General features: G+C 46.2%; 45 protein-coding genes, 1 tRNA gene and 1 pseudogene (1 of these 47 only partly in view). 23 read left to right on the top strand and 24 right to left on the bottom strand.

Annotated features, from left to right (window positions below; translation table 11 throughout):
- The 4 genes from ACYVFD_RS28125 to ACYVFD_RS28110 all read left to right on the top strand — a co-directional run.
- On the top strand, window positions 1-4184 hold the 3' portion of the coding sequence (locus ACYVFD_RS28125) for a DUF5995 family protein (RefSeq protein WP_461093851.1). The gene continues 832 nt to the left of window position 1, outside the view; the window shows 4184 of its 5016 coding nt (coding positions 833-5016); the start codon falls outside the window, past its left edge; the stop codon is at window positions 4182-4184.
- A gap of 15 nt (window positions 4185-4199) precedes the next feature.
- A complete protein-coding gene (locus ACYVFD_RS28120; RefSeq protein ID WP_461093850.1) occupies window positions 4200-6359 on the top strand; it encodes a sensor histidine kinase in 2160 nt (719 codons plus the stop codon).
- A 141-nt stretch (window positions 6360-6500) separates the two neighbouring features.
- Window positions 6501-7760, top strand: a complete 1260-nt coding sequence (locus ACYVFD_RS28115; RefSeq protein ID WP_461093849.1) for a carboxypeptidase-like regulatory domain-containing protein — start codon at window positions 6501-6503, stop codon at window positions 7758-7760.
- A 3-nt stretch (window positions 7761-7763) separates the two neighbouring features.
- Window positions 7764-10115, top strand: a complete 2352-nt coding sequence (locus ACYVFD_RS28110) for a tetratricopeptide repeat protein (protein WP_461093848.1) — start codon at window positions 7764-7766, stop codon at window positions 10113-10115.
- A gap of 646 nt (window positions 10116-10761) precedes the next feature.
- Here the strand turns inward: ACYVFD_RS28110 and ACYVFD_RS28105 are convergent.
- Window positions 10762-12216, bottom strand: a complete 1455-nt coding sequence (locus ACYVFD_RS28105; protein ID WP_461093847.1) for a choice-of-anchor Q domain-containing protein — start codon at window positions 12214-12216, stop codon at window positions 10762-10764.
- Between ACYVFD_RS28105 and ACYVFD_RS28100 the strand changes: the two genes are divergently transcribed.
- The 3 genes from ACYVFD_RS28100 (at window position 12215) to ACYVFD_RS28090 (ending at window position 15753) form a co-directional block, all read left to right on the top strand.
- A complete protein-coding gene (locus tag ACYVFD_RS28100; protein ID WP_461093846.1) occupies window positions 12215-12409 on the top strand; it encodes a hypothetical protein in 195 nt (64 codons plus the stop codon). The genes ACYVFD_RS28105 and ACYVFD_RS28100 overlap by 2 nt on opposite strands.
- 873 nt (window positions 12410-13282) lie before the next feature.
- Window positions 13283-14101, top strand: a complete 819-nt coding sequence (locus tag ACYVFD_RS28095; RefSeq protein WP_461093845.1) for an SMODS-associated NUDIX domain-containing protein — start codon at window positions 13283-13285, stop codon at window positions 14099-14101.
- A gap of 14 nt (window positions 14102-14115) precedes the next feature.
- The gene (locus tag ACYVFD_RS28090) at window positions 14116-15753 is read left to right on the top strand and encodes a nucleotidyltransferase domain-containing protein (protein WP_461093844.1); all 1638 of its coding nucleotides are present in this window, start codon (window positions 14116-14118) and stop codon (window positions 15751-15753) included.
- Between the two features lie 103 nt (window positions 15754-15856).
- Here ACYVFD_RS28090 and ACYVFD_RS28085 read toward each other — a convergent pair.
- A tRNA-Met gene (locus ACYVFD_RS28085) sits at window positions 15857-15929 on the bottom strand.
- Between the two features lie 144 nt (window positions 15930-16073).
- Between ACYVFD_RS28085 and era the strand changes: the two genes are divergently transcribed.
- The 4 genes from era to ACYVFD_RS28065 all read left to right on the top strand — a co-directional run bounded on the left by era (window position 16074) and on the right by ACYVFD_RS28065 (window position 19910).
- Window positions 16074-16994: a GTPase Era gene (gene era, locus ACYVFD_RS28080; protein WP_461093843.1), complete on the top strand. Its 921-nt coding sequence runs from the start codon at window positions 16074-16076 to the stop codon at window positions 16992-16994.
- 99 nt (window positions 16995-17093) lie between these two features.
- Window positions 17094-18401 (top strand): ribosome biogenesis GTPase Der, encoded by a 1308-nt coding sequence (gene der / locus ACYVFD_RS28075; RefSeq protein WP_461093842.1) that lies wholly within the window; start codon window positions 17094-17096, stop codon window positions 18399-18401.
- A 58-nt stretch (window positions 18402-18459) separates the two neighbouring features.
- Entirely contained in the window at window positions 18460-19386 is a 927-nt protein-coding gene (locus tag ACYVFD_RS28070) for a DMT family transporter (RefSeq protein ID WP_461093841.1), read from the top strand.
- Window positions 19387-19604: 218 nt separating this feature from the next.
- Window positions 19605-19910, top strand: coding sequence for an ArsR/SmtB family transcription factor (locus ACYVFD_RS28065; RefSeq protein ID WP_461093840.1), 306 nt, complete (start codon window positions 19605-19607; stop codon window positions 19908-19910).
- 86 nt (window positions 19911-19996) lie between these two features.
- Here the strand turns inward: ACYVFD_RS28065 and ruvB are convergent, their stop codons facing one another.
- Together ruvB and ACYVFD_RS28055 are read right to left on the bottom strand one after the other, a co-directional pair.
- Window positions 19997-21025 (bottom strand): Holliday junction branch migration DNA helicase RuvB, encoded by a 1029-nt coding sequence (gene ruvB, locus ACYVFD_RS28060; RefSeq protein ID WP_461093839.1) that lies wholly within the window; start codon window positions 21023-21025, stop codon window positions 19997-19999.
- A 100-nt stretch (window positions 21026-21125) separates the two neighbouring features.
- The gene (locus ACYVFD_RS28055) at window positions 21126-24785 is read right to left on the bottom strand and encodes a T9SS type B sorting domain-containing protein (RefSeq protein ID WP_461093838.1); all 3660 of its coding nucleotides are present in this window, start codon (window positions 24783-24785) and stop codon (window positions 21126-21128) included.
- A 232-nt stretch (window positions 24786-25017) separates the two neighbouring features.
- On the opposite strand from ACYVFD_RS28055, the gene ACYVFD_RS28050 reads away from it, so the two are divergent.
- Window positions 25018-26049, top strand: a complete 1032-nt coding sequence (locus ACYVFD_RS28050; protein WP_461093837.1) for a PorP/SprF family type IX secretion system membrane protein — start codon at window positions 25018-25020, stop codon at window positions 26047-26049.
- A 175-nt stretch (window positions 26050-26224) separates the two neighbouring features.
- Here the strand turns inward: ACYVFD_RS28050 and ACYVFD_RS28045 are convergent, their stop codons facing one another.
- From ACYVFD_RS28045 to ettA, 3 genes are read right to left on the bottom strand one after another with little or no spacing between them, the layout of a single operon-like run.
- A complete protein-coding gene (locus ACYVFD_RS28045; protein WP_461093836.1) occupies window positions 26225-26461 on the bottom strand; it encodes a hypothetical protein in 237 nt (78 codons plus the stop codon).
- A complete protein-coding gene (locus ACYVFD_RS28040; RefSeq protein ID WP_461093835.1) occupies window positions 26458-26940 on the bottom strand; it encodes a DUF6932 family protein in 483 nt (160 codons plus the stop codon). The genes ACYVFD_RS28045 and ACYVFD_RS28040 overlap by 4 nt, the downstream gene beginning before the upstream one ends.
- Before the next feature lie 2 nt (window positions 26941-26942).
- A complete protein-coding gene (ettA, locus tag ACYVFD_RS28035) occupies window positions 26943-28610 on the bottom strand; it encodes an energy-dependent translational throttle protein EttA (RefSeq protein ID WP_461093834.1) in 1668 nt (555 codons plus the stop codon).
- Between the two features lie 74 nt (window positions 28611-28684).
- Here ettA and ACYVFD_RS28030 point away from each other — a divergent pair, with 74 nt between their 5' ends.
- Both ACYVFD_RS28030 and ACYVFD_RS28025 read left to right on the top strand, forming a co-directional pair.
- On the top strand, window positions 28685-29962 hold the full coding sequence (locus tag ACYVFD_RS28030; protein WP_461093833.1) for a DUF349 domain-containing protein: 1278 nt from the start codon (window positions 28685-28687) through the stop codon (window positions 29960-29962).
- Between the two features lie 90 nt (window positions 29963-30052).
- Complete coding sequence (locus tag ACYVFD_RS28025) at window positions 30053-30328, top strand: hypothetical protein (RefSeq protein WP_461093832.1); 276 nt, start codon at window positions 30053-30055, stop codon at window positions 30326-30328.
- A 3-nt stretch (window positions 30329-30331) separates the two neighbouring features.
- Here ACYVFD_RS28025 and serS read toward each other — a convergent pair whose 3' ends face one another.
- From serS to ACYVFD_RS28000, 5 genes are all read right to left on the bottom strand, one after another.
- Window positions 30332-31603: a serine--tRNA ligase gene (gene serS / locus ACYVFD_RS28020; RefSeq protein WP_461093831.1), complete on the bottom strand. Its 1272-nt coding sequence runs from the start codon at window positions 31601-31603 to the stop codon at window positions 30332-30334.
- Window positions 31604-31708: 105 nt separating this feature from the next.
- Window positions 31709-33034 carry an aspartate kinase gene (locus ACYVFD_RS28015; protein WP_461093830.1) on the bottom strand — a complete coding sequence of 442 codons (1326 nt, stop codon included), beginning with the start codon at window positions 33032-33034 and terminating at the stop codon, window positions 31709-31711.
- An 87-nt stretch (window positions 33035-33121) separates the two neighbouring features.
- On the bottom strand, window positions 33122-33622 hold the full coding sequence (gene ribH, locus ACYVFD_RS28010) for a 6,7-dimethyl-8-ribityllumazine synthase (RefSeq protein WP_461093829.1): 501 nt from the start codon (window positions 33620-33622) through the stop codon (window positions 33122-33124).
- A 209-nt stretch (window positions 33623-33831) separates the two neighbouring features.
- Window positions 33832-34527, bottom strand: a complete 696-nt coding sequence (locus tag ACYVFD_RS28005; RefSeq protein ID WP_461093828.1) for a tetratricopeptide repeat protein — start codon at window positions 34525-34527, stop codon at window positions 33832-33834.
- Window positions 34528-34594: 67 nt separating this feature from the next.
- A complete protein-coding gene (locus ACYVFD_RS28000) occupies window positions 34595-34837 on the bottom strand; it encodes a DUF4926 domain-containing protein (protein ID WP_461093827.1) in 243 nt (80 codons plus the stop codon).
- Between the two features lie 250 nt (window positions 34838-35087).
- Between ACYVFD_RS28000 and ACYVFD_RS27995 the strand changes: the two genes are divergently transcribed.
- Window positions 35088-37469: a TonB-dependent receptor gene (locus ACYVFD_RS27995; protein ID WP_461093826.1), complete on the top strand. Its 2382-nt coding sequence runs from the start codon at window positions 35088-35090 to the stop codon at window positions 37467-37469.
- A 136-nt stretch (window positions 37470-37605) separates the two neighbouring features.
- Here ACYVFD_RS27995 and ACYVFD_RS27990 read toward each other — a convergent pair whose 3' ends face one another.
- The gene (locus ACYVFD_RS27990) at window positions 37606-40272 is read right to left on the bottom strand and encodes a PQQ-dependent sugar dehydrogenase (RefSeq protein WP_461093825.1); all 2667 of its coding nucleotides are present in this window, start codon (window positions 40270-40272) and stop codon (window positions 37606-37608) included.
- A gap of 100 nt (window positions 40273-40372) precedes the next feature.
- Window positions 40373-41512, bottom strand: coding sequence for a cystathionine gamma-synthase (locus ACYVFD_RS27985; protein WP_461093824.1), 1140 nt, complete (start codon window positions 41510-41512; stop codon window positions 40373-40375).
- An 86-nt stretch (window positions 41513-41598) separates the two neighbouring features.
- Between ACYVFD_RS27985 and ACYVFD_RS27980 the strand changes: the two genes are divergently transcribed.
- Window positions 41599-42273, top strand: coding sequence for a TVP38/TMEM64 family protein (locus ACYVFD_RS27980; protein ID WP_461093823.1), 675 nt, complete (start codon window positions 41599-41601; stop codon window positions 42271-42273).
- Between the two features lie 190 nt (window positions 42274-42463).
- On the opposite strand, the gene ACYVFD_RS27975 is transcribed toward ACYVFD_RS27980, so the two are convergent.
- Window positions 42464-43267, bottom strand: a complete 804-nt coding sequence (locus tag ACYVFD_RS27975; protein ID WP_461093822.1) for an alpha/beta fold hydrolase — start codon at window positions 43265-43267, stop codon at window positions 42464-42466.
- Between the two features lie 31 nt (window positions 43268-43298).
- On the opposite strand from ACYVFD_RS27975, the gene ACYVFD_RS27970 reads away from it, so the two are divergent.
- The 3 genes from ACYVFD_RS27970 to ACYVFD_RS27960 all read left to right on the top strand — a co-directional run bounded on the left by ACYVFD_RS27970 (window position 43299) and on the right by ACYVFD_RS27960 (window position 46111).
- On the top strand, window positions 43299-43754 hold the full coding sequence (locus ACYVFD_RS27970) for a MaoC family dehydratase (protein ID WP_461093821.1): 456 nt from the start codon (window positions 43299-43301) through the stop codon (window positions 43752-43754).
- Window positions 43755-43841: 87 nt separating this feature from the next.
- On the top strand, window positions 43842-45011 hold the full coding sequence (locus ACYVFD_RS27965; RefSeq protein WP_461093820.1) for an acyl-CoA dehydrogenase: 1170 nt from the start codon (window positions 43842-43844) through the stop codon (window positions 45009-45011).
- Between the two features lie 173 nt (window positions 45012-45184).
- Window positions 45185-46111, top strand: a complete 927-nt coding sequence (locus tag ACYVFD_RS27960) for an AraC family transcriptional regulator (protein WP_461093819.1) — start codon at window positions 45185-45187, stop codon at window positions 46109-46111.
- Between the two features lie 91 nt (window positions 46112-46202).
- On the opposite strand, the gene ACYVFD_RS27955 is transcribed toward ACYVFD_RS27960, so the two are convergent.
- From ACYVFD_RS27955 to ACYVFD_RS27935, 5 genes are all read right to left on the bottom strand, one after another.
- On the bottom strand, window positions 46203-46646 hold the full coding sequence (locus ACYVFD_RS27955) for an energy transducer TonB (RefSeq protein WP_461093818.1): 444 nt from the start codon (window positions 46644-46646) through the stop codon (window positions 46203-46205).
- A gap of 3 nt (window positions 46647-46649) precedes the next feature.
- Window positions 46650-47399, bottom strand: a complete 750-nt coding sequence (locus ACYVFD_RS27950) for a phosphoglycerol geranylgeranyltransferase (protein ID WP_461093817.1) — start codon at window positions 47397-47399, stop codon at window positions 46650-46652.
- A complete protein-coding gene (locus ACYVFD_RS27945; protein ID WP_461093816.1) occupies window positions 47383-47901 on the bottom strand; it encodes a hypothetical protein in 519 nt (172 codons plus the stop codon). The genes ACYVFD_RS27950 and ACYVFD_RS27945 overlap by 17 nt, the downstream gene beginning before the upstream one ends.
- Window positions 47902-47984: 83 nt before the next feature.
- Entirely contained in the window at window positions 47985-48410 is a 426-nt protein-coding gene (locus ACYVFD_RS27940) for a phage holin family protein (protein ID WP_461093815.1), read from the bottom strand.
- A gap of 288 nt (window positions 48411-48698) precedes the next feature.
- Window positions 48699-49085 (bottom strand): TraR/DksA family transcriptional regulator, encoded by a 387-nt coding sequence (locus ACYVFD_RS27935; RefSeq protein WP_020596321.1) that lies wholly within the window; start codon window positions 49083-49085, stop codon window positions 48699-48701.
- A 344-nt stretch (window positions 49086-49429) separates the two neighbouring features.
- Between ACYVFD_RS27935 and ACYVFD_RS27930 the strand changes: the two genes are divergently transcribed.
- Both ACYVFD_RS27930 and ACYVFD_RS27925 read left to right on the top strand, forming a co-directional pair.
- The gene (locus tag ACYVFD_RS27930) at window positions 49430-50704 is read left to right on the top strand and encodes a Glu/Leu/Phe/Val family dehydrogenase (protein ID WP_461093814.1); all 1275 of its coding nucleotides are present in this window, start codon (window positions 49430-49432) and stop codon (window positions 50702-50704) included.
- 102 nt (window positions 50705-50806) lie between these two features.
- Window positions 50807-51469 carry a phosphatidylserine decarboxylase family protein gene (locus ACYVFD_RS27925; protein WP_461093813.1) on the top strand — a complete coding sequence of 221 codons (663 nt, stop codon included), beginning with the start codon at window positions 50807-50809 and terminating at the stop codon, window positions 51467-51469.
- A 33-nt stretch (window positions 51470-51502) separates the two neighbouring features.
- Here ACYVFD_RS27925 and ACYVFD_RS27920 read toward each other — a convergent pair whose 3' ends face one another.
- Window positions 51503-52306, bottom strand: a complete 804-nt coding sequence (locus ACYVFD_RS27920) for an SMP-30/gluconolactonase/LRE family protein (RefSeq protein ID WP_461093812.1) — start codon at window positions 52304-52306, stop codon at window positions 51503-51505.
- Window positions 52307-52534: 228 nt separating this feature from the next.
- Between ACYVFD_RS27920 and ACYVFD_RS27915 the strand changes: the two genes are divergently transcribed.
- The gene (locus tag ACYVFD_RS27915; protein WP_461093811.1) at window positions 52535-54166 is read left to right on the top strand and encodes a GMC family oxidoreductase; all 1632 of its coding nucleotides are present in this window, start codon (window positions 52535-52537) and stop codon (window positions 54164-54166) included.
- Between the two features lie 10 nt (window positions 54167-54176).
- Here the strand turns inward: ACYVFD_RS27915 and ACYVFD_RS27910 are convergent, their stop codons facing one another.
- The 3 genes from ACYVFD_RS27910 to ACYVFD_RS27900 all read right to left on the bottom strand — a co-directional run bounded on the left by ACYVFD_RS27910 (window position 54177) and on the right by ACYVFD_RS27900 (window position 57305).
- The gene (locus tag ACYVFD_RS27910) at window positions 54177-55265 is read right to left on the bottom strand and encodes an alginate O-acetyltransferase AlgX-related protein (RefSeq protein ID WP_461093810.1); all 1089 of its coding nucleotides are present in this window, start codon (window positions 55263-55265) and stop codon (window positions 54177-54179) included.
- Window positions 55266-55381: 116 nt separating this feature from the next.
- Window positions 55382-56821, bottom strand: coding sequence for an MBOAT family O-acyltransferase (locus ACYVFD_RS27905; protein ID WP_461093809.1), 1440 nt, complete (start codon window positions 56819-56821; stop codon window positions 55382-55384).
- Between the two features lie 280 nt (window positions 56822-57101).
- Window positions 57102-57305 (bottom strand): hypothetical protein, encoded by a 204-nt coding sequence (locus tag ACYVFD_RS27900; protein WP_461093808.1) that lies wholly within the window; start codon window positions 57303-57305, stop codon window positions 57102-57104.
- A 40-nt stretch (window positions 57306-57345) separates the two neighbouring features.
- Between ACYVFD_RS27900 and ACYVFD_RS27895 the strand changes: the two are divergent.
- Window positions 57346-57671, top strand: a pseudogene (locus tag ACYVFD_RS27895) (SGNH/GDSL hydrolase family protein); the annotation flags it as partial.

The following is a 57671-nucleotide window of genomic DNA, read 5'->3' as shown; positions in this document are numbered from 1 at the left end:
CAGGAAGCAGTTTGCTGAATCAGGGATTTCTGAACCAGCCGCTTGATGCTGATACGCTGACGGCCTCTGTTCTATATAATAAACAGGAAGGCTGGCTGCTCGATGTAGGGGCAATTCATGGGATTGGGAAGCCCGATCAGGCTACTTATCTGTATGACCGCTATGGAGAACGATATCCTCTTCAGGTTGAACGGATCGGGGCCGATTATAGTGTAGTTTCCATTCCCTCTGCTTTGCAGTATACTCTCGACAAAACGGTCACTTACCGAGCAACGGTGTCAGGGCTATTAAGTCAACCTATTCGGCTTCAGTTGTTCAACCATGGAGGGCTGACCAGCGATTTACCCACTTTATTGAGCGAGTTAACCAATCGGGCCGGTGCCTGCTTTGTCACGGAAGATGATCCGGCCAAAGCGGACTATTGCCTGCATGTCCGGAACGGCCTTTATTATATCACGCATCCCGATACAAGCGATCCGTTAAACCACGAGCGCCCGCTCATTCGACCAATTCAGGCCGACAACCCACAGGCCTTCGAAGAACTGGCAGACGATTTACGCCACCTGGCCCGGTGGTATTACCTGACTCACCTGCGCAACACTGAAGTTATCGAGCCCGTACTGAATGTTGCAGTAGAAACCACATCGGAGCAGACCATCCCCTTAACCGAAGCCCATCCGGCTCCATTGCCTGTCCAGTTTACCCGGATAAATCCAACGAAACCTTTCTTAGCGCAACTACGCATTCGGCTGACTAATCCCAACGATCAGGCCTTGTATTGTACAGCCCTGTACCTATCGCGGGATTTCGGTTCGTTTCTGGATTTTCTCCCCACCAATTGTCGTCTGGAACCGGGCCAGAGCGTTGCGTTGGGCTTGGCCGACAGAAAAGCGCCAACAGGTCGTCAGACGACATTACGACTCGGTCTGGAAGAGGTAATCCGGGAGTATAACTGGCCTACGGTTATCGAAGAAATTAAATTACTGATCACCATAGAGCCGCTCTCAGAAAAAACATTGGCGTTTCTAAAGCTAAACGCGTTGCCTTCGCCCCCCGTATTGGCCGACCGCAACAAGCTGGATGGAATGACCAGGGGCGCCTTCGAACTAGACACCGAAGAAACTGAACCCTTACCCGAATGGAGTACGCAGACCATTAGTCTGCAACTTATCAATCCGCTTTACAACCAGATTCAGCCGGATGATGTAAACCAGATGCTGGAGCCCGTTGCCGACGGTTCGTACACCGTTCAGACCGATTTCGCCTTGGGTTTATATTACAAAACGGCTCCAACCAACGGGCTACTACCTGACTTGCAACTTCGCGACGAACTGGTTCTGATACAACCGGCCGAAGGCGAACGTGGGCTCTGGAACGATCTGAAAGTAGGTATTGCGAACCGAATAGCAAGGCAGATACGCAATCGGCAATATAAGCAAAACCTATTCCGCTATCCAGACCGTATGCGCATCGTGGCGGAGGGCGATTCCTGGTTTCAGTTTCCATCTCTACTACGGGATATTGTCGATTATCTGTCAGGCGTTTACAATATCTACAACGTAGCCAGTGCCGGGGCTTCGATGGAAGACTACCTGAAAGAAGGGAAGTTTCTGGAAGCTATCGCCCAGGTAAAACCGGCATTTTTTCTCCTAAGCGGTGGTGGCGATGAACTGCTTGGCGAATCATTTCCCCAGCTTATTCGCGACGTACCGCGCACCGACGTATCGGATGCATCGCGGTATGTGGCCGACACGATTACCGAAACACTGGTGCAACTAGGCGACCGCTTCAACCGTATGCTGCGACTCGTGCAACAGGGATACCCGCAGGTACACGTACTCATACACGGTTACGATTATGTGATTCCGACCAATACCGTCATCAATCGGAAACCCGGTTGGTTAGGCAAAACCTTACTAGCCAAAGGTATTACGGACGCCAACGAGCGTGAAGCAGTAGTCCGGTATATAGTCGATGCCTTCAACAACACACTGCGTCAGGTGTCGGCTGCTTACCCGAACGTAACCTACCTGGATTTGCGGAGTACAATTCAGCGCACGGATCGGCCTACCGATTACTGGTACGACGAAGTTCACCCCAACGACAAGGGTTTTCTGAGTCTGGCTTCGCGGTATGTAAGCCATATCAATCGGAAAGAAGGGAAAGCCGACCATATCAATGCACCATCCGGCGATGCAAGTGATCAGGAGGGTACGCAAACCGGGTCGGACGAGGCTCCCGAGCGCTGGTCAACGACCTATCTGGAAAGCAAGCGTCGGGCAGGCGACCCACTGGCCGACCATGTGATCGAAACGTTGCTGGCTGAAAACCAAAAGGGTGAGATCGACCAGATTTTTCAGGTACTGGTGCGAAACCGACAGTTTCCCAATCCAGCTTTCGATGTACTGCCCGATCCGGTTAAACGCATCGTAGAGAGCTATTTTGGGCAAACCCGTCAGCTACCTGTCAATGCCGAGCCGTTCAAACTGATGATCGCCAGTAAGGTATTTCAGCAACATGGCCCAAAAATCCTGTTTGTTCTGCTCTGCAAATCGCTTCCACTTTGCTATACCTGCTGGCGAGGAGCCAAAGTGCTGTATCGTACCGGACGGCTGCGCGTAAACGACGGCTCGCTGGATGCCTTTAGTCGCCGGGTGATGGAAACGGCCCAGTTTGTCGTAGATGTGATGACGCACAATAATTTTGAGCACGACGGCACCGCCATTGTTGCCATCCAGAAAGTACGGCTCATGCACGCGACCATCCGGTATTTTGCCCAACAGCGGGCCTGGGACATAGATACGTATGGAGTGCCCATTAATCAGGAAGATTTGGTTGGTACGCTTTTGTCCTTCAGTGTTACTATCCTTGATGGGCTGGATCAACTTGGCGTAATGCTTACACCCGACGAGCGCAGTGCCTATATGCACCTGTGGAGCGTTGTAGGGGCCATGATGGGTATTGACTCCGATCTGCTACTAGAAGATGAGAATGAAGCGCGTGAGTTGATACAGGCCATTCTGAACCATCAGGCAGGACCCTCGATGGAAGGAACCGAACTGGCCAATGCGTGCATTGAGCTAATGAATGAACGGATGGTGGTGGGACCACTCAAGCGATTGTCGCCTTATTTTATCCGGTTTTTTATTGGCGATCACTACGCCGATATGCTCCAGATACCAACCGTAGATACAGACAACTCATTTGTACTGGAAGCGGCTCAGTGGTTAGACAAAGGCATTCGGGGTGTAAACGAGCGGAATGTACTGCTAGCGGCTTTAGGCCGTTCGTTAAGCCATAACATGATCACCGGATTCATGCGGTTTAGCAATGCCGCCAAGCACGAACAGTTTTACTTACCCTCGGCCCTGACCGACGATTGGGAAGCTGTTACACCTGATTTCCGCATTCCACCACTCGACCGTATTGAGGATGTAATCGCTTATCTGGATAAACTGGCGCGGCACTTTCGGTCGCAGAACAATCCAATGGGCATGTTCTGTGCCGTTTATAAACTGGTTACAGAGCGCGTGGCCGAAGGTATTCGACTCCGACTGTTTGAGAACCCGGCAGAGATGGAGCAGGTCGATGTGGGCTTCGGTAACCGTTATTTCGAGGCCCTAAATCTGTATTTCGACGGCAAACCCGCACCTGGCCCCTGGCAACTTTCGTTCGATGCAGCCCGAACACTTCTTACAACCGATCAGCATATTTTTTCAGCAGCCAGCGCCCATATCACCTATGACCTGCCCATTGTTGTCGATGAGGTGTTCCGGGGCAAAGATATCGAGCGGTTCAAGGGCGATTTTGCCAGGATGAACGCGCTCTTCGATGATATGTATCACCAGATGAACGACAATGTCGGGCGAATCTTCCGGCCTTTTGGTCGTTTACTGACCTACTTTTCCGACCAAATCATACGCCTTGAGAGTGGAGTGATGAAAAAAAGCCGTGAGCTGGCCTGGAAAAAAAGTGGACAACTACATCGGGCGACTGATGCCACCGAACGTGCCCGCTTGCTCACCCAGCTCGAAGCCGAAGCCACGGCACTGGGCGACGCCATTGTGAATCCGCCAGTGCTATTACGGATGCCGTTACAGCGTATCGCCAGGCAAGAGTTCGGGACGGCCGCCCACAAAATCGATGTCATGCTTCGATCGGCGCTGTTGCCCCAAGTCGCTTAATCACTCCATTCATCCATGCTCCTAAAACGCGGTTACCTTTTCGCTTTGCTGGCTTGCCTGCTTATGAGTCCACTCCGGGCTGCGCCAGTTGTTGTTCAAGACCCAGCTCAATCCTATGATCTCTTCTCTGCCAGTACGTTGCTGGAGACCAAAGTGGGGAGTTTATCGGTGCAGGCTTTATTGCAAAACCCAAACCAGTATCGATTTGTACCTACCCAGCATGAGCTGATCAAACCCTATTATCGCCAGTTTGAATACTGGTTTCGGTTCGAACTAACGAACCAAACCGCATCGGACCTGTTTCTGCACTTCGTTTATGCTGGAACTGAGTTCATTACAGTCTATGAAGTAGCCGATGGGCGGCTCCTGGCTACTCACCAACTCGGCACACTCCAGCCCCAACGGACATACACCTTTCTGAAAAGCAATGAAGTGTGCCCTACCTCAGTTCGGCAGGGACAAACGCACGTGTTTTATGTGCAGATGCGTGGGGTATTCACCACAGCAATGCCTATTTATGCCAAGGCAACGAATACCTTACTGCAAACGCTGCACCGAGATGATCTGTTTTACGGCCTCTATTACGGATTCATCCTGATCATTATTATTTATAGCCTGCTTCTGTACGCCCGGCTTCGAGAGAATGATACGCTTTTGTATAGTATCTGGGTCATTTTTATGGGACTGCAACTGGCTCTTTTTCGGGGCCATACCAATGAGTTTTTCTGGTCTTCGAACCCAGCTATCGAACGCTACGCGACAGTCCTGGCTGGTCTTACGGGGCTGGTACACATTCCGTTCACGCTGGCCTTTTTGCGCCTGCGCGAGAAAGCTCCGCTATTCTATAAAATTGGCATCGGCATACTGACTCTCTATGCCATCGGAATTGTACTCAACCTGATTGGCATCAGTGCATCAGTGGGCGAAAACCGGCGGCTGGACTTTGTTCCTCAAATTGCCATGCTGGAAGGTATTTTCAGCGTAACGGCGGGGATTATTATTTTACGACGGGGATTCCAGCCAGCCCTGTTCTACGTCATTGGTAATTTGGTCTTTTTTGCGTCTATTTTCCTGTATCTGGCCTACGCAACTGGTGCCTTAGCGTACTCGTTCTGGACTTACAATAGCCTGCATTTAGGGTCAGGCATTGAGATTATCCTGTTTACACTCGCTTTGACCAATAAGGTAAATCAGCTCAAACAACAGCAGGAAGCCGCTGTGCGTGAACAACTTCGCCTGGCCGAAGCGAACCGGCAGTTGGTAGAACAGCAGAACACGATACTGGAAGAAAAAGTAAGTCTACGCACGGCCGAACTGCACAGCCAGAAGGAAGAATTACAGAAAACATTAACCACGCTACGAACTACCCAGGCGCAGTTGATTCAGCAGGCCAAACTAGCGTCATTGGGCGACGTGACGGCAGGTATTGCCCACGAAATTCTGAATCCGCTCAACTTCGTCAATAATTTCGCCAGGTTATCGGTTGGGCTGGCCGACGATATGGAGGAAGGTATACAAACGAGCGACTACGGGTTGGTGACGGATGCGATGGGCGATATCCGAAAAAACCTACAATCCATTGCTCAGAACGGGCAGCGGGCAGCGGCCATTGTTGGCAACATGCTTGAACACGCCCGAACTGGCGGCACTTCGGGTCCACGCCAACCCGCCGATCTTAATGCGCTGGCCGACCAGTACATAAACTTAAGCTACAACGGTCTGCTGGCTAAAGATAAGTCAGGCTCAATGGCTCAGCTTAATATTAAGTTGATGGCTGAACTAGACCCAACTGTGGGCAAAATTGATCTGGTACCGCAAGACATGGGACGGGTGCTGATGAATTTGTTCAATAATGCGTTTTATGAGGTGATTCAGAAAGCCCGGAAGCAGCCTGCCGATTACCAGCCGACGGTATCTGTTCGGACGGAGCGGATGGCAAATGAAGTTAAGCTCACGGTATACGACAATGGCGCTGGCATTCCGGAGGCAATCCGCGCCAAGATTTTTCAGCCTTTTTTTACGACCAAACCCACAGGCCAGGGAATCGGACTGGGCCTATCGCTCAGCTACGACATCGTTACCAACGGCCACGGTGGGCGAGTAGACGTTCACACAGAAGTAGGCCATTTCACGGAATTTTACGTTTATCTGCCGATTAGCAACCCTGAATCCTGATTTTACAGGAATTCTTCGTGTTCGAAACCAGCTATCAGATCATAAGTAGCGGGTAGGTTAACGCAATAATTTTCTAACCAAACTGACTGTTATACAATCTTTTGGGTTAGATTTATAGTAGTTTCCAGAATCCTTCCTCTCATGAAAACGCTTCTTTTCTGCTTTGCCAACGACCGCGATCGTCCGCTGCCAGAGCTACGACGCGAAGACGACACTATTGATCGGTTATTAGACCCGTTAAGCAGCCAACAACACTTTCAAAAGATTCGGGATTCATTCGCCACAACCGACTCTGTTGCCAGCAAAATCATTACGTATCAGGAGTCGTTGTGTCTGTTTCATTACAGTGGACACGCGGGCTCTTCTGCACTTCATCTGGAAGATTCGCCGGCCAGAGCCGTGGGTATTGCGCAACTACTGGCCCGTTGTCCGCAACTCCGATTGATCTTCTTAAATGGGTGTTCTACGTTAGAGCATATTCGATTGCTTCGGGAGCAAAACAGCCAGGCGGCTATCATTGCCACCAGTACGCCCGTTCAGGATACGGTAGCCACCCAGTTTTCGATTGCCTTTTACCGCGCTCTGGTCAATGGTACAAGTCTGGCCGAAGCACTGGAACGGGCGCGTCTGGAACTCCAGGTTAAAGACACAGCCATGATTGAAACCATTCGGGGCGGTGTTTTCACCGAACTGGAAGAGGTTAGCCGCAACCAATGGTACTTCTCAACGCCTAATGAAATCACTACGCAATGGAGGTTACCAGCCGGTGAAGAGCGACGCCGTGCCGAGCGTCGAACCCGCTACGACCGCTATTTCCGTCTGGCTCTGATTCTGAGCACGATTGTGATTGTGGGTGGGAGTTATTCCTATTTTCGCATGCATCAGAGTTTCGATTACATCGTTTACCTACGCCCAGGGCAAGGTCAGACCCCAGTTTCGTCTGCTGCCAAAATTCGGCTGATTCTGGGCAACGTTCCCCGTGAGGAAACGGTTGACGCGAACGGTCGGGTGATGATTGCGGGGATTCCGGCCAGGTTTCAGGAAAAGCCCGTCCGCGTCGAACTGCTCAACAGCCCGGATCTGGCGTTTAGCAACGGTACATTTGCCGATACGCTGCTACTAGACAAAACTGAAGCTACGCTGTCGTTGATTCCGCACCAGGATCTATGCTGCATTCGAGGCACAGTGTACGACAACAACGGCCATCCCGTGTCCAAAGCTACCGTTTGGGCGGAGAACTTTCCGGTCCAGCAAACCGATAGTCTGGGGCGTTTTGTTCTCCAGTTGCCGGTAGAGTACCAACAGGAAACCAGCATTCGCGTAACGGCTCGTAAAAATCAGCAACAAGCTTCCGTACACGCTACTCCCCGCGAAGAAACGTCGGTATTGCTTCCTCTTTAACCCATGAAATCTTTAATTGTACTACTCGTTTTAGTAAGCCTACCGCTGTTCTTGCAGGCACAGGCACCGTGTGTACAGGAGTATAAAGGCGAAATAACCCTGTTTACCAACAAAGGCCGATTACCCCAGCTACCGATTATCATTGACGGCAATCAGGGGCCTCTGACTGATGAGAATGGTATCTTTCGGTATCGCCTGAACAAGTGCCCGGGCATGACCGTTCGCATCAAGTTAGGCGGCAACCATTGGGATGTCGTTAATCACACCGAAATCTACTCCTACACAATCCGCCAACTAGCCGACCCCTCCGATTTTCAGTTTAAGCTGATTGTAGCTCAGGTTCAGGACATCGAACGAGCCAGACGCCAGTACTACGCTACAATTGCCGGTGTAGCATTAGACAGAGGCTTGACATCCATGAAAGGCGATATCAAGAAACTAACCGATCTGGTGGTCGATCAGCAGCGGCTCATTACCAATGGGGCTAAACAGCCCGCTCATCAGACACAGCCAATGACTGATGGACTAGAGCAACGGTTAAAACAACAACAAAAAGAGTATCAGCGGGTACTGGATAGTCTGGTTCAAATGCCTTCGATGCTCACCAGCCGAATCAATGACTTGCAGAAGTTGCTCGAAAAGCAACAGGTGGCCGACAAACACCTGATCGACAGCCTTGGCCGGGGGGGAGTTAATCAGCAAAGTAAAATTACCGAGTTAGAAAAAATTCTGAATCAACAGCGACAGGAGAATCAACAGCTACTGGCAAAACTGATCCAGAAGCAGGATTCGACTCAGAAGCATGAAAAAACTGGGGAGTTACAAAAACTTGTTGACCAGCAAAAACGGGAGAATCAGCGGCTGCTCGACAGTCTGAGCAAGAAGGAAATGGCCTGGCAAAAGCGCCAAAAGGACGAGCTTGCTAGTAATACCCAACAAAACCTGTCAATTCAACAACTGCGCGACAGCCTGGCCCGGATGCAAAGCCGGTATCAACAGGCGTTAAACGAAAAGGATAAGCGATTGAGCGAAGTGAAGGCAATGGCAGCCGTTTTTGCAAAGCAAACCGCCATTGACAGCAGTTATCAGCAAGCCTTTCTGAAATATAAGGCAGGTCAGTTTGCCAGTGCTTTATCGACGTTATCTGATGATACGCTCAGTAGAGATAAGACGAAGATGAGTGCGAGAGTAGGGGGTGGCTCTCCTTTTAAGCCTGTTGCTAACCCCAGTGAACTATCCGATTCGGAAGTACCGAAAGATCGGGCTGTTTATGTGGGTAAGTGTCTGTTGAAGGCCAACATCTACCGCTCGCAGTACGACATGGAAAAGGCGGCTCATTGGTACGAAGAAGCCATTCATGCCGATTCGACGCAGGTGGAAAACATACTTACCTATGCCAATTTCCTGCAGCAACTAGATCGGTCTGATGAAGCAGGCCGTTGGTATAAAAAAGCGTTGGATCTTAATCCCAATGCTCCGCTTAAAGCTGATGTCTACGTTGACCAGGGCTATTATTACATGGCAACCAATAGGCTTACTGAAGCCGAAGCTGTATTCCAGAAAGCCAAAACGATAAAGCAGCAACAGGCGCAGGCTACCCCTGAACAGATTGATCCGGGGCTTGCTCACGTGCTCAATGGACTAGGTACGCTCTACGCGAAAAAAAGGCAGAATATTGAGGCCGAAAAAGCATTTTTAGAGGCCAAATTCATCCTCGAGAAGCTGGTTGAAAAATACCCTGATGAGTTCAAAGCCGACCTGGCCTATACACTGGTGGATATTGGTAATATCTGCTTCGACACCCAACGACCTGGAGAAGCTAAAAGCGATTTTTTACGGGCTAAAGGCATACTGGATCGGCTTAAACCAACGGAAGGTGAGATAATACCTGCGGTACAGATTAAGACCATGCACCGGCTGGCACTCTTGAGCAATGGGGAGGAACGTAGAAGCTATTTTCGTGAAGCCGACTCATTGCAGGGGCAAGTGGTTGAATTGATCGAAAAACATTTTGGCGATTCTGAGCCAGTTATGTTGGCCCGCGAACTAAGTAACTGGTCTTATCACTCGCTTTTCAGTGGGAAGTTTGCCAAAGCGGAATCGTTGGCCGAAAAGGCAATTTCCTACGACGAAAGCGAACCATGGGCTAATGCCAATTTAGCAATGGCCTACCTCATGCAGGGCAAACTCGATGACGCCAAAGCACTCTACACCTATCTGAAAAGCCAATCACGACAGTCAGACGGGACTAAAAAGACGTTTCTGGATGACCTGGATGAACTGGAAGCCGCCGGTTTAACCCATCCAGACATAGGAACCATTCGTAAATTATTGAGTCAACAGGGTATCAAATGAAAAAGCCGTACAGAAATTATCTGTAACGGCCTGATCCGATTAATAGCTCTAACAGTTGAAAACTCGAACCAATTGGTTGGAAGGGCTGAAAAGGATTTATGAGCTTAAATCAGTGATAGATGTCGAATCAACTGGTAATCACTGACAGGATATAGGAACAGCAAGGATTTAGCTCGGCTGGAATGTGGCATTAATTGTCATTAACTCAATGCTAAAAGAATCTGTAGTGGTTCTATTTATTCTTGGATCTCAGATGGTTATCTTTGATGTATTCGCTCTTACAACGATGATACTAATTTCTACCCAATCGGTTTAATAGTTTGGCTGCTGACGGAACTGAGTCTACAGGTCAAGGTAAGGCTAACTATGTAGCTAACACAGCTAATTTAAGCACGCCTGTTAGTGTCATAACGTCCTAGTGTGCGGTCAAGCAGGTAATGCAATCACAACAGCGAATAGCAATGTGTTTGTGGGCTTCGTGGCAAGCTATTTCAACACCGCTAATTACAAGAGAGTATTCAGCAGGATAAGTAAGGAGCCACAGGCCGCAAAACAGTAACATCAGCAGAAATTGCAGTCGATAAAGAAAAGCAGGCCAAGTTAGAGCGACCGCTATAATATTCGATTGTTTTCTTTTAAACAATGTTCAGAAGCCCAAGCGCAGCTTAGAAGAGGAATCGGCAAATAATAAAAGGCCAGTAGAGTCATAAGTTAGTTTTTTTATTTCAGCTATTGTACCCGTAGGTATTGTTATGACATGCTGTAAGAATACTTTATCAGTTGCGGTTGGTACTCTACCAACTGACCAGATAGTAGGATCCGTCCATTGACCATCTTTTAAGCTATGAACTTGCCCTAGCTCTTGAAATTCATAAGCTCCTACGTCAATCCGGCCATTTACGAATCGAGGACTTCCCTGTAAATCAGTGTTCCCCACTAGCGCAGAACTTGTAAGTGGGTCGCCAATATCAATGGCGGAAGAACCTTGAAATAGGTGAGTACCCTCTGAAGAGGAAAAAGGAGAGGAAGTAATCATTTTATTCGTAGAATCACTGGCATATCCTTCAACTGAGGTTTCTAACAAACAGTATCTGGCGGTTATAGTGCTTATGTAATTAGAGAATGTGTTGTCTGAACCATTGTTCCAGAATGCACAATTCGATAGAGATATAAAACTATTACCATTGAGCCCAAAGTTAAATAATGCACCACCTCGGGGTGAAAAATTATACAGGAATGAACAGTTAACGAATTGAGGAGTGTTAACCCCATTTCCTCCACCATCATTAGAGATTGCCCCCCCATGCTGGGAGGCAGTATTATTTTCAAAAGAACAATTAATCAACTGCGGACTGGAGTTACCTCCCGATCCATTATTAACAAGTGCACCACCGTAGTTAGCCGAATTATTTTGAAAGAAACAGTTTCGGAATAGCGGGCTGGAAGCTCCAGTTGAGCCTAAATTATAAACAGCTCCCCCGCTTGATGAAACGGACGTAACAGAATTGTCCTGAAATGAACAATAATCAAGTTGAGGACTACTCAAACCACTATTGTATCCATCATTATAAAGGGCACCTCCATCACTTGCTGTATTATTTTGGAAAGAACAATATCGAAGATGAGGACTACTAATACCTGCATTTCCGTAGTTATAAATAGCTCCTCCATCGTAAATAGCCGTGTTATTATAAAACGTACATTGGCTGAGTTGAGGGCTGCTTTTCCCCCCATCCGACCCATTATTAAATAGGGCGCCACCATATCGGGCAGTGTTATTTTGAAAGTAACAATTCTGAAACATAGGCTCGCAATCCTTATTGTCTCCCGATCCATCGTTATAAACTCCTGCTCCCCATTGATCCTGACCAGACCCATCAGCATTTCCGCTGGTAATCACAAATCCATCTAAAACTGAAGTTAAATTGAGACTTGACGGGTTTTTTATAACATGAAAGCAATTATCAGTATTAACTCCTTGTATTCCAATATCACCTGAAAGCGTAGAGCTTGAAGGTTGTGTCGATGACAATTGAGGACGCTGATTTAGAATAGTCTCATTACCTAGAAAGCCCCCTAAGATAGTAACCCCATTTTTCATGGAAAAACTAATACTACGATCTGATCCGCTGGTTGGTTTGTATAGACCTGCTGATACCCAAACTTGCCCTCCAGTAGCCGTCAAAGAGTTAATGGCCCCTTGCAAATCCGAAGTACTGGTAACCCAACTAGTAGCGGAGGCTGGATCAGTGGTAATGCCTGCGGTAGAGACATACCGGGTAGCGATGGGCTGAGCTTGCGCCGAGCGAAAAGCGAAGATTCCATAAATGAGTGGAATTAAGGAAAGGTAAATCTTCATTGAGGCAATTTCAATGTCAGTAACAGATCTTATAAGGTACATACCTATATAATAGCTCAAACTTAGACTCAGTACACCGTTAACAGTATAGGTGTTGGCTAGCACGATCGACACGACACTACCTGTATCCAAAACAGGCCCGGCTATTATATTAAACGGGTTTAGTCTTACTCAGAAAGTGGCTTTCTACAATCCCGAATTGTAGACACTATTTTGCAAGTCTTCAGATAACTCATGCTGAATCTCTTCTATCTTGCGTTGAATGGCAAGTAGCGGTTCAGAGCCAAAGCTGCAATTTAAAAGCAGTTGCTGCTTATCGGTTGGTAAATGACCACAATCAGTTCTAAAATCGCGTAATTAGTTTCTCTAAGCTGCCCTAATTCCTGCAAATCAGCAGCAATGCAGCGTGTGTTGGTTATAGATGTTCCTTTTCTATAAAATTTTCATATTGCTTTTCAGTAGTAAGTTTTTTGTGTGCATTAATTTTTATATACAAATATCTGTAAAATTTATAAAAATTCAAAGTTTATATATATTAAAACAATACTATAACCTACAAATCTTCTTATTCATACGCATACTCATCGCATATTGGACGTACAGCTATGGATTGCAAAACGGCAATCCATATTAAGCGAAACATACTATAAACCACCCAATACATTTTCACTTATCCAAATAGTAATTTCCCTAGCTCCTATAAATAAACTTAATCTACCTATAAAGTATATTATTTTGTTTTTCGCGCGCATATATACAAATTATTCTTCATGCAACTTATTCTTTATAATAATGTTTCGTTTATTAAATGGTGTTTCCTACCCCCACGCCATTAAAAATTTTTAATATCTACACTTTAATGGGAGTGCTTTCTTTCATTGCTACAAATGCCACTGGAATACTTATGAGTATAGTGGCTAATCGATTAGATGCTTTCATCGTCAAGAAAATGCCTTGGGGACAACGCTGGACGCTATGGCTAGCAACCTTTAAAAAAGATTTGATCCGTGTTTCCATTGCTTACTTATATCGAATTGAAATAGATGGGAAGTACCTTCTAGTAAAAGGTAATCGCATTAATCAGTTTCAGCCAGTAGGAGGTGTACGTAAATATTATGAAGGTGCATTACCTAAATTACGCGAATTAGATGTTCGAAAAGACGATTCCCTGAAAATAGATGATATTAGTCGGGATGATCTTCGTATTCGAGTACCAGCGAAAAATTTACTTGAGCTTTTAAAGTGGTATGAAACTAACTCTGATCGGGAAACGGACCAACAGAGAGAATTTCGTGAAGAGTTAGTTAAGCCCAATTATTTATCTCAGCAGTTATTCGAAGACATACAGACTCGTTACCTCTACACTGTACCGACATTTCACTACTCCCAACACTTCCAATGTTGGGAGTTGCTGTATCATGAGATTTATGAACCTGTCTTTACTGCTGATCAAAGAGAAGCCATTAAAGAAGCCATTAAAGCTGTAGAAATCCCAGGCATACTCACTTGGGTGAGCGAAGACCTTATTCTTTCACTTGGCCATGATAAGCGACAAGGCCAAAAGCCTTTTCATATAGGAGAACACGCTAAATTATTAGTGAGCAAAAACCTTAAGCTTTTCAAATAGTAAACAACCAATATATGCAACCTGCACAACCAGTTTTCCCACCACTAGGGTCTGATTATCGGATTAGTGATACAGATGATTTATTGAATCGGATTGGCGAGAGTTTACAATTGAATGCTACGCAACGAAAACTCGCAGACCAACGCTACAAATCAGTCGCAGAATGGATTGAGACAGATGACGAATTTTTCAAAGATGTAGTGGTTAGTATTTATGCACAAGGCTCATTTCGGATAGGAACGATGGTGAGGCCTTACAAGCAAAAGGAATTTGATTTAGACTTTGTAGTACATATTGAATTCCTGTCCGGAAAAATTCACAACCCAATAGAAATACTAAATCAACTGGAAAGGCGGTTAAGAGCACATGACATTTATAAACAAATGCTTGATCGCAAAAATCGGTGCATGCGAATTACGTATGCGAACGATTTTCATATGGACATTATGGTTGGTTGTGAAGAAACTTACCAAGAACCGCAACGTATTGTAGTGCCTGATCGCAAAACAAAGGAATGGACACCAAGTAATCCGATAGGCTATGCACATTGGTTTTTAAGTCGATCACAATTGGTTGCCGAACAATATGCGAGGTTATATAAAGCCTACGAAGTGCGTAACATGGAGTTAAGATCAAGTGAAGACTTACCCGTTGAGCGTTCGTATGAGTTTAAGTTGCCCTTAGAAAGAGCGGTACAAATTTTAAAGCGATACCGTGATGTCTATTTTTACAATAATCCAGATTTCGCTACTTCCAGTATTATTCTAACTACTTTGGCAGCGGAAGCTTATGGTGGTCAATTGTCAGTCTTCGAAGCCATTGATGGAATCATCAATACTATTAACCAGAAAGCTACGAATTTCTACGGTCGTGTTGCCCCTTTCAAGATTCCTAATCCTGCGAATCCCGACGAAAATTTTAGTGAAAAGTGGTTTGAAGACCATCGATTGTTCGATGAGTTTTTGGCCTTCATCAAAGACGTAAAAAGAACTTGGGATACTCTGAAATCTGCCACTAATTCTGTTCTCCGTGAGAATATCCTAAAACAAGCATTTGGCGAAAGCCGTGTAACTCGTTTGATGGGAGAGCAAAGAGACTATCAAACAAAAGCCGGAAAGGTAAATCGGCTTACCCCAATTGCTCAAGCTGCTGGTTTAGGATCGCTTCACACTACGCCAAGTGTTAAGCCGACATTTGAAAAAACACCTGTCCAGAATCAACCAGCTCGTCGATATGGTGGAAAAGCTTTTCCGCTAACCAATGTTCAATATTCAGCAGGAACCAACTATCTGCAAGAGCGGTGGATTGAAGAGACTTACCCAGGTATATTCAGTTTTAACGTCAGGAATGGTGTATTAACCTGCAAAGGAAAGATTAGACCTACTGATGATTGCGATGAATACCGTATTACCATCCAGTATGTCTCTGGCAAACCGCCTAGGGTTTATATTAATAGCCATCGTATCAAATCCAGTCGCTCAATTCATATGTATAGCGATGGATCTTTATGCTTACATTATCCACCTGACATCAAATGGAAACATCGAACCTCGGTAGCGAATTTTACCATTCCTTGGACAGCGGAATGGATTGTCTGTTACGAACTTTGGAAAATAACAGGCAAATGGGAAGGTTCCGCCATAAAACACTAAATACCTATTATTCAAATAGATAAGGCCTCTATTTGTTGTACCTATGTTGTACCAAATGAAAAAGCCGTTACAGAAATTATCTGTAACGGCCTGATCTACTTAGTAGCGGGAGCTGGACTCGAACCAGCGACCTTTGGGTTATGAGCCCAACGAGCTACCAACTGCTCCATCCCGCGATGTTTGGACTGCAAAAGTACGGCAACTTTCTGAAAAAACAACTATCTTTGTAAAAAAAAGTTTACGATCGATCTGAAACGTTTTCGGCAGATTGAGAGTTGTTTGCTAAAGCCGCTGGTAATCAGCCAGTGGGATCACCTCGTATGAATACGGAACTTATCGAAAATTTTCCGGCCAATCATAAGGCCGGCTTCATTAGCATCGTCGGAAAACCCAATGTGGGTAAGTCAACCCTGATGAATCAGCTCGTTGGCGAACGTCTGTCGATTATCACCTCCAAAGCGCAAACCACTCGCCACCGCATTATGGGTATCCTGAATGGAACCCACGATGGTCAGGAGTTTCAGCTGGTTTACTCCGATACACCGGGTATTATCAAACCACAGTACAAACTGCATGAGTCGATGATGAGCTTCGTACGCGGCTCTATCGAAGATGCAGACGTAGTGTTGTTTGTGACGGATATTTTTGAGCAACACGATGAAAATGATGTCATCGAACGATTGCAGAAGTCGGAGGTTCCCATTCTGCTGCTCATCAACAAAATTGACCAGGCCACACACGACCAGGTTATAGAAAAAATAGCTTATTGGGAGACTCATTTTAAAGCTCAGGAAATCATACCCATTTCGGCATTGAACGGATTCAATATCGATAAGGTATTTAATGCTCTTTTCAATCGATTACCACTGCATCCACCTTATTTTCCCAAGGATGAATTAACCGATAAACCTGAGCGATTCTTTGCGTCAGAGATAATCCGGGAAAAGATTTTCCTGAATTATAAGAAAGAGGTTCCTTACAGCAGTGAAGTAATTGTTACCAGCTTCAAGGAAAAGCCAGATATCATTGTTATTCAAGCCGAAATCTTGGTAGAGCGGGCAACCCAGCGGGCTATTTTGCTCGGCGAAGGGGGCAAGATGATCAAAAAAACGGGTATTATGGCCCGCGAAGAACTCGAACGCTTCTTCGGCAAAAAAGTTTTTTTAGAACAATTCGTCAAAGTAGAACCCGACTGGCGTCAAAAAGAACGGATGCTGAAACGGCTGGGGTATGATGAATAAGTATTAGGAGCGAGGAGTGAGGAGTGAGAATGCGCTGCATGAAGAGTTTGCGCCAGCCATTCTCACTCTTCACTCCTCGCTCCTCACTCCTATCAAAAAATGGCAAACATTGTTGCAATTGTGGGTCGACCCAATGTGGGTAAGTCCACACTATTTAATCGCCTGACCGAACAACGACAGGCTATCATGGATAACCAAAGTGGCGTTACCCGCGATCGGCACTATGGCACGGCAGAGTGGAATAATAAGTATTTTACGGTTATCGATACTGGTGGCTATGTCGTTGGCTCCGAAGACGTTTTTGAAGAGTCGATTCGCGAACAAGTCGAAATAGCTATCCAGGAATCAACAGTTCTACTTTTTGTAGTGGATACACAAACCGGCATAACCGGACTTGACGAAGACTTTGCTAATGTACTCCGTCGGTCGAAAAAGCCAATTTATCTGGTTGCCAATAAGGCTGAAACGATCGAGCGTACTCATGCGGCTTCCGAATTTTACGGTCTGGGTTTAGGCGATCCGTATCCTATTTCGTCCGTGACGGGTTCGGGAACCGGCGATCTGCTGGATGAAATCGTTAAACATTTTCAGACGGATGGCGTAGAAAATCCAGACGCGGGTATTCCCCGTGTGGCCATTCTGGGCCGACCTAATGTTGGGAAATCATCTTTTCTGAATGTACTGACCGGTCAGGAACGTAGTATTGTTACCGACATTGCCGGTACTACCCGTGATGCGATCGACACACGATATCGGGCGTATGGGAAAGATTTTATTTTGACCGATACAGCCGGTATCCGCCGTAAAGCGCGTATTCAGGATAATATTGAATTCTATTCAACACTACGTTCCATCAAAGCGATGGAGGAATCGGATGTATGTATCATTTTACTTGATGCAACACGAGGGCTGGAAGCGCAGGATTTAACGATCATTGGGCAGGCTGTTCGGGCTAAGAAAGGGATCGTCATCATGGTCAATAAATGGGATGCCATTGAGAAAGACTCCAAAACGGCTGATACATGGCGCAAAGAGATGATTCAGCGAATGATGCCTATTGACTACCTACCTATCATTTTCGCGTCGGTCCATGAAAAACAGCGCATTTTTCAGGTGATGGAAAAAGCGATGGAGGTTTACGAAAATAAAAATAAGAAGATTGCTACGTCGAAGCTGAACGAGGCCTTGCAACCGGAAATAGAGCGATACCCCCCTCCGGCTCTTAAGGCAAAGCATATAAAAATTAAATATATGCTTCAGGTACCAACGCCTTCGCCCACGTTCGTTTTCTTTTGTAACCTGCCTCAATACGTACAGGAGTCTTACCAGCGATTTTTAGAAAATAAAATCCGCGATCATTTTGATTTTACAGGGGTACCAATCACTTTATTTTTCCGCCAGAAATAGTTTATAACCGTATGGATAGGTAAGGATTGCTTTACCTATCAATACGGGCTTTACAATTATGACGCGCAGTAGCTACTGGATTGGGGCTTTTCTAGTTTTCCTGGCAGCCTTTTGCTTTGCTACGAAAGGCATTTTAATCAAGCTGGCTTATCGATACCCTATTGACTCTATTTCGCTTCTGACGTTGCGAATGCTCTTTGCCCTTCCTTTCTACATCATCATTTTACTGAGATTATCCCGAAAACAACCAGATGTAACCTTAACAGGTCGGCAATGGCTATCGTTAGCCATTTTTGGAATAACGGGCTACTATTTTGCCAGCTTCTTTAATTTCCTTGGTCTGGTATATATCTCGGCAAGTCTGGAGCGGATTCTACTATTTGTTTACCCAACGTTTGTTTTGCTAATAAACGCTGTTGGCCTTGGCCGTCCGGTCACGAAACTTCAGATTATTGCCTTACTCCTTACCTATGCAGGTATTGTACTCGCTTTCTGGGGCAGTATTGATACGGCTGCTCAGAAAGATGTGTTGCTGGGGGCCTTTTGGGTAATTCTTAGCGGATTGGTCTACGCTATTTACCTGGTCGGGAGCGACCGTATGATAGCCTTAGTTGGTTCTCAGCGTTATACCTGTTATGCCATGATAGCGGCTACAATACCTACTGTGCTCCATTGCCTTGTTCATAATCAGCTACAACTTACCGACTATCCTGCTCCTGTATATTTTCTGAGCCTGAGTATGGCTGTTTTCGTTACCGTAGTACCAACGTTTATGATCGCCGAAGGCATTAAGCGAGTGGGCTCGGGCAATGCATCGATCATAGCCAGCGTCGGACCTATTTTTACTATTGTCCTGTCAACTACGGTATTGCAAGAGACCATCAGTCTGGAACAGATAATTGGTACTTTATTTGTGTTAGCGGGTGTCTTCCTTATTAGCTGGAAAGGAAAAAAGCAAGTAATTTCTGTAGCTTCTATTAAGTAATTTCCGCAAAAAATACTTAGTATTGTTGTAGCTAATATTTCTTTGTTACTTACTTACAGGTTACCAGTCTAAGCTATATGGGTGTACTATAGTTATACGAGCTTTGGAAAAAGAACCATTAAATAAAGTTACACTCACATTCAGCATGTTAGTTCTTTACATATGTCAATTTTCGGGCTATATTTCGTTCTATTACCCACTGTTAACAAATCACTACTATGGCAACTGAAAAAGTTTTAGATGAAGAAAAGCGGATCGATAAGGCAGCTTATGTGCTGAAAGCTGTAGCTCACCCTCTCCGTATTAAAATCATTCAAATGCTGAATGAAAATAAAGAGCTGAATGTTTCGGCGATTTATAAAAACCTAAACGCAGAACAATCCCTGATTTCTCACCACTTAATTAACATGCGAGATAAGGGAATCCTTGAAATTCGACGCAGTGGCAAGAATATCTATTATTTTCTGGTAGATGATGCTGTAGCTGAAATAATCGATTGTATTTACAGAAGTAAGCTTATTTAAACTTATCGATAAAAAAGGCCGTAAAGTTGAACATTAATAAGTGGGTTATTATAGTTCTAACTTTACGGCTTTTCATTAGTAATTTCTCATCCAAACAAATCGCCTGTTCGGAAATTCGGAACAATGCCTAAGTGGCGATATGCTTTTTCCGTAGCCTCTCGTCCACGAGACGTACGTTTCAGAAACCCCTCCTGAATCAGAAAAGGCTCATAGACTTCTTCAATCGTTTCAGCTTCTTCGCCACAGGCAGTAGCAATAGTCGTAATACCAACTGGACCACCTTTGAATTTATCAATAATGGTCATCAGAATACGATTATCCATATCGTCTAAGCCATTCTGATCAACATCCAGGGCACTCAGAGCGATTTCAGCAATTTCGACGTTTATATACCCGTTGCCTTTTACCTGGGCAAAATCGCGGGTACGACGCAACAGATTGTTGGCAATACGGGGTGTTCCCCGGCTCCGACGTGCGATCTCAAAGGCCCCTGATTCATCAATCGGCGTACCTAATATTGCCGCCGATCGCTGAACGATACTGGTTAATAACTTCGCATCATAATATTCCAATCGGCAACTAATCCCAAACCGGGCGCGCAATGGCGATGTAAGCATACCCGCACGAGTTGTAGCACCTATTAGCGTAAATGGATTCAGTTTGATCTGGACACTGCGGGCATTTGGTCCTGAATCGAGCATAATATCGATCTTATAATCCTCCATCGCCGAATAGAGATACTCTTCTACAATCGGATTGAGTCGGTGGATTTCGTCGATGAATAATACATCATTTGGCTGCAGATTCGTTAACAGTCCGGCCAGATCGCTGGGCTTATCCAACACTGGTCCAGAGGTCATTTTAATGTTGGCGTTAAGCTCGTTGGCAATGATGTGCGACAGAGTTGTTTTGCCTAAACCCGGAGGGCCATGAAGCAGTACATGGTCGAGCGCTTCTCCTCGCTGCATAGCCGCCCGGACAAACACTTCAAGGTTTTCAAGCACCTTTGCCTGACCCGTAAAATCCTCGAACGAGAGAGGTCTGAGTGCGCGTTCAATTTCTTTGTCAGTAGCGGTCATGCCATCGGCCGAACCTTTCAAAAAGTCGTTTCGCATGGTTTTGATCAATACAAACCCGGCCGTTTTTTAGGCTCAAACAAGCCATTTTGGGCCGGGTCGTTTAACTCAAATATACGAAAAAAACTGGAGAAAACCGCTACCGAATCAGCAAGACAGACCCTCTTTTTGTGACTCGTCCACGCTCTGGAAATGACTCACTTTTGTAGGTCACCACGTATGGGTAAAGCATCGCTGGATAAGTGGATCCATGGTAGGTTCCGTCCCATTTCTGTTCAGGATTATCGCTGGCAAAAATTACTTCTCCCCACCGGTTATAAATTCGGAATTCATAGTCGGTAACATACGCGGTAAATATTTGCAGCACGTCGTTTATTCCATCATTGTTGGGCGTAAAGGCATCTGGGATATTTACACGAGGTTCGCAAAGATTAAACACCCGTGCCGAACCGGTGGCCGTACAGCCCAACGGGTCCGTTACTCGTATCTGATAATCGCCCGCGCGGTCCACAATGATCGATCGGGTGGTATCATTCCGACTTATCCATAAATATTTCAAGCCTGCTGCACCACCAGCGGTGAGTGTTGCTTTACCCTGATCACCTTCACAAAGGGCGGCCTGCTGAGTCAATGAAAAAGGTGGTGGTGGGCGGTCTCCAACCACAATACTACTCTTCCCAACACAACCCGACTGCGTATTCCGAACGGTTACGCTATACGAACCTGGTTGCGCGACGGTTATACTGGGTGAGCTGGCCCCGGTACTCCATTGGTACACATTTCCTGGAATATCGCCCGACAACGGTGCCAGCACAAGGGTTAGGCCATTGCATTTGAGCGTATCAGGTCCTAATCGGGCAAACCCTGTACTATCCAATCCAACCTTAATACTATCTTTTAGGGCCTTACAACCTTTCGTATCCACTATCTGCACTTTATACAGGCCAGGCGCTATCTGGCCCAGTACGGGCGTCGTAGCAATAACAGCATTACCGGAGCCATACCAGCTATAACTAGCCGCCGTTCCTCCCGTAACATTTACACTGATCGTTCCGCTGTTCGGAATACTACATAAGGCATCTTTCACGAGAGGAGCTATAGCCAACTGATTCTGGGGCGACTTCAGGGTAAATGATGTATCGGCTTTACAGTCATGCAATGTATCGGATACACTGACCGCATAGCCTCCCTCGGTAAGGCTCAGTTGCTGGCTACCAACACCGGTCAAAATACTGCCATCTGCTCGGGTCCAACTATACTCATACGTACCCGTTGGTGTCGTAGTCACTCGAATCGCTCCATCAGCCGATGTACAAGCCGTAGGGCCAGTCAGGTTAGCAGCCATACGGAGTTTAGGCAATTCGCTTACACGAATCGTATCGGAATTTTCGCAGGTCGTTCCATTGACGGTCGACTGGGCTGTGACTGTATAAGTGCCTGCTTTCGATACATTAATGGAACGCGTCGTTTCTCCATTACTCCACTGGAACTGCGTCCATGTCTGTTGAGGCACTCTTATACTTACACTCGATCGATAACAAAAAACTGTATCGGGTCCCAGATCGAGCGAGGGGGTAGGTTTGATCTGCACCTCGATGGTATCACTTTTGAAACATTCGCCGTTTGCCGCCAGGCCCACTACAATGTAATAACCAGGTCGATTGAGCGTGATGGTCTTTTGCCTACTCGCGACGGCCCCATTTACCAGCCAGACATAAACTTTAGCCTGCACTTTTATATCCAGTGTGATGCCTTTTTTATTACAAATGGCCGTATCGGCTCCCAGATGTATGTCGGGTGGCGTTTCTAAAATGGTCAGTGTATCATGGATTATAGTATCCTTACAGATGCCTCCCGAGCTAGTTCGGGTAATAATCCTAAGGCTAGGGTAATAGATACCCGGTTTAGCGTATCCGTGGGTAACAGGCTGAGCAGACGTTGTTGAGTAAGGACGGGTGCCGTCACCATAATCTAGGGTATACGCTTCTTTCAGCTTAGGACAGTTTGGCCCTATGGTAAATACCGTCGGCGCATTCACGCAGGTATCGGCGTAGGTAAGCCCTGGCCCACTCGATTGATCATTGAAGTTCGCAACCAGGTTCGGTAAGCCCAACTGACTTGTTTTGCCTCCTAACGACTGGCCATTCAGGTTAAAAATCAGGCTATCGAGTAACCCTCCGTTGGGATTTTCGATGGTTGCCAGCGAGTTGCTTCCCTTTACAGCCACATAAATTCGTCCATCCGGGCCGATCTGTATAGACCCGTATTGCCTGGTTGTACTACTATCGACAACCGTTTTGGACTTTGAGACTAGCGAGTCTGTTTGCGTGAGGTCATATTTGAGAATATAGGACGATCCTTTCTGACTGCCATCAGAATTGGTATCAGCCAGCATTGTCACATATAAGCTTTTCCCATCGGGCGAAAACTCTGCTCCATACGCTTTTGGTGGCGCAGCACCTAGATCGATGGTTCGTTCGTATTTGAGTACTCCCGTCGAATCGTTGAACGTATAAATTTCAACGGAGTTCTTGGGCGGGCCAGGAATGACAACCGCCATGGGTCGATTGCCTTCATTGCCACTAGTTGTATCGGCCGGACCAATTTTAATATAGCCTTCGGCATTCGATAAGGAATCAAGTACCTGCCCCCCCGTATACGTTACCGGGTCGGCGCTTTCGCCACGAGTTAGGTGGCGAACTTCGAACTTATTGGTTCCATACACCCGAGTGATTACCCAGTAAGTAGAATCGCGTTTGTTCTCTACCGAAGCCGCCTGCTCGGTACCTTGCCCCGAAAGCAGGACATTTTTTTCGACAACAGCGCCTTTGCCCCCATTCTGACGCATGTCGACTACGCTATACGTCAGAGTTTTTTTGCCTCGAATTTCGGAAGTGGTGTAGACATAATATAGGTATTCACAACCCCGGCACGTTGGCTTTGGAACAATCAGCGCTGACTGGGTTGAGTGTGTACTACCGTCTAGAGGGATCTGAACCGCATTGGTATCGCCCGGGACGAGTGATTTGAGCGGTTTACCATCTTTTCCGTAAATAGTGATCCCGTCCGTATAGAAAAGTAGTATACCTTTCGAGTTAGCAATGGAGGATGAACCCTCTATAGTACTTAAGCTACCATCTGTAATGGGCTTTGGCGTTCCTCCTCCACTGAAATCCAAACCGGCATTCTGCCCGAAATACCATTTTACGCCCTGCGATTCTTTCTTTTCACCGCACACATCTACGTTTATACGGTTCTGATACGAACAACCGTTGGGACTGATGGCTTCGACAGAATAACAACCGGAACTGTCAACCTGAATCGACTGGGTAGTATCGCCCTTCGGATACCATATATACCGAAACCCTTGCTGAGTAGTACCGGCATACGGATCTAGTGTGATAACTTCTCCTTTACAAATCGTTGTATCCGTACGCCAATTTGAAAATGACGGAGGAGGTGTGCTGACATTAATATTTCGCTCGCTGGTTTGCGTTACACCATTGACGGTTCGGGTCAGGGTGATGGTATAAAAACCCGGTCGCGTATACACGTGCTTGGCAACTGAGTCCCGTTGCTTTGTAATGGTGGTTCCATCGCCAAAACTCCAGACGTGCGTGGTGGCTTTGATAGCCGATGTATCAGTAAACGTAAGGGAATCGGTCCCGCATTCCTGATCCGGAATACAGGCCTTTCCACTAATTTTGAACCCCTGAGCCCAGGACGTAGTTAGCCCCGCCACTAAAACTAGTAACGCCCAGAGTCCAACAACACGAATAGTACTGCTAAAACTTAACATGAACAAACGCTGAATATAGCCGCCTTCCCAATTTCAGTCCCACAACATAACAACAGCGGGGGCATTACGTTAGTATAAACGATGATGATTCGTTAAAATTTTATCGTCTGACTCTCGCAAATGCCTTTAAAATCCGACTATTTTTATAGGCTGTTGCATCATTTAGTACTCCATTTGCGTTCATAACGTTGCAACCGAAAAGTTGGCCCAGTCTTTGCCTGATTCTGCTCATATGATTAAGAAATACATACTGACCATTTTGACACTGGCTCTGGGCCGGGTGGCCTTTGCACAAGACCCCCAGTTTACCCAGTTTTATGCTGCTCCGCTTTACCTGAATCCAGCATTTGCCGGTTCAGCTTTGGCACCGCGTATTACCGCTAATTATCGGAATCAATGGCCAGCGATTACAAACTACGTCACAACGATGGTTTCGGTCGACCATTTTTTCGAAAAATACAGTAGTGGTGTGGGCCTTTTAATTCAAAATGATAATCAAGGTCAGGGTAGGATTCAATCTACTGATATAGGGTTGCAATATGCATACCAATTTCAGGTAGGCGAAGCGTCGTTTGTCCGCCTGGGTCTGCAGGGTTCTTACGTTAATCGGAGCATCAATTATTTCGGCCTTACCACAGGTGATCAATTCACCGATCGTGGCTTCATTACTGGCAGTGTTTCCAGCGACCCAACGCTACAAGGTGGCTTGCCCACTCAAAAGTACGTTGATTTTTCGACGGGTGGCCTTTTTTATTCGGATTGGTTTTGGGTTGGCTTGTCGGCTCACCACATAAATCGACCCGATCAGGGATTTTTTATTGGTGGACGTGAACGGTTGCCCGTCAAAACCAGTATTCAGGCTGGATTACGCATTCCACTTATGGGCTTCACCGGGCTGGCTGACGAGCAGGACCGGGAAATCAGTATCTCACCTGTGATCATGTATAAACACCAGGGCAAATATGATCAGTTAGATATAGGGGCTTATCTGACCTATTCGCCATTGACCATTGGAGCGTATTATCGAGGAATTCCCTTCAAAAAATACGACCAGACTCTTAACAACCATGATGCCGTGGCGGCTTTGATTGGCTGGCGTATGGACAAATTTTCGATCGGCTACAGCTACGACGTAACCGTTTCAACACTTGGCAATAGTGGTGGTTCGCACGAGTTATCCATCTCATACATTTTTGACAAACCCGAAGGCCGCCGTGCGGGCGTAAAACGGCGCGACAAAAAATTACCCTGCCCGAAATTCTGATAGATAGCAATCAAAAAATGGGCTACATCAAATGATGTAGCCCATTTTTTGATTTACCCGAGTTTCTTATATTTTATCCGAGTTGGTGTAGCGTCGGCGCCTAAATGTTCAAGACGGTTTTCTTCATATTCTGAGAAATTACCTTTGATACATACAAGTAGTTTAGTTTACCTGTCTACGGGTGCGTATGTAACAGCTCTTCCAAAACAGGTTTCAATTCAAGCGCTAGTAAGGTACGATCTAATTTATCCAGTAAATCGCTCTTTTGCTGAACTAGTTGCTGAACCATAAAATCATCCAGCTTACTTGAGTTAGACTCATCCGAAAACAGGCGAATTTGTTCATTAATTCGCCGTATATGTTCAAGTCGATATACTAACTCATCGAGTGTATGAGGCTCGTCTGTCTTCATAAAAATTCTATTTTAACAATCCCTTTTGATTCAGCGTTTTTGCCTGGGGTTGAACTAAATGTATCAATCCAATACCGGTAATGGGCTTGAAATTTTACCTGAGCTGGATTTTGCTCATTCGGGATTAGCGAAAAAAAGGTATGCAAACCCGATTTCTCCTGCGAAAACTCATATCGTTCAAAAAGCGATACCAATTGTTGTTTCAACTCATAGTCCTGCTCAAAAATATATGGTACAAATGTTACTATATCAATATCCTGAGGCCAGGCTTTACAGGTAACATAACTACCTCCTATCAATTGAAAGAACGGTGTTGAAACAATTTTTCGTAAATCAAGTAAATAGGACTGATATGAATTGAACAACCGACGTCGTTGAGTTTTATTGTCCAAATTAGCAAACACTTGCTCAAACTCCTCAATAGTCAATGCATAAATACCTGATGGTGTGATATGACCTAATTCATTAAAACGAATCATCCTTACCCCAACTTCTTATACTTTATACGGGTTGGTGTAGCGTCAGAACCTAAGCGTTTGCGTCGGTTTTCTTCGTATTCCGAGAAATTCCCTTCGAACCAATAAACTTGTGAATTCCCTTCAAACGCCAGAATGTGTGTGGCAATACGGTCCAGGAACCAACGGTCGTGACTGATGACTACCGCACAACCCGCAAAATTCTCCAGACCTTCTTCCAGAGCCCGTAAGGTATTCACATCCAGGTCGTTGGTTGGCTCATCCAACAAAAGCAGGTTAGCGCCTTCTTTGAGTGTCATGGCCAGGTGTACGCGGTTACGCTCTCCACCGGAGAGTGTCCCAAGCTTCTTTTCCTGATCAGAACCCGTAAAGTTGAAGCGACCGACATACGCACGAGCATTCGTCTGTTTGCCGCCCAGCATTATCCAGTCGCTACCGCCTGAGATCGTTTCATATACCGTTTTGTTTGGGTCAAGGCCGTCATGTTCCTGATCGACATAGGCCACCTTAACCGTTTCACCCACATCGAAGGTGCCGGTATTGGGTTTATCGCGCCCAGTAATGAGCTTAAACAAGGTCGTTTTCCCTGCTCCGTTCGGACCGATTACCCCAACAATCCCACCTTGTGGCAATTGAAAACCCAGATGTTCAAACAAAAGTCGGTCACCGAAAGCTTTGGAAACCTCCTCCGCTTCAATCACTTTTGCGCCCAGTCGTGGGCCAGCCGGAATGAAAATTTCAAGTTTTTCGTCGCGCTGCTTGGCGTCCTCATTCAACAACCGCTCGTAGGCTCCCAAACGGGCTTTCGACTTCGCCTGACGCGCTTTTGGGGCCATCCTCACCCATTCCAATTCGCGCTGAAGAGTCTTCTGGCGCTTCGATTCTGACTTTTCTTCTTTAGCCAGCCGATTTTGTTTCTGTTCTAGCCAGGACGAATAATTGCCTTTCCAGGGAATACCTTCGCCCCGGTCGAGTTCGAGAATCCAGCCTGCTACATTATCCAGAAAATAGCGGTCGTGCGTTACGGCTATAACCGTACCTGTATATTGTCGGAGGTGTTCTTCCAACCACAGAACTGACTCAGCATCAAGGTGGTTAGTTGGCTCATCAAGGAGCAAAACATCGGGTTGCTGGAGTAATAAACGGCATAGGGCGACCCGGCGTTTTTCGCCACCCGACAGGTTATCGATCAAGGCATCGGCAGGTGGGCAGCGCAGCGCGTCCATAGCCCGTTCGAGTTTTTGATCAAGCTCCCAGGCATTGTAATGATCAAGTTTTTCCTGTACTTCCCCCTGCCGGGCAATCAATTTATCGAAGTCGGCATCAGGATCGGCAAAAGCTTCGTTGATCTCATCAAATTCTTTCAACAGATTGACAACTTCCTGTACCCCTTCCTCCACAACTTCACGAACCGTTTTGCCAGATTCGAATTTTGGCTCCTGTTCGAGCATTCCCACTGAATAACCTGGTGAGAAAACTACTTCTCCGGTATAATTTTTGTCTATACCTGCTATAATGCGTAACAGGGTGGATTTTCCAGAGCCATTTAAGCCTAAAACACCAATTTTTGCACCGTAAAAAAAGGAAAGGTAAATGTTCTTTAGGATTTGTCGGTTAGGCGGAATATTTTTACTCACGCCGGCCATAGAGAAAATTATGGTTTCCTGACTCATTAATTTCTAATAGATTTGTAGTTGGCATTAATCCTCAAATTTAACCCACAGCGCAGCCTTAACCAAGCACAGTAATGGAAAACGCTTCACTGGTAGATGAATACGGTTACGTCAAAGACGGAAAGGTATTTTTGAAAGGCTACCTGAATTATGAAGACCGCCAAATTGGCGAAGTAAAACGAACCGAGCAGGAAGCGCTCGATTATTTTAAAAACCGCTTCATTATTGCTGAGAATAAAGTCAGCCAGTTAGAGAGCGATATTGCCGAAGCGCAAAATAAAGGCTCTTATCTGACCAAGCTGGTTCAGCTCCGCAAGAAACTCCTCGGTTTCGATGCATTAGGCGATTTCCCGCCCCTCCTTGAGCGGCTGGACGCACAAGAGCATTTGCTGGCCGATTTAATTACGGTCAATCAGCGTAAGAACTACGACATCAAGCGAGCCTTGATTACCGAAGCCGAAGCAATTGTCGACAGTAACGACTGGCGACCCACAGCCGATGCCCTGCAGGAAATCAAGACCAAATGGATCAAAACAGGTCCCGTTGATAAGTCGGTTGAAGCTGAAGTAGAAGGCCGTTTTCAGGAACTACTGGATGGGTTCTTCCAGCGTCGGCGTGAGTTCTTTAATGAACAGAACAAGGTGATTCAGGAACGTCTGGAAAAATATGACGAACTGATTCGGCTTGCCTTTCGTGCCAATCGGCTGGGCGATCTGGACGCTGCTTTTCAGGAGGTTCGGCGGCTCAATAACGCTTGGAAACAGGTGGGGGAAGTACCCATCAAGAAAAGCGGTAAACTGTACAAGCAGTTCAAGAAAGCCACAACCATGTTCTACGCCAAGTATAACGACGCGAAGGGCATTGTGATCCAGCCGAAGATAGATCCGCGCATCGAGGCCCAAATGAAAATGGCTGATGAAGCAGAACGCCTGGCAAAACAGTCTGACATTTTTGCGGCTGCCGACCGGGCGAAAGTCTTGCTGAATAGCTGGAAGGAGGTTAAGGTTCCCTTCAAACTACAGGATAAGGTCCTGAACGAGCGCTTCCGGTCTGCTTGCGATAAGATTTTCGAATTGAGCTATCTGGGCCGGGTTTTGACCCGAAAATATCCTGCTTTTGATTTGAAAAGTAAGGCCGAACAGCTTCGGACCAAAATTCGGGAGATGGAATACCTGATCAAACGGGAGAAAAACGACCTTCAGTTTGCCTTACAGGATGCTGAAGGACTTGATCCTAACAATGATGCCGACAAACAGGTATTGAACAAGATCAACACCCAGAAACGCAAAATTGCCATGAAAGAAACTATTCTGCGTGAATTCCAGAAACAATTGGAAAGCGTTGGATACTGATAAACGGGCAAGGATGAGCATCCTATTATAGTGAACGTGCCACGGCTTAGAACCGTGGCACGTTTCGTTTTGGCGAATTGTTATTGGGGTATGGAAACGAACCTGAATGATTCCAATTTTTTAACGTCCGATACTGACTTTCGGGCGGCTATTGTCCCTGGCAAATTTGTCCGGCTTGAGTATTTGACCGACTTAAATGAATTTATCAAAGCCGACGTACTCATCAAGCAGCTCTCGTATGAAAATGGCACGGAATGGCTTGAACTGGCCACTGGCGAAACCATCCCACTCGACCGGGTCGTAAGTGTTTCGGGCAAATTATCTCCCCGCTATCCAGGCTACGGCAATTATTCGTGTGATTGTTAACTGTTAATCAATCACGTCAAAGCCACAATATGGTACCAGAACCTTCGGAATCCGAATACCTTCTGGCGTCTGATTATTTTCCAGAATAGACGCCAGAATACGCGGCAGGGCTAAAGCTGAGCCGTTGAGCGTATGCATAAGCTGCATCTTACCCTCCAGTTTCGAGCGTAATTTCAGGCGGTTGGCCTGATACGTTTCAAAATTCGATACAGAGCTAACTTCGAGCCATCGCTGCTGGGCTGCCGACCAGACTTCCATGTCGTAGGTCAAAGCCGAGGTAAAGCCCATATCGCCCCCACAAAGCCGCAGAACACGATACGGTAATTCCAGCTTCTGCAGTAAGCCTTGCACGTGCTGGCTCATTTCTTCCAGCGCGGCATAGGAGTTTTCGGGCTTTTCAATCCTGACAATTTCAACCTTATCGAATTGGTGTAGCCGGTTTAGTCCACGCACGTGAGCACCCCATGATCCTGCTTCCCGTCGGAAACAAGGTGTGTAGCCCACATTTTTGACCGGTAATTGGGCCTCTTGTAAGATGACATCCCGGTAAAGGTTGGTAATGGGTACTTCAGCCGTTGGGATCAGGTAGAGTTTGTCCTCTGTTACGTAGTACATCTGCCCTTCTTTGTCCGGCAACTGACCGGTTCCAAAACCCGAATCTTCATTGACAACGATAGGTGGTTGAACTTCTAAGTACCCAGCTTTCAGCGCTTCGTCCAGAAAGAAATTGATCATGGCTCGCTGAATGCGTGCTCCTTTGCCTTTGTAAACCGGAAAACCAGCTCCCGAAATTTTTACTCCCAGTTCAAAATCAATAATATCATACTTTTTGATGAGCTCCCAGTGCGGCTGAGCGCCTTCGTAAAGCGTTGGTTTTTCACCATTTTCCAGAACAACCTCGTTATCGTCGGGAGTACGACCTTCGGGAACGCTACTATGAGGGATGTTAGGGATTGTTACCAGAACAGCCTGCAAATCCACCTCGATTTGGCGAAGAGCTTCACCCAAGTCTTTAGAACGAGCTTTCAGTTCGGCGGTTTCAGCTTTAGCGGCTTCAGCGGCAGCTTTATCCCCGGCTTTCATCAATGCCCCAATCTGACCCGCTTTGGCATTTGACTGCGCCAAAACATCGTCGAGTTCGCGTTGAGTATCCCGCCGTTGCTGATCAAGGGTTAGTACCTGGTCAATTGTGGCTTCGGCATTAGCGAAATGTCGTTTATGAAGACCAGTCAGTACAGTTTCTTTATTATCTCGGATGAAGGGGAGTTGAAGCATTGGTTTGTATCGATAAGACGTTCGATTACGTCAATGAATTCTTGTGATTGGAAAACTCTAAACGATTCGTTATTCGTTGAATCGTTTAGAGTTTACATAGCAAAGTTAGGCCGAAAACAAGCCGTCGTTCAGCGCATTTAGCGCGTCAGCTTTGTATTTACCATGCACCAGCAAAGACAGATTGCTTTCGGTACCGCCGTATGAAATCATCCGAATCGGAATGTTTTTCATGGCGTTGAACACCCGAACCGCAACACCTTCGTTATCGGCACTAAAATTACCAACTATACAAATAATGGTCTGGTCGTAATCAGGTTCTTCCAGTGTACAAAATGCACCTAACTCAGCTTTAATTTCTTCGATACGCTCGGTATTATCTATCGTAACAGACACCGATACCTCTGAGGTCGTAATCATATCGACCGGGGTTTTGTACTTCTCGAAGATCTCGAAAATCCGACGCAGAAAACCATAGGCATTCAGCATACGGGTCGAGTGGATGTACAATGCCGTAATACCGTCTTTAGCCGCAATAGCTTTAAAAACCTGGTCACTTGTCCGGTCGGCAATGAGAGTTCCGGGAGCGCTGGGATCCATTGTATTTTTCAACCGCACGGGTACACCAAACATCCGGGCGGGCGTAATGGTCGACGGGTGCAGAATCTTAGCTCCGAAATATGCCAGCTCAGCCGCTTCGTCGAATGTCAGTTCGCGAACCGGGAACGTATTTTTAACAATCCGGGGATCGTTGTTATGCATACCATCGATGTCGGTCCAGATCTGGATTTCGTCGGCACGGATAGCACCACCAATCAGAGACGCGGTATAATCCGACCCTCCCCGCTTCAGGTTGTCGACTTCACCCCGTGGATTACGGCAGATAAAGCCCTGAGTGACAATGATATGCTTGTCGGCATGTTGCGGCAGCATTTCGGCTAGTTTCTGCTCCGTAAACGCAATTTCAGGCTCGTTATCGGCATCGATCCGCATGAATTCGAGCGCGGGCAGCAGTGTGGAAGCTACATTTTCTTCTTCCAGGTACGCCTGAAACATCTGCGTACTCAGCAGTTCACCTTCAGCCACAAGCTCTTTTTCCTGCTTCAACGTGAACGGCTTAATCCGTGTCAATGATCGGATAAAGGCAAATTCATTATCAACAATCTTCTGCCCAGCGGCTTTGCCTTCAGTTGTCTTGTACAGTTCGCCGATAAAGCTGTCATAGTGTGCTTTAAGCGTATCAATTTTGGCGGTTGCCTCAGTATCGTTATTCGCTTTCAGCGATTCGCCAATGGCCAATAAGGCATTGGTTGTACCCGACAAAGCCGACAGCACTACAATTTTGGGCGTGCTATCCTCAGTAACCAGATGGCGGATGGACTGCATACGTTCCGGTTTCCCAACCGACGTGCCGCCAAATTTCCAGACGTGCATTGTTAAAAGGTGAAAGAGTGAATGAGTGAAAGAGCGAATAAGTTGAGAGCATAACATCGCTCTTTCACTCATTCACTCTTTCGCTCTTTAAAACTTACTATATACCTGTTCTTGTAATCCGATCATTTTGATGGCGGTAATGGCGGCTTCGTCGCCTTTGTTGCCGTGCTTACCACCCGCGCGGTCGAGCGCCTGCTGCTGGTCGTTGGGCGTCAGAACGCCAAAGATAACGGGCTTTCCGGTTTTCAATCCTACATTCGTTAAACCTTGAGCCACGGCATGGTTGATGTAATCATTATGCTTGGTTTCGCCCTGAATCACACAGCCAAGGGCAATGACGGCATCAATATCGTCGCGCTGGGCAAACCACTGAGCCCCTAGGGTTAACTCATAACTGCCCGGTACATTGCCACGGACAATATGCTCGACTTTCGCTCCGTATTGCAACAAGGTTTGATAGGCGCCTTCAAAAAGGGCTTCGGTCACTTCACTGTTCCATTCAGAAACCAGTATCGCAAACCGGCGTTCGCTAACATCGGGTAAGTCGTTGGTTGAAAATACACTCAGGCTTTTTGCAGCAGTGGCCATTCTGAACCGGGATTTAACTGATTTTATTGATAAACTTTGATTTTTGGCCTCGGATTTATGTGATGTAACAGATTGTGCTTATTCTTAGGTATCACTTCATTGAAGTGAAAATCAAAGTCCATCAGTAAAATCACATAAATCCGGGTCAAAAAAAAGGACAAAACCGGCTTCGGCTTTGTCCTTTGCTGTATTGATTGGATCAAGTACGCTTACGACTCACCGACGGTAGCTTCCAGTACGGATTTGTACTTTTTAGCACTACCAGCTTCGGTCGATTGAGCGTACTTCTCAATAATTTCGTTGTACGTGTCAATAGCCTTATCGTTCTGTTTCGCTTGCTCGTAAGCAACGGCCAGCTTCATCAGATAACCAGGCGTAAAGAATTTATTCGATTTATAATCAGCAGCTTTCCGGTAATAGTCGGCAGCTTCATCGAAGCTTTTCTTTTCCATATAGGCATCACCCGTGAGCGCATACGCCCGCGCCTGAACCAGCAAATCCGACGAGCTGAATGCTTTCAGATGCTCAATGGCATCATCGTATTTACCTTGTTTCAATAAAGCAATACCTGAGTAGAACTCGGCCAGGTTACCGGCAGAGGTTGAACCATAGTTGCTTGCTACAGCTAACAGGCCAGGGCTTTTGCCATCACCGTTAAGTGCCTTTTTTGTTGAATCGGCTTCGAGTTGATACACCGATGGGAACATTTCAACCTGGGCTGTATCGTCCTGCTCACTGACATAATAACGATAACCGAAGTAACCCGCTACTAACAGTAAAATACCACCTAGTACACCAAAAACGATGTTTCGATTCTGTTCAAAAAAATCTTCGGCCCGTTCTAATTGACCGGCCAGTGCGTCTGGATCTTCCAAAAACTCCAGTCCGCTGTTCTTTTTGCTCATGCTTTTGCAATTTGGATTGCAAAATTAGGAATATTTACCATTAAGGAAAAGGGTAATTTTCAAAACTTTACGAATCCTGTCCGTTTTGTAAGTCAATATCCCGTACAGCCATAACCTCCGACGAGCGCACTTCGCGAATTTGATGGGGTAATAAGGTCTCTACAGCAACAGCTTCGCCCGTAAGTGTAACAAATTCAACTTCGTAGGCTTTGCCCCCATTATACACGGTTAAAATGGTTCCGACATCCCCGGCCTTCAGGCGCCCATCGGCAATCTCTTCCTGAAGGACAACTAAATCATACTCACTCATAGATTCATACACTGGTTCAGAAAAAGAAACGCTCGACATAGCATCTTGTTTTGTTCATAATTAAATAACTTTGCCGTGCTAATCTTCCAGGGGTGCCCAAAAACAACGGGCTGAGATTATACCCATTGAACCTGCGCAGGTAATGCTGTGAAGGGAAATGTGTTCATAGGCTACGTCTATGAGCGTTTTACAAATATCATACCAATCAAAGGTAGGTTTGGCCCCTTGCCTATCGTAACCATTTTCGTTTATGAAAAACGGTACGACAACCTATCTTACTCTTTTTGTAGCCTTGCTACTCATCAATCTGCCCGCGTGGGCACAATTCTCTATTTCAGGTAAAGTGGCTGATGCTGATGGTGGTACACTACCCGGAGCAGCTATTGTGTTGGAAGGAACTTATAAAGGAACCTATACCGATGCAGCCGGAAACTTTCAGCTCACTACTCTAAAACCGGGATCAGTATCGCTACGTGTTTCTCTACTAGGGTATGAACCACAAACTCAAATCGTAGCACTTACCCAGAACACAACCCTCGACATTAGATTGGCCAAAACGGCGGTCGCAGTCGATGAAGTGGTTGTCAGTGCCACGCGGGCAAATCAGAAATCGGCTATTGCGTACAGTGATGTAACACGTCGGGATCTGGATAAGCTCAACCTCGGGCAGGATATTCCGCAGTTGCTCAACTTTACACCTTCCATCGTGACTACCTCAGACGCCGGTGCGGGTGTCGGCTATACAGGTATTCGCATACGAGGTTCGGATGCCACTCGGGTCAATGTGACGCTGAACGGAATCCCCTATAACGATGCCGAATCGCAAGGGACATTTTTTGTCGACATGCCTGACTTTGCTTCTTCGGTCAGTAGCATCCAGATTCAACGGGGCGTTGGCACCTCTACCAACGGAGCTGGCGCTTTTGGCGCATCGGTGAATATACAGACCAACAAACTCGAAGCGAATCCATATACCGAAACGAACGTATCGGCCGGATCATTTGGAACCCGAAAACTCAATGTGCTGGCCGGAACAGGACTGCTAAACGGTCATTTTGCGGTGGACGCTCGTTTATCGACCATTCACTCGGATGGGTTTATCGACCGGGCATTTTCGAACCTGAAATCCTTTTATCTCTCAGGTGGGTATTATGGCAAAAAGGGTTTTATCCGATTGAATGCGTTTTCAGGTCAGGAGCAAACCTACCAGGCCTGGAATGGCATACCGGAGGATATTCTGAAAACGAATCGCACCTATAACGCCTTTACGTACGACAATCAGACCGACAATTACCAGCAGGATAATTATCAGTTAATTAGTTCGTATGAGCTTAGTAAAAACTGGCGGGCTAATCTTTCCTTCTTCTATACTAAAGGCAAAGGTTACTATGAAGAGTTTAAGCCAAACGACAGCTACAGCAAGTACGGTTTGCCCAACGTAACTATTGGTGATTCAACCATTACAAGTACTGATCTTGTTCGCCGAAAATGGCTGGACAATAATTTCTATGGCACTGTTTTTTCGTTTGATTACAACAGTTTTGGAAAACTGACCGCCAATATTGGTGGGGGTTGGAACCAGTATCAGGGCGGCCATTACGGCGAAATTATCTGGGCACGTGTGGCTGGCAATGCCAACATACGCGAACGCTACTATAGTGACGATGCTATCAAAACCGATTTCAACATCTACGCCAAAGCCTTTTACCAGTTCAGTAATCGGCTCAATGGGTTTCTGGATTTGCAGGTACGCACGGTTGGATACTCGTTCTTAGGGTTCAACAGCCAGTTGCAGAATGTGCAGCAGAATGCCAATCTGACATTTTTCAACCCCAAAGCGGGTCTGACCTATACACTCAACGATCAAAGTACGGTTTATGCATCTGTAGGCGTTGGCCATCGGGAGCCCAACCGTGACGATTACACTCAATCGACCCCAGCGAGCCGACCAAAGGCGGAACAGCTCATCGATTACGAAGCCGGGTACAAGCTTCAGACCGAACGGCTGGCCTTCACCGCGAATGTGTATTACATGGACTATAAGAACCAGTTGGTCCTCTCAGGTCAGTTGAACGATGTGGGGGCTTACAACCGGGTAAATATCCCTGTTAGTTACCGAGCAGGGCTGGAACTGGAAGCAGGGGTTCGATTGGCCAAACAACTTCGCTGGAATGTGAATGCCACCTTCAGTCGTAATAAGGTGAAGAATTTTACGGAATACCTCGACAATTACGACAATGGGCTTCAGGAGGCTCGTCAATACAGCCAGACCGATATTTCGTTTTCGCCCAACGTGATTGCAGGTTCGCAGCTATTGTTTACGCCCGTAAAAGGCCTGGAATTAGGGCTGTTGTCAAAATATGTCGGAAAACAATACCTGGATAATACGTCGAATGAAAGCCGGAAGTTGAACTCTTATTTCACTAACGACATCCGGCTGATTTACTCCTTCAAGCCAAAGTTTGCGAAAGAATTTGCCTTTACGTTGCTTTTAAACAACGTTTTGAATGAACTGTACGAATCGAACGGGTACACCTATGCATACATCTCGGAAGGGAAAGTGTATGCTGATAATGCCTATTACCCACAGGCTGGCCGGAATTTTCTGGCAGGTATCCGGCTACGGTTTTAGAAAAGTCATTTGGTGGTCATTCGTCGTCATTCATAGTCATTGGACGTGGTGTCGGTTTTTGAGAAACCTGTGGTGTCAGATGCTCACACCTGACATCACAACAGGAAGCCTCTACGGCCACCAAATGACTATAGAATTAGCGTACCAGTAAGCGCTGGTGTATAGCTGGCTGGTCGGCGGGTTGAAGTGTAATCTGGTACAACCCGGCTGGCCAGTCGGCTACTGAAATCCCATACTCATTCGTGCCAGCCGTAAACCGGACAGGGTGCTCGTAGGTTGGTCGGCCCAGCAGGTCAGTTGCATATAATTGAGCCGTACCCGGCATCAGCGCGTCGTACCGAACGGTGATCTGCTCACGAGCCGGCGATGGAAATACGGTTAACCCTTTCGTAATTTCGGGTACTGTTGCCGTTATGACCTGGCCGCTAAACAGATACGGTTTGCTGATGATCGCTTTCTCAAACTGAGGTGAACTCCAGAATAACTTCGACGTGGCATAACCCTGACTTTCCAGAAAATCCATCTGTATCGTGTACGATTGTCCAGCCACCAGATCAAGCTTTCCTAACCATTCGAGCGATGGCTGGGCTTCCCATTTGTCAATCAGTTGTTTATTATTGACCGATAGGCGAACACCGTCATCGGTTTGCGTATAAAAGGTGTACGTATCCGTAAAAGGCACCTGGATTTTCCCCGTCCAGCGCACCACAAAATGATCGGTTCCTACAGTTGGCGCTGGCTCTCCCTCACCCCAGTCAAAGTTAATCGTCTCATCTGTGCGGGCAACGGTAGGTGTACCGGCTATCTGATCGGTGTTTGCGTAATATTCACCGAATAAACCGTTACCTGTCAGGGCTGGTACAGCCTGATACTGCATCATCAATGTTGGACTGCCCGGTTGCACTTCATACGTTACCAACGGAGCATTCTGGCCATTGCCCCAGCCTATAAATTTATAAAACCCATTCGAAGCGGCCGTGTAGGGTTTTGTTTCAAGACTCCGCAGCATCCCCACTACAGACTGAAATGTCAAATCCGGCTGACGGGGCTCTCCATCCAGATATACCCGAACGCCCGTAACGCTACTACCGATAGTAACTGTAGCAATCTCAGGTTTTATATCCACAAAGGTTTCATTGGTTAAGCCCGATACATCGGTTGCCAGAAGGTGAATTCGATACCAGACTTCGGTAGAGGTTTCGCCTACACGAGGAATTTTAAACGTGCCTGTCGTAACGCCAGAAACGGGGTCCAGTGCAGGATGAACGTGATCGTCGTGATGAAAATCGATCCACCAGGTTTGTTTGGCGTTGGCTAGCGGCTGCTGATTAGCATTCAATACGTCGCCTGCGAAGGTGAGCACATCACCCGCCCGATAGGTTTTATTGGTAACAGGCTGTTGGATACGAGCCACTGGTCGCTGCGCCTGTACAACGCGCAACGACATCGATTCTGAACTATCGGCTCCTAAGGCATTTGAAACGATACAGTAAAAAGTTGACCCGTTATTGGACAGTGTTGGGCTACTGATGGTATACTGGCTTTGATCAGCTCCGGCAATTTGTTTGCCATCCTGATACCATTTGTAGCTAAGCGGCTTCTGCCCTACGGCATTAACTGTAAACGTAATGGATTCACCAACCGGCACAAACGCATTCGGCGACTGACTACTGATATACGGTAAACCTGAATCAAAGAATGATACTTTATGCAGGGAGCCGTTCCAGGTTGAGGTATTGTCTTGCTGAGTTCCCCCACCCTGGCCGGACCGGGCCAGGTAATACAGATAGCCATCAGGGCTAGTAGCTATTCCAACCGGCCGGTCAACATCAGTCACAAACTTACCGATAACCTGTCCTGTAGCCGGATCGAATGAGTAGATAGTGCCATTGCAGTAATCCGCAAAAAATGCTCTGCCTTTGTATTCGGTAGGAAAGCGAAGCGTCGGCGGATTGTAAACGGCCATACCCGTTATGGCGCAACCAGCATCATGATCGTACACCTGGAGTGGATCGGCATAATTTTCGGGAGCATCCTGATTCGTCCGGCGACCTTCGATGAGCGGCCAACCGTAGTTTTTACCTGCCCGAACCTCATTGACTTCTTCAAAGCTGGCATCACCCACATCGCCCACCAGAATTCGCCCGGATACCGGATCAATATCCATACAAAACGGATTACGAAGACCCAGCGCATAAATAGCCCGGTATTGGCCCGTCAGTTGGCCCGCAAATGGATTGTCGGATGGAATACTCCCATCATCATTCAGTCGTATTATTTTCCCAAGCAGGCTATTCAGGCTCTGGGCTGCCGATGCATTGGTGCCTTCACCCACGGCAATATACAATTTACGGTCAGGCCCAAACCGCATGGTCCCAGCGTTATGGAGTGTTGCCAGTAATGGATCAAACTCTAGTAATACCGTTTCGCTATTGGGATCGGCTACACCATTTGGCGCCCTAAATCGACTCAGCCGGTTATGATTCTGATCTTTTACCGTGTAATAGACGTAGAAATAGGGCGTTTTAGGAAAGTCGGGATGAAAGCAAATCCCCGTCAGACCACGCTCGTTGGTCACGTCAATGTTGGTAACTGTCATAAACGGATCGGGCGAGAGAACATCTTTGACAACTTCCCGAATTTTTCCGTCCTTCTCGATCACAAACAGTCGCCCGTCAGGCGAAAAGGCAATACCTGTCGGATTCAGATTACGGGCAACTTGTTTCTCCACAAACCCACTCGGCAGTTGAGCAACCGCCGACTCCAGCAAACCTATCAGTAGAACCGTATAAATGAAGCGCATTAGACCAATTCAAACAACTATTTAGTTAACGCTTTCCCACATTTTGTTCATGAGACTACATTAATTTGACTAAACTTCGATTTGACGGTCACATCTACAATCAACCAATTGCCTGTTCCAAATCCTGAATCAGATCGTCTACGTCCTCTATCCCGACGCTGAGTCGAATAAGCGTATCTTTCAGACCATTGCGCTGGCGTTCTTCTTTGGGGATGCTGGCATGGGTCATACTGGCCGGATGTGTGCAAAGCGATTCTACCCCGCCCAACGATTCGCCCAGCGAAAACACCTCAAAACTTTCCATGACTCGCACGGCTTCGGGCATCGAATCGCCTTTCAGTTCAAACGACAACATGCCGCCAAAATCCCGCATCTGTTTTTTAGCCAGGTCATGCCCTACATGCGACTCCAGACCGGGATAGTATACCTGGCTAACTTTGGGATGCTGTTGCAGGTAACGAGCCACTTTCATCGCGTTTTCGCAGTGCCGTTGCATCCGAACATGCAGGGTTTTGATTCCGCGTAATACCAAAAAGCAGTCCTGAGGCCCCGGAACTGCCCCACAGGCATTTTGAATAAAGGCCAGTCGTTGAGCGGTTTCATCGTCGTTCAGGACAATAGCCCCCATCACCGTATCCGAATGGCCTCCAAGGTATTTGGTCACAGAGTGCATAACAATGTCGGCCCCTAAATCGAGCGGATTTTGCAGGTAAGGCGATGCAAACGTATTATCCACGACCAGTTGAATGGTGTGCTGTCTAGTGATGGCCGAAATGGCTGAAATATCCACCAGACGCAGCAACGGGTTAGTCGGGGTTTCGATCCAGACCATTTTGGTGGCCGGTGTGATAGCCGCTTCCAGATTGGCCGGATTATCTAGCCCGACAAACTTAAATTTGAGTCCAAATTCCTGGAATACCCGAACCATAATGCGGTATGTACCACCATACAAATCATTGCTGGCAATAATTTCATCGCCGGGTTTAAATAGTTTCAAAATCGCATCGGTAGCGCCCAATCCCGACGAATAGCAAATACCATGTTTGCCATTTTCGAGCGCGGCCAGGTTATTTTGCAGCACCGTTCGGGTCGGGTTCTGTGTACGCGCGTATTCATACCCCTTATGTTTCCCCGGCGACTCCTGCACATAGGTCGAGGTCTGATAGATAGGCGTCATGATGGCGCCCGTCGTTGGGTCCGGCTCAATACCGGCATGGATGGCTTTGGTTCCGAATTTCATGGTCAAAAGTAACGAAGTTTGTAACGAAAATAGACAACCCGGGTGGTTACCAAAACCACAACCCCTGTCTTGCAGTTTGATACTAAGTGAAAACCACTATTCCTAAAAATATAACTGGCCCCGCTATTGCCGGGCTCGTGCTATCAATAACGCCAATCGTCTTTACATCCGTACTGACGTATTATGCTATTGTGTATGAACCGATCATTGCTGAATTTACCACCTGGCAATGGGTAGCTATCACTCTTACCTGTGCTATCACCTCAGCTGGACTTACCCCGCCGACGATGCTGGCGCTGATTTTCGGCTATTTTCTGGGTTGGAACGCCGTTCTCCCTATGTTCGTCATCAATTTTGGTGGCATCCTGTTCATTAATCTAATCGTCCGCTGGCTGGATCATGATTGGGTACTCGCCTTTATTCGACGGAATCCCAAAGCACAATCGGTTCTGGATCGTATCCTAACTAATGAGTTGGAAGTTATTTTTTTCGCCAAACTCTCCCCTATTCTTCCATTTGGCCTGACCAATCTGATGTTTGCCCTATCGGGTGCCAGACTCAAAAATATTCTGCTGGGCGGGTTTCTGGGCATGACGCCACGAACTATTCTGGCGGTTTGGTCAGGCCACGAAGCACATGCCATAAAAACCCTGCTGGATAATCCGAACCAAGGCTCCTGGAGTCAGATCATCGTTGTCGGATTGGTCATTGTTTCGATCGCCGGTCTCTGGCGCACCATCCAAAAATCACTGAAGCAGTAACTTACCCTTACGGTTGCAATAAGTAACTTCCCGAAAGCTCCGAGCTTTCGGGAAGTTGAACACAGCCTTGTTAGCCTGCCCAATCCCCGTGGCTGTGTCCTCACAGCCACCTATGCGTCAGCAAAGTGTACCCTCCGGCCGGGCGACTGTGTCCTCACAGCCGCAGGATTAGACGTTGAAAAGAGCTTTGTTAACATCTTAATTGCTCAGCCGCCAGTTCAATCAGTCGATTATGACCGGTTCGTAAAATGACTAGCTCATACTGTTGAAGCCGTTTGGTAAGCGGAAGAATGTAAGAACCGGGCACAATTCGGTCGAAAGCGCCTGTAAAAAAACGCACACGGACCGAATGCGTGTTCAATAACTCGGCAATACGGCCCAGATCAGGTGAGATCAGCCGGAATTGTGTCCAGCTTTGATAAACCCGTTCGCGCTGCTCGGGAGTACCAAGCGATAGTTCGGCGAAGCGCATGGCTGTTCGGTTCAGTAGCCTCAGACGGGTTAGCAGATGGCCCAGTCGATTTAGTGCAGATAAATGCTGTAGAAAATAGCGAAACGTCCATCGGCCTGGCCCCGAACTTGTTGCCAATTGATACCAACTACTGCGAGTAATACCATCAGGAGCAATTAAAATCAACTGATCGATTTGATTGGCAAATGCTTCGACAGTGGCGAGTGCAAAGCGCCCCCCTAAACTAAAGCCCATTAAGGAGAACCGACCAATATTTTTCTCTTCTAAAAAAGCGCCAATAAGTTGCTGCCAGGCTGTTTTAGTCAAGAGTTGATCGCTTTGATAACGACTGTCGCCATGAAAAAATAAATCCAAAGCAAAAACGGTGTATTGATTACCTAACGTTGACTTTAATGTTTTGAAAACCTGACTACTTTGTCCAAAACCGTGGAAAGCCAGCAAAACTGCCGGGCCATTCCCGATTTTTTGGTAGGCAAGCTGGTTGCCTGCTACCTCAATTTTTTGGACCTTGGCTATACTCATAACCACAAAGTTGCTAAAAACCCGAATGTCTATGTTAACCTTCAAGAACCTTACTGAGTTAGCAGCCCATACTGGCCAATCGCTGGGTAGTACCGATTATCTGGTCATCACACAGGAAATGGTCAACCGCTTTGCCGAGGCCACTGGCGACTACCAATGGATTCATACCGATCCCGAACGAGCCATCCACGAATCACCTTATAAGACGCCCATCGCACACGGGTTCCTTACGCTTTCCCTGGCCCCTCGACTTATGGCCCAACTTTACAAAGTAACATCCGTTAAAATGGGCATTAATTACGGGGCTAATAAAATTCGATTTACTAATGCCGTACCGGTGGGTAGTAAATTACGATTGAACGCCCGGCTCATTAACGTAGAACCGCAGGCCAATGGCAGCCGTGTCATTACCGAATGTATTTTTGAGATCGAGAATCAACCCAAACCCGCCTGTATTGCCGAATTAATTACGCTGTTATTTGAGTAACTAGTATGCGTGCATACTAGTTTATTGCCCAATTGCTTACCTTTACTCTTCTCATTACACAGTCGCAAACTAAACCACGCAATTCAAATGGCAACAGAATCGCTGGAATTACAGGGATTAAATTTTAATTTATCAGAAGAGCACCTCGCCGTCAAGGAAGCCGCCCGCGATTTTGCTCAAAATGAACTCTTTCCAGGTATCGTTGAGCGCGATAACGAAGCCCGTTTCCCAACTGAGCAGGTCAAACGGATGGCTGAACTTGGCTTTCTTGGTATGATGGTATCGCCGGAGTATGGTGGCGGAGGTATGGATACGGTTTCGTACGTACTGGCGATGGAAGAGATTTCGAAAGTTGATGCGTCGGCTTCTGTCATCATGTCTGTCAATAATTCACTGGTCTGTTATGGTCTGGAAGCTTTTGGTACCGAAGAGCAGAAACAGAAATACCTTACCCGACTGGCTACCGGCGAAATCATTGGCGCTTTCTGCCTGTCGGAGCCCGAAGCGGGTTCGGACGCCACCTCGCAAAGCACCACAGCCGAAGATAAAGGGGATTATTATTTAGTGAACGGGACTAAAAACTGGATTACCAACGGAAACTCCTCGAGTGTTTGCCTGGTCATTGCTCAGACTCACCGAGAGAAAGCCCATCGAGGCATCAATTGCCTGATCGTCGAAAAAGGAACACCTGGTTTTGTGGTTGGCAAGAAGGAAGACAAAATGGGAATTCGGGCTTCAGATACCCATTCCCTGCTGTTTACCGACGTTAAAGTTCCTAAAGAAAACCGCATTGGCGACGATGGCTTTGGCTTTAAGTTTGCCATGTCGACTCTCAATGGAGGTCGTATTGGTATTGCCGCTCAGGCACTGGGCATTGCTGCGGGTGCTTATGAACTAGCTCTAAAATATAGCCAGGAGCGTAAATCTTTTGGCAAACAAATCTTTGACCACCAGGCCATTCAATTCAAGCTGGCCGAGATGGCTACTAAAATCGAAGCAGCTCGGCTACTGGTTTACAAAGCAGCTCGGCTAAAAGACGAACATAAGGACTATGTACAGGCGGCTGCTATGGCTAAATTATTTGCCTCAGAAGTGGCTATGTGGGCAACAACAGAGGCTGTTCAGATCCACGGTGGCTATGGTTATGTGAAAGAATTTCACGTGGAGCGTTTAATGCGGGATGCCAAAATCACTCAGATATATGAAGGTACGTCCGAAATACAAAAATTAGTGATAGCCAGAGAGCTAATCCGATGATGTAATTACATCTAAAATTGAATTTTTATCATTCGATAATGCGTGTTCGACATGAATACGCATTATTTTTTTTATTATTTGGAAACTTTTATACTTGTATTAGTTTTGTACAAATTATTAGTTTTGTGCAAATTTGAGCGCAATACAACTTCGGCAACACGCACCTTTCATCTATGGAAGACTATAATAAAATAATCGAATCTCTGGGCGTTAAGTTTATTAAGGCCCGAAACATTCGGATTCTGCAGCCTATCACCATCAAGAATTTCTATGATGTTGAGAACACGTTATTGATTTTATATAATGGTGAGGTATCGATTGGCGACGAAAAAATAAAGGTGGAAGTAGGCGACATGCTGTTTATACCGGGTGGCAAACACGTTACGGTTACCTATGGCGACCCCACAAACCCCAAAGTTGTCTCGAATGAAGAGTTTATGACCCATCGGGAATCCTATTGGGAAGGGAACCATGATCCGAAACTGATCAGCCAATTACCAAATTCATTCGGGTATGTATCGTTCGAAGCGAAAGTGTTCGACTCTGTGAATTTCTTTAACTCACTGGACGTACCGCCTTTCATTATCAAACGCGAAGATCACTTAGCTAATACCATTGATCAGATTCTGGCCGAAGAAATGACCGATCTGGCTGGTAAAGGGCGAATTATAAAGATTAAAACCGAAGAAATTGTCATTGAGGTAGTTCGGTATATTCTTAAGAATCACCTGTTTGTTGAACAGTTGGTAACGAACAGTACGTACTTCAAAGATCCGCGTCTAATCGACATCTTCGCATACATTAAAGAAAATCTGGGGGGCGACCTGTCGAACAAAGTGTTGGCAAACGTAGCTAACGTTTCGGAAGATTATGTAGGTCAGTACTTTAAGATGCTTACGGGTATTAACCCGCAAGACTACATCGAATACCAGCGTATGGAAGCGGCTGTTGGTTTGTTGCGCACGAGCAAAAAGAGTATTCGGGCTATTGGTTCTGAAGTGGGCTACAAAGATACCGCTTATTTCTGCCGTCGATTCAAGATGATGTTCGGCATCCCAGCCGGTAAAATGCGCCGTCGGGAATCGCTCATGAATGTATAAATAAAGGGAGAAAGGCAGAAGGGACGAAAGGGGAAAGGTAAATGCTACAGGCAAATCCTTTTCTCCTTTCGTCCCTTCTGCCTTTCTCCTCTTATTGCATTGTTATTTCGATGGGGAGGGTATAATAGACCGGAACAGGCCGTCCTCCTACTTCGCCGGGTGTCCAACGGGGCATTTTTTCGACGGCTGCGATGATATTAGCCATAAACGCTTCCATTCCTCTTCGCCCTTTTTTATCGAGTGGCTTTACCTGTATCCGGATGTCATGAATATAACCCAGTTCATCAATGATGAATTTGGCGGCCACGGGGCCAGTATCATATCTTTTCCGGGCTAATGCATTTGGAATAACGATATTCTCGGCCAGATAACGACTCAAGGCTACAGTACCTCCCGGAAATTCAGGCTGTCGCTCAGCTACTGTATATACCTTATCGATTTTAGATTGTGATTGCGCCAGTACGTCTACACCAGAAGCCAATCCTATACAAACAGATACGATTAGGCTGAGTGTCAAAAAAGTAAACCGTTTCATAAATTAAGCGCGCACAACAGATTGATTAAATTCCTGAACTATAGTCGATAATTGAGGCAACAGTTCGGGGTCATGTTCGATACCATTTCCTACCACAATCAGATCTGCCCCTGCTTTTAAGGCTTCATAGGCTCTTTCTCCCGAGTTGATCCCCCCACCCACAATTATAGGTAAATCAACAGCAGCCCGAACAGCCGCTATCATATCCGTTGATACGGGCTTCCGGGCGCCACTCCCTGCATCCAGGTACATTAATTGTAAACCGAGCATTTCACCAGCCATTGCCGTACAGGCAGCTACCCCTGGCTTATCGTGTGGCAAGGGCATCGTGTTACTAACATACGAAACGGTCGTTTGCGTACCACTATCAACCAGCATGTAGCCTGTAGGTAAAATTTCCAGCCCACTTTTCTTCAGCAGTGGCGCGGCAATAACATGTTGTCCAATCAGAAACTCAGGATTACGGCCCGAAATCAGCGATAAGAATAAAATGGCGTCGGCCGAGGGCTCTATATGCAGCGGATTGCCTGGAAACAGGATAATGGGTATAGCCGTGTGCTGCCTGATGGTTGCAATGACCTCTTTATGAACGTAATCGGTCACTAAACTGCCCCCTACCAGAAAAAAATCAATGGGATGCTCGACCGTGCGGTTGAGTAAGTAAATCAGACCGTCCTGCTCTATTTTATCGGGATCGAGCAGGACGGCAATGGCTTTTCGACCAGACAGCCGATTATTACGGAGTATAGTCAACAGGCTGGGTTGGAGCCTGTTCGTGATAGTCTGTTGGTTCGGCAGTTGGATTGATGGCATTATTTGAACGTATGCGGGCTAAAAATCCAGTTAGCTGCTCGCGAGCGATATTGGTTAAGACAGAGGTCAAAATACCACTGATTAAGCCACTCACGGCTGCCGTTTTTTGCACTTCTGGCACCTGGTTCCTGACAACTGTATGTTTTGACGACGCATCGTCTGATTCGTCATCGGCATAGTCGCTATCATCCTCCTCATCGTCGGGCTCGCCATACTTTTCGGCGTAGCGATACTCATCCGATTTGGGTAGAACGGCATTTACAACCAAATATACAGCTAAAGCAGCACCTGCGACAAACAAGGTTGTTTTACCAAGCTCTGTAGCGTCATCTTTTATGGTTTCAACACCGCTTGAGATCGATGATTTTAGGCGCTCAGTAGCCGCCATCAACTCAGCCCGCCGAGCCGTTGTGTCTGCGAATGGTACCTTTGGGTCTTCCATATTGTGTAGTAAAAAAGCGTTTGAATCCAAACTTATCAAACAAGTAAGTAACTGTTTACCAAGCTTCCTGAATTACTCGTACGTCAGTTCGATTGCGTACCTGGGCTGCCCATTGCCGAGCGGGTTTGCGCCATCAGCTCTTCGACGGCATCTGATTTCTCTTCTATTTTTTTCTCCTGGCTCTTTTTTATAGTACTGTAGGCCATCACCCGAATTTTTGCCTTAAAAAAATCTTTAGCAAACAGCCACAATAAGGTTAGCACCAGGAAAAAACCAGCCACGATTAAAAAACCCAGGTATTGGCTATCGGTTACCTTATTCAGATAAGCAGCAAGCAGAATGAATAAGAAAAGAAGGGTCATTGTGCTCAGCAGAGCGAGTACTATGCCATGAATACCAACAACAACTCCTTCTTCGAGTTTGCCTCGGCTCTCCAGCGTAAACAGCTCAATGCGGGCTTCGAGATAACGAAATATATTTTCCCGAATTTCTTCCAGATGTTCCAGCATGGTTTTAAAAAATTGATTTCCTTCTGCGGTATTTACAAATAATGGCTCAATTTGTTTTAAAAAAGTGAGGAAATAAAAAACAGCTTCAACATGCAGGATGTGAAGCTGTTTATGAAAATTTATCGTTGTTGATGAGCCCGTTACAGTTTATGGCCCTTTTTAAAGAAGCCGAAGGTACACAGGCACTATTATCAGTAGGGTCGCTAGTCAGACAATAGGCTCAAACAATAAAGCGGGCCGAAACCCACAAATTTATGTACAAGGCATTCAGATTCTTACCCGCTGCTCTTAACGAGATTGACGCAATTTGGCTTCAATCGTTTGCTGCGTATGAGGTACTGCCCGCAGCCGCTCTTTCGGAATCAATTTGCCAGTATCTTTACAGATACCATACGTACCATTTTTAATACGAACCATAGCTGCGTCCAACTGCTGAATAAACTTTTGCAGACGAGCAGCGAGTTGACTTAAGTTTTCACGTTCGCTGGTATCGGCACCATCTTCGAGCAGTTTTGAATTACCCGATGTGTTATCCGTGCCGCTATCGTTCCGTTTACTCAGTGTTTCCTTAATGTAGTTGAGTTCGCTACGAGTAGCATCCAGCTTTTGCCCGATCAGCTCTTCAAACTCCTTAAGTTCTTCTTCTGAGTACCGCTTTTTTTCTTCCTGAACCATAGCTAATCCAATGTTAAATTTTCGTTAGATGGTGTGCCCCATTTTTTCAGCCACAAAATTAATGCTTTGTATCCGGTATTTCAATGATTCTTAAAACATAATCTAATTTTAGCGGAATTTTATCAAATTGAGAATAATGGATTTTACGAATGAATATTCGGTTAATATAGGCTTTATTAATAGCCTGTTTGGGCAAACAAGATGAAAGTAGATAATTATATGGCCCTTTTAATATTATATTAATCTTAGAAAAAATATACCTTTCACAATATAACTAACGATTTACTAAGTTTGTGGACCACTTCATTAGCAATTTTGTTTAAAACAGAAGTAAATACAAAGCCATGGCCTATATAGAACCAGCTCCAATAAAAGATAAAGAGAATCCACTTGAGTCAATGATGTCGCGTTTTGATGCCGCAGCCAAACTGGTTGGTATCTCCGACGAAATGTATGACATCCTGAAAGTACCTGCCCGGCAGGTTATTGTTGGATTACCCGTTACGATGGATAACGGGGCGATTAAAGTTTTCGAAGGCTACCGGGTCATTCATTCCAACATTCTGGGCCCAGCTAAAGGGGGCATTCGGCTCGACCCGGCCGTTAATCTCGACGAAGTTCGTGCGCTGGCGGCCTGGATGACGTGGAAGTGTGCCGTTGTCGATATTCCATATGGTGGTGCCAAAGGCGGCATTGCCTGCAATCCCCGCGAAATGTCGGCCGGTGAAATCGAACGTTTAATCCGACAATATACGGTTGCGATGCTCGATGTGATTGGCCCCGACCGCGACATTCCAGCCCCTGATATGGGAACCGGCCCGCGCGAGATGGCCTGGATTGTGGATGAATATTCAAAGTCGAAAGGCATGACCGTCAATGGAGTCGTAACGGGTAAACCACTCGTTTTGGGCGGCTCACTTGGACGTACCGAAGCAACGGGCCGAGGTGTAACCGTAGCTGCACTGGCTGCAATGGATAAATTAAGAATGAACCCCTACCGGGCAACGGCCGCTGTGCAGGGTTTTGGCAATGTAGGTTCATTTGCCGCCGAACTCCTGCATGAGCGTGGTGTAACGGTTGTTGCCGTCAGCGATATTTCGGGCGGTTATTACAATAAGAGTGGTATCGATATTACGGCAGCAGTCAATTATCGCAATTCGAATAAAGGTACACTCGAAGGATTTACGGGAGCCGAAAAGATTTCCAACGAAGAGTTGCTTTCCCTGGCTGTCGATGTACTGGTTCCTGCCGCTAAAGAGGATGTAATCACCGACGATAACGCCGGTTCTATTCAGGCCAAAATGATCGTGGAAGGCGCCAACGGTCCAACCTCCGCTAGTGCCGATGAAATCATTAATAGCAAAGGCATTCTGGTTGTTCCCGACATTCTGGCCAATGCTGGTGGGGTAACGGTCTCGTATTTTGAGTGGGTACAAAACCGCATTGGTTATAAATGGACGCTTGACCGAATTAATCGCCGGGCCGACCGTGCCATGAAAGATGCATTCGATCGGGTATTCGAAACTTCCCAAAAATACAAAGTGCCGATGCGCCTGGCCGCCTATATTGTAGCCATCGACAAAGTAGCCAGCACCTATAAATACCGGGGTGGATATTAAGTGAATGCATAATGAATAGTGTACAATGTATAATTTTGTCGGTCTCCGAACATAATTCAACCATTATTCATTATACATTGTACATTATTCATTAATTAATTTATGCGCTTACACCGCGAAGGCACGACCATCATGATTACTACAGGGCTGGTTTTACTGGCTCTGAATCTACTTGCTTATTTCTACCTTTTCTCCGACAACTCAACAGCTATCATCCTGCTGGCTCTTGTAAGCCTGATTCTGTTTATCCTGGTCGTACAGTTTTTCCGGATACCAAATCGGTTGCTGACGCTAGGTGATACGCAGGTAATTGCTCCAGCCGATGGCAAGGTCGTTGTGATCGAAGAGACTACCGAGAGCGAGTACTTTAACGACCGTCGTCGTCAGGTATCCATCTTTATGTCTCCGTTGAACGTCCACGTCAACCGAAACCCAGTAACTGGTATTGTTCGGTACTTTAAATATTTTCCGGGTAAATACCTGGTAGCCTGGCACCCCAAATCGAGTACGGAAAACGAACGCACAACGGTTGTAGTCGAGACAGCCAATGGCGTTCAGGTATTATTTCGGCAGATTGCGGGGGCAGTGGCCCGTCGGATTATCTGGTATGTGAAAGAAGGTCAACCTGTTAAACAGGGCGAAGAATTCGGTTTTATCAAATTTGGCTCCCGAGTAGATGTGTTTCTTCCACTGGATGCTGACATAAAAGTAGCCATCGGCGACGTGACCAAAGGGGGCGTCACCGTGCTGGCAGAGTTGAAGTGATTTCGTAAAGTAGTTGATTGATTAATCAATCAACTACTTTACGCTTAGCAATTGTCCTTTTTCGGTTTCGGTTACGATCAATCCCAATTCGCCCGATAGATCGTACGTACAGTTGGATGGGTTTTTCCCAGGTAGCTGAATATCCCGCACAAAAGTGCCTTCGGCCGAGAACACCCGAATAATTCCAGCGCCAAATACTGCCACATACAAATTGCCATCTGGCCCAACGGTCATACCATCTGGACCGGGAATTGCCGCACCTACTGGAGCTTCGATAACAGTTGTCCAGACAGTAATATTTTCCCAACTTAAATCAGACACATCCCAATACCCACCCCAAATGCGCTGCTGATGCGTTTCAGCTATTAATAACGTTTGCCTGTCAGGATAAAATACCAGACCATTAGGGTAAAGTAATCCTTCAGCTATAATATCGACCGAGCCGCCTGGCGAATAAACCACTACATACCCCTGTTGCCCTGGCTCGGGTAGCCCCGGACAGGTAACAATCAGGTTATTCTGATCATCAAACATCAAATCGTTAGGCATATTAAGCGGCTGACCGCTTATCTCTTTAATCACCGTTTCAATGGTTCCAGTAGCTGTATGTAAACGTCGGATCGAATTTTGCCCTGAATCGCAGAACCAAAGATCACCCTGATTGCAAACTAATGAATTCGGTTGCCCGCCCGTTTGAATCCGTTTCGTATCGCCATTCGTGTACCGACAAAATAACCCTTCTCCTTTTTGCTCTACACACCACAAATTTCCTGCCTCATCGAAGGTTGGCCCCTCCGGAAAGCGCAGGCCCTCTGCTAATACACGTATCTGATTCATACTCCATATCGTTGATTCACTGAACTTTAGTCAAAAAATATGCCACGAAGGCATTTAAACATTGTGTATGAATGCTGAGCATTAATAGAATGGGCATTCATCAGTTTTTGTTTACAAAAGCTTATTCTGCGCGTCAAAAATTCCTTTTATTTCGCCCGCCAACTCTTCTATTATTTAATTATTTTTAGAAGTAATTAGACATTTACGCCTTATAGACATTACTCTGGTATGACATACGATTACATCATTGTGGGTGCTGGATCGGCAGGATGCGTACTGGCCAATCGGCTGTCAGCCGATCCGTCGGTGTCGGTGTTACTACTGGAAGCAGGTGGGCCGGACTCAAAAATGGAGATACACATTCCGGCGGCCTATACCAAACTCCACGGCACATCTGTCGACTGGGGGTTTTGGACTGAACCTCAGGAGGCACTTAATAACCGCCGGATGTATCAGCCAAGAGGTAAAACGCTGGGAGGCTGCTCATCGACCAATGCAATGGCGTATGTTCGCGGGAATCGGCTCGATTATGATGAATGGGCTACCCTCGGCAATCAGGGCTGGAGCTACGACGATGTTTTGCCGTATTTCATCCGCTCGGAACATAATGAGCAGTATGATCAGCTTGACCCGAATTACCATGGGAATGCCGGGCCAATGCATGTTACCTATGCCACTCGATTTCAGACCCCAATGGCTAAGGCTTTTCTTGAAGCCTGCACACAAACGGGTATCCTGCCCAATCAGGACTATAATGGAGCTCGGCAGACCGGAACAGGTTTATTTCAGTTTACAATCAAAGATGGGAGACGACATAGTACAGCTTCGGCCTTTTTAAAGCCTGTCCTGAACCGACCTAATCTGAACGTGATAACCCATGCCCATACCCGCCAGATTCTGATTCAGAACGACCGGGCTATTGGGGTTGAGTTTATAACCGGAAAGGCTCAGACGCAACAGGTCAACGCCCGAAAAGAGGTTATTCTCTCTGCAGGGGCCTTTCATTCCCCTCAGCTGCTGATGCTATCGGGTATTGGTCCAGCCGACACGCTGCATTCAGTAGGTGTTCCCGTAAAGAAGGATCTTCCCGGTGTAGGGCAAAATTTACAGGATCATTTATTCACAGGAGTGAGTAGTTTATGTTCACAGCGTGGCTCATCAGCTAACTTTTACCTGAAACCATTCAACCTCCTGAAAGGTCTTACCCAGTTTTTCCTGACTCACAAGGGGCCGATGACCAGCAGCCCGCTCGAAGCGGTGGCTTTTTTAAAAACCGAACATCTTTCTCCTCAGGCACCACCCGACGCTGTAGACATGCAGTTTCATTTTGCCCCTGTCCATTTTGGAAATGATGGCACTACAGATTTCTACGATTTAAACACTTACCCGTTTACTGATGGGTATACTGTGCTCCCAACGCTATTGAAACCGAAAAGTCGTGGATACGTTAGCCTATCATCAAAAAACCCGCTCGATCCACCTGTTATTCAACCCAACTATATGGCCCAAGAAAGTGACCGACTTGTACTGATCAGTGGTTTACGAAAAGCTATTGAGGTGATGCAGGCCGACGCCTTCGGGCCATTCAGTAAAGGCATCAATATCCCGCTGAATTACGGCTCTGACGATGCTTTGTGGGAGCACATTCAACACTTTATGGAAACGGTTTATCACCCTGTTGGGACCTGCAAAATGGGGTCGGATGAACTCTCAGTTGTCGACAATGCATTACGGGTGCGGGGTCTGGAAGGATTACGCGTAGTCGATGCCTCGATTATGCCAACAATCGTTTCGGGCAACACCAATGCTCCCGTCATTATGATTGCCGAAAAAGCAGCTGATTTAATAAGGGCTAGTTGATAAATGACTATTATATGTTAGCCAGGTAGTCCAGATTTCGTTCTACAATCTCAAAAACAACAATATCAGGCTTTTCGGAACGAACTAATTCGTCGGGTAGAAACTTGTTGCGAATGATATGAGTATGTGAGAAGTAGCCCGGTATGCATTGGCGTAGGGTTAACGTAAACGAATCTCCTACAAATAGTAAATCGGGCGCTTGCCGGTTTGGTGAAGTAAATCGTTGAGACGGCCAGGTTTCCTGTGCCTTAGTATTAGTTTCTTTTATCTCTTTTGGCTGCAACAGCGTAGGTGGCACAATCTCATAATTGGTCTTATCAAAAATCGTCTCATTCAATGCAAGCATCGTGACCAGATCGCCAGGGTATCCTTTTTTCGTATGGATATGATAACTTTTTTCGTCAGGCACAGGTATATTCGGAAAATCTTGCCGAATACGATTTATAATAGCCAACGATGCGGTAAAGGCCCCGAAATCGTTCCAGTGAGAATCCGTTTGTAAGTAAGTAGGATGGATCGATTTAGCCGCTATTAAGTTTGGCCTAATATCGATAAGAGTAATTGTCGTATGCTTTTGTAAATAATTTTTTAATATATCAAAATTAGAAGTAGACCGGGTGGCTTTTAAATAATTAGGTAAATATTCAGGATAAATGCTATACGAATCTGGTGAAATAACTACATAAAATGCCATTCGTTGCTTAGCCAGTTCCCGTTGCTTATCTGACAGTCTTTTAGCTATTGCCTCTAATTCTTTTACGGAAAATGGCAGTAAGCCCTGATGCCGATCCGCCACGTGATTCATATCATTGCCCGGAAAAAACCAGCCTTCTTTACCAAGAACAACTTTCTCAGGCAATGGAGAAACGCCTAAAATAGTATATTTCAATCGGCTATACTGATAAAAAAGGGCATTTCGCCAGCCAAAATGTTCTTTATAATATTTATTAAAATTTGCAATGTACGTTTCTACATGCGGAAAGTGAAAAACAGGCCGGGGAGTGAGCGCATTCTTTTCTGTACTCTTAAAGCCAGCCGAAAAACCAAACCATTGATCCAGCGTAGGCAAAACCAGGAACAGACTGAATCCCAGAGCCATAAGTACAGATCGGTACTTTTGTAGCCTATGTAGTTTAGTGATGGGTTCGCTACCCGATCTAACAGACTTATGTTGACTACGCGTAATCATCTCTGGTTCTTGTTCAACATGCATGATTAAAACCGGAAATAGATAAATGGATTATATGTATCAGCAGCCAGATACATAATAGCAATAATAAATAAACCGAACAGGCTAAAAACGTATACCGTATTAACCAAATATAAAATCGATGGCTGTGCAATTTTTAGATGCATCTGGCGCCACTTACTATGCAATAAATGATATACAGGAGTGGCCAGAACAAATCCGGCTAAAAGCGTAATAACAACCTCAATATTTAGAAAATAACTTAGCGGAAAAGCCATTTGCCTGACTTCGATAAAGCCAAATAATTTTTCTAAATAGATCAGCGCCAAGGACAGATTATCGGCTCGAAAAAATACCCAGCCAATTAAGATGACGAACAGCGTATATCCATGCCGGAGAGGAGCCCATAATTGGTTTAGCTTTTTATCAAACCCGGCCCGTTCGATCAATAAAAATAAACCATGGTATAGGCCCCAAACAATAAAGTTCCAACTAGCGCCATGCCAAAGACCTGTCACCAGAAATACAATTAATAAGTTGCGATAGGTCTTAACTTTTCCGCCCCGGTTCCCCCCCAATGGAATATATAGGTAATCGCGAAACCAGCTTGAAAGCGATATATGCCAACGTCGCCAGAAATCCTGAATCGACTGGGCTATATACGGATAATTAAAATTCTCTTTGAAATCAAACCCGACCATTTTCGCCAGGCCAATAGCCATATCCGAATAGCCCGAAAAATCGAAGTATATCTGGAGTGAATAGGCGATTATTCCAAGCCAGGCTGTTTCGGTAGGATAAGTATGCGGATTAGCTTTAAATACAGTATCGGCAATCTCGGCAAAGGTGTTAGCGAGCAGTAGTTTCTTTATCAGACCAATAACAAATCGCTCGGCACCTATGCCAAATTTTTCAATAGATACAGTTCGGCGAGCCAGTTCAGCATCAATATCAGCATACCGGACGATAGGCCCTGCAATTTGGTGAGGAAACATGGCCACATAGGTACCATAATTTAAAAAATTGCGATTAGCCCGAATTCGTCCCCAGTAAATATCAAGCGTGTACGATATACCCTGAAAGGTATAGAAACTGATACCTATAGGTAAAGCAATCTGGGAAACGGTTATTTCCTCAGCAGCTTTCAGTCCCATTACACCCAACAAGCCACCCACCAATGTAACCAGGAAAGCGAAGTACTTATAATAAATCAGGAGCGATAAACTGCCGATTAACGATAACAGTAGGCCCCCTTTACGGTATCCGCGTTCTATAATCTGACCGGCAAAGAAGTTGATACATATAGAGCCTATCAACACCAGCGTATCGCGCCCTTCACCCCAGAAGTAAAAAAGCAGGCTTGCACTGAATAACCAGGCATTGTGCCATCGTTTGGGCAATACATAGTAAACTAGCAGGAATACCGGCAGGTACAGAAACAGGAAAATTGCCGAGCTAAAAAGCATAGCTGTTTCGGTAGGATAGACATTTAACGTACAAGTTTTGCAAAATAACAGAAAAACGTACAACTAATCCCCTATATTGAAGGTCATTATAGTAACCGGTACGGCATTGTTTTTCTATAAGTCCTAAAATTGATTAATGAACTCTGTTGTATAATTTGTACTCAATACATTAGGGATCACCTATGTTAACTCAACGAAAAAATAGATTCTGGCCAGTAGACAGCTACCTGATCGCAGGATTGCTTATCCTATGTTTAAGTATCTATGGTTGTACCAGAGATTATCCGGCGCTTGTTGGTAATAAGCTGCCGCCTGACAATACCTCCACTACACCAACGACGTCAACATCTGCCTGTTCCTGCACAGGAACATCGTCTTCCAGCAGTTCTACTACAGCCTCGCCCGCGTCATCGACCAGTACCAATACGGTCCAGGTTGATACTTTAGACGTACCTCCTCCACGGTTTTCTCCTAATGGGGGCAATTTTTACTTTAGCACAACCGTCAGCCTCATTACTGACTCTTTGCCCGCTCAGGCCGACTATGAGTTTTCACTGGATGATGGGCAAAGCTGGCTAACAGGCAAGCAGTTTACGGTTACTGCGGGCGGAAAGATTCTCTCTCGTTTACGAGTCGGCAATAAGCCTTCACGAAGCCGTTCGGCTTTATTCACGATTTATTACCAACGCCTACTGGTGATTGGCAACAGCATCATGGCCCACGGACCCGCCCCCCAACTGGGCTGGTACAACTTCAACGGCATGGCCGCGTCGGCGCCCGAGAAAGACTTCGTCCACCTGCTGACCGCCAACCTACAAACCCTAAACCCAGCCACTTCCGTCCAACTGCA

This window comes from Spirosoma gilvum, assembly GCF_054776815.1.
This window is presented reverse-complemented; position numbering and strand designations above follow the sequence as displayed.

Bases quoted from the DNA above. Each gene is read 5' to 3' on its own strand.
- ACYVFD_RS28000 (WP_461093827.1), bottom strand. From the start codon at position 34,837: ATGAGTGAGTATGATTTAGTTGTCCTTCAGGAAGAGATTGCCGATGGG.
- ACYVFD_RS28065 (WP_461093840.1), top strand. From the start codon at position 19,605: ATGGCAACTGAAAAAGTTTTAGATGAAGAAAAGCGGATCGATAAGGCA.
- ACYVFD_RS27970 (WP_461093821.1), top strand. From the start codon at position 43,299: ATGTTAACCTTCAAGAACCTTACTGAGTTAGCAGCCCATACTGGCCAA.
- ACYVFD_RS28090 (WP_461093844.1), top strand. From the start codon at position 14,116: ATGCAACCTGCACAACCAGTTTTCCCACCACTAGGGTCTGATTATCGG.
- ACYVFD_RS28110 (WP_461093848.1), top strand. From the start codon at position 7,764: ATGAAATCTTTAATTGTACTACTCGTTTTAGTAAGCCTACCGCTGTTC.
- ACYVFD_RS28015 (WP_461093830.1), bottom strand. From the start codon at position 33,034: ATGCACGTCTGGAAATTTGGCGGCACGTCGGTTGGGAAACCGGAACGT.
- ettA (WP_461093834.1), bottom strand. From the start codon at position 28,610: ATGAGTCAGGAAACCATAATTTTCTCTATGGCCGGCGTGAGTAAAAAT.
- ACYVFD_RS28040 (WP_461093835.1), bottom strand. From the start codon at position 26,940: ATGATTCGTTTTAATGAATTAGGTCATATCACACCATCAGGTATTTAT.
- ACYVFD_RS28045 (WP_461093836.1), bottom strand. From the start codon at position 26,461: ATGAAGACAGACGAGCCTCATACACTCGATGAGTTAGTATATCGACTT.
- ACYVFD_RS27985 (WP_461093824.1), bottom strand. From the start codon at position 41,512: ATGAAATTCGGAACCAAAGCCATCCATGCCGGTATTGAGCCGGACCCA.
- ACYVFD_RS27975 (WP_461093822.1), bottom strand. From the start codon at position 43,267: ATGAGTATAGCCAAGGTCCAAAAAATTGAGGTAGCAGGCAACCAGCTT.
- ACYVFD_RS28050 (WP_461093837.1), top strand. From the start codon at position 25,018: ATGATTAAGAAATACATACTGACCATTTTGACACTGGCTCTGGGCCGG.
- ACYVFD_RS27905 (WP_461093809.1), bottom strand. From the start codon at position 56,821: ATGCTTTTTAGCTCGGCAATTTTCCTGTTTCTGTACCTGCCGGTATTC.
- der (WP_461093842.1), top strand. From the start codon at position 17,094: ATGGCAAACATTGTTGCAATTGTGGGTCGACCCAATGTGGGTAAGTCC.
- serS (WP_461093831.1), bottom strand. From the start codon at position 31,603: ATGCTTCAACTCCCCTTCATCCGAGATAATAAAGAAACTGTACTGACT.
- ACYVFD_RS27925 (WP_461093813.1), top strand. From the start codon at position 50,807: ATGCGCTTACACCGCGAAGGCACGACCATCATGATTACTACAGGGCTG.
- era (WP_461093843.1), top strand. From the start codon at position 16,074: ATGAATACGGAACTTATCGAAAATTTTCCGGCCAATCATAAGGCCGGC.
- ACYVFD_RS27955 (WP_461093818.1), bottom strand. From the start codon at position 46,646: ATGAAACGGTTTACTTTTTTGACACTCAGCCTAATCGTATCTGTTTGT.
- ACYVFD_RS28105 (WP_461093847.1), bottom strand. From the start codon at position 12,216: ATGAAAAATGGGGTTACTATCTTAGGGGGCTTTCTAGGTAATGAGACT.
- ACYVFD_RS28115 (WP_461093849.1), top strand. From the start codon at position 6,501: ATGAAAACGCTTCTTTTCTGCTTTGCCAACGACCGCGATCGTCCGCTG.
- ruvB (WP_461093839.1), bottom strand. From the start codon at position 21,025: ATGCGAAACGACTTTTTGAAAGGTTCGGCCGATGGCATGACCGCTACT.
- ACYVFD_RS28055 (WP_461093838.1), bottom strand. From the start codon at position 24,785: ATGTTAAGTTTTAGCAGTACTATTCGTGTTGTTGGACTCTGGGCGTTA.
- ACYVFD_RS27915 (WP_461093811.1), top strand. From the start codon at position 52,535: ATGACATACGATTACATCATTGTGGGTGCTGGATCGGCAGGATGCGTA.
- ACYVFD_RS27920 (WP_461093812.1), bottom strand. From the start codon at position 52,306: ATGAATCAGATACGTGTATTAGCAGAGGGCCTGCGCTTTCCGGAGGGG.
- ACYVFD_RS28070 (WP_461093841.1), top strand. From the start codon at position 18,460: ATGACGCGCAGTAGCTACTGGATTGGGGCTTTTCTAGTTTTCCTGGCA.
- ACYVFD_RS27935 (WP_020596321.1), bottom strand. From the start codon at position 49,085: ATGGTTCAGGAAGAAAAAAAGCGGTACTCAGAAGAAGAACTTAAGGAG.
- ACYVFD_RS27910 (WP_461093810.1), bottom strand. From the start codon at position 55,265: ATGGCTCTGGGATTCAGTCTGTTCCTGGTTTTGCCTACGCTGGATCAA.
- ACYVFD_RS27965 (WP_461093820.1), top strand. From the start codon at position 43,842: ATGGCAACAGAATCGCTGGAATTACAGGGATTAAATTTTAATTTATCA.
- ACYVFD_RS28005 (WP_461093828.1), bottom strand. From the start codon at position 34,527: ATGAGCAAAAAGAACAGCGGACTGGAGTTTTTGGAAGATCCAGACGCA.
- ACYVFD_RS28100 (WP_461093846.1), top strand. From the start codon at position 12,215: ATGGAAAAACTAATACTACGATCTGATCCGCTGGTTGGTTTGTATAGA.
- ACYVFD_RS28095 (WP_461093845.1), top strand. From the start codon at position 13,283: ATGGTGTTTCCTACCCCCACGCCATTAAAAATTTTTAATATCTACACT.
- ACYVFD_RS28120 (WP_461093850.1), top strand. From the start codon at position 4,200: ATGCTCCTAAAACGCGGTTACCTTTTCGCTTTGCTGGCTTGCCTGCTT.
- ACYVFD_RS28030 (WP_461093833.1), top strand. From the start codon at position 28,685: ATGGAAAACGCTTCACTGGTAGATGAATACGGTTACGTCAAAGACGGA.
- ACYVFD_RS27995 (WP_461093826.1), top strand. From the start codon at position 35,088: ATGAAAAACGGTACGACAACCTATCTTACTCTTTTTGTAGCCTTGCTA.
- ACYVFD_RS27990 (WP_461093825.1), bottom strand. From the start codon at position 40,272: ATGCGCTTCATTTATACGGTTCTACTGATAGGTTTGCTGGAGTCGGCG.
- ACYVFD_RS27930 (WP_461093814.1), top strand. From the start codon at position 49,430: ATGGCCTATATAGAACCAGCTCCAATAAAAGATAAAGAGAATCCACTT.
- ACYVFD_RS27940 (WP_461093815.1), bottom strand. From the start codon at position 48,410: ATGCTGGAACATCTGGAAGAAATTCGGGAAAATATATTTCGTTATCTC.
- ribH (WP_461093829.1), bottom strand. From the start codon at position 33,622: ATGGCCACTGCTGCAAAAAGCCTGAGTGTATTTTCAACCAACGACTTA.
- ACYVFD_RS27960 (WP_461093819.1), top strand. From the start codon at position 45,185: ATGGAAGACTATAATAAAATAATCGAATCTCTGGGCGTTAAGTTTATT.
- ACYVFD_RS27945 (WP_461093816.1), bottom strand. From the start codon at position 47,901: ATGGAAGACCCAAAGGTACCATTCGCAGACACAACGGCTCGGCGGGCT.
- ACYVFD_RS28025 (WP_461093832.1), top strand. From the start codon at position 30,053: ATGGAAACGAACCTGAATGATTCCAATTTTTTAACGTCCGATACTGAC.